Below are 54592 nucleotides of genomic sequence, written 5' to 3'. Positions count from 1 at the left end.
AGCGGCCTCAAAGCGACACTGCCGCGGCTCAAAATCCTGGAGATCTTCCAGAACAGCACGGTACGGCACCTGACGGCGGAAGACGTATACAAGACCCTGCTGAACGAGAACATGGACGTCGGCCTGGCGACGGTGTACCGCGTGCTGACCCAGTTCGAACAGGCCGGTCTCCTGAACCGCAATCACTTTGAAACCGGCAAAGCCATCTATGAGCTGAACGCCGGTTCGCACCACGACCACCTGGTCTGCCTCGACTGCGGCCACGTCGAGGAGTTCTACGACGAAGAGATCGAAAGCCGCCAGCAGAAGATCGCCCTCGAGCGCGGCTTCAAGATCGCCGAACACGCCCTCGCCATCTACGGCAACTGCCAGAAGACGGATTGCCCGCACCGGCACCGTTAAGAACCTATCCCAGTAGGCCGGAGTCGCTCCTGCCTACTGGATAGGTTCTAAGCTGCGCGTCTCCTACAGCTTGTCCTGCGCCGCGCGCCGGCTGGCCGCGGCGATGACCTTGTTCACCGCCGCGATCACCAGTTCCGGCTCTTCCTTCTGAATGTTGTGCCCACTTTTCAGGGTCAGCACCTGGGAGCCTTCGCTGAACTGGCGCAGGAAATCCGCGTGCAGGTCGCGCTTCAGGGCGACCGCCTCCACGCTCTGCAGGAAGAATTCCGGCTTGTCGAACTGCTGCACCGAGGTCAGGACGACCACCGGCACGTCCGGCAGCTTGCCGTCCAGCGGCGGCGGCAGCGCCCCCTGGTCGAGGACCGGCTTCAGCGCGTCGTACTCCGCCCTGAACCTGGCCGGCACGAGGGCGTCGAACTGCCGGTCGTCGTCCGCCGCGCGCCTGGCATCGAGCCTGCGCAGGCCCGGATTGAAGCGTTCGTCGGCCGGGTCGACCAGCACCAGGCCGGCCACCTGGCCGGGATGACGCAGCGCGAAGGCGCGCGCCAGCAAGCCGCCGTAGGAATGGCCGACCAGGATGAAGGGCGGCTTCAGCCCCGCCGCGGCCACCAGCTGGTCGAGCTCCCGGCTGCTTTGGAGGATGCTGCGCGGTTCGGGGCGCGGGTCGGAGCTGCCATGGCCGGCGCGCGAATAGCTCATGACGTGCGCCGACTTCGACACCTCCGGCGCCACCTTGCGCCAGGTATCCAGGCCGGTGCCGAAGCCGGATTCGAAGATGACGGTATAGCGTCCGCTGCCCTGCTCCGCCGCCTGCACCTGCCAGGCGCCCACGGCGATGCGCTCCTCCGGCGCGGAGGCGCCGGTGCGTGCGACGGCGCCGCACACCAGCACGATGGCGGCGAGAATAAGGGGACGTCTGAATCGGTTCACGGCAATTCCTTGGCGGATGGCGCGCGCGGCGCAATGAACCGACTATATCCGCCGGGGGTTCCTGCCGAAACTGTAAGAAACCTCAGGAGTGGCTGAGTGCGTTCGAGAGGAGCTTGGCCGTGATATCGACGATCGGGATCACCCGCTCATAGGCCATGCGGGTCGGGCCGATCACGCCGAGGGTGCCGACGATCTTGCCATTCACCTCGTAGGGCGCGGTGACCACGCTCATCTCGTCCATCGGCACCAGCTTGGATTCGCCGCCGATGAAGATCTGCACGCCGCCGGCCTTGCTGGAGACGTCCAGCAGCTGCATCAGGCCGGTCTTCTGCTCGAACATCTCGAACATCTGGCGCAGCGAGCTCATATTCGACGAGAGGTCGGCCACCGACAGCAGGTTGCGCTCGCCCGAAATGATCATGTCGTCGGTTTCCTGCAGGGCTTCGCTGCCCGCATCCACCGCGGACTGCATCAGGCGCGCCATGTCGTCGCTCAGCTTGCGCAATTCTCCGGTCAGGCGCGCACGCACCTGGTCGAAGGACAGGCCGGCGAAATTCTGGTTCAGGTAGTTGGCCGATTGCGTCAGCTCGGAGGGGCTGTAGTCGACGTCGGTCAGCAGCAGGCGGTTCTGGACGTCGCCGCGCGGGTCGACGATCACCAGCAGGATGCGTTTTTCCGACAGGCGCAGGAATTCGATCTGCTGGAACGCCGATTCGCGCCGCGGGCTCTGCACCACGCCGGCGAACTGCGACAGCGAGGACAGCATCTGGGCCGCGTTGGCGATCACCTTCTGCGGCTGGTGCGCGGGCAGGCGCATGCCGGCTTCGACGGCGTTCTCGTCGATCTGCCGCACGGTGAGCAGGGTGTCGACGAAGATGCGGTAGCCGCGCGGCGTCGGGATCCGGCCGGCCGAGGTGTGGGGGCTGGCGACATAGCCCATCTCCTCGAGGTCGGCCATGATGTTGCGGATCGTGGCCGGCGACAGGTCGAGGCCGGAAATCTTCGACAGCGCGCGCGAGCCGACCGGCTGGCCGTCGGCGATATAGCGCTCGACCAGGGCTTTCAGCAGGGTTTGTGCACGGTTATCGAGTTGCATGGTTCACATTATGCCTGTTCGCTCGCCGCGTGTGCAGTCATGCGTGCCGTCAACCACGCTTCAGGCATGGTTGCGCTCGAGCCAGTCCAGCAGTTCGTCGAGATCGCGCACGATCGCGTCCGGCTCGACGCCGTGTTCGATATGCTTGCGGCTGCCGTTGCGGTTCATCCAGACCCCGCGCAGGCCGGCGCGCTGGGCGCCCTGGACGTCGAGCAGCACGTCGTCGCCCACATAGACGGCGTCAAGCGGGGCCACGCCCAGTTCGCGGCAGCCGGCCAGGAAGATCGCCGGATCCGGCTTGGCCACGCCGAACGCGGGCGCCGATACCGACGCCCGGAAATGGTGGGCCAGGCCGATGGTCCGCAGGTCGGCATTGCCGTTCGTGATCGCGCCGAGCAGCACCTTGTTCTTCAGGCGCAGCAATCCCGGCACCACGTCGTCGTAAGGCACCACGGCGTTGCGCGCGGCAAAGAACTCGGCCATCGCCAGCTCCACCTTGGCGGCGTCCTCGCCGGCCTGTTCGAAGGCGGCGAGCAGGCCGGCGCGGCGCAGCTTGCCCAGGTCGAGCTGGAACTCCGGCTTCTGCGCCAGCAGTTCCAGGCGCGCCTGGCGCAGGCTGTCGATGGTGAAGCGCTGGGCCACGCGCGGCGCGTGCTCGCGCAGCCAGGCGAACAGGATCTCTTCGGCTTGCAGGATCACCGGGGCGATCGGCCACAGCGTGTCGTCCAGGTCGAAAAGGAGGGCCTTGGGCCAGGCGCGTGGGGTCGTCGTCATGCTCGGGGGTCGGAGGGAGGGCGGGTCAAGGATAGCGAGGCCGGCCTTGAAAATCAACGGCATGCAGATGTCGTTACACCGTGATACAAAGGCAAATGAGGCTGCGGCTTGGCAAATGCTCTAAAATGTCGGGCAATATTCTACTCAGCGGTGCCGCCGGTCCTGCCGTGCGCCATCCCGTCCAACGGAGATTCTATGAAGAGTTCGATCCTGTATGCCGGCGCTGCGCTGGCATGCGCGCTTGGCCTGTCCGCCTGCGGCGGCGGCAGCGGTGACCTGCCCCTGACCGTAACCATCGCCGGCGGCGTGACCAAGGAAGGCCTGGTACTGGTCAACCAGAGCAACGGCGACGAGATCGCGGTTCCGGCCGGCGCTAGCACCGTCCAGTTCAAGAAATACCTGTCGACCGACGACGAGTTCAACATCTCGTACAAGTCCCTGCCGTCGAACGTCAGCGCTTGCACCTTCAGCAACAACAAGGCGCGCGCCAACTACTATACGGTCTACACCACGGTGCCGACGGTGTTCTGCACGATCAAGACCCATACCCTGTCGGTCACGGTGACCGGCCTGACCGGCACCGGCCTGGAACTCGTCAACGGTTCCAACCGCAAAGTGGTGACGGCGGCCGATGCAAGCCAACCGGTGCCCATCGGCGACATTCCGGAAGACGGCGCGTACGGCGTGACCATCCTGAACCAGCCGGATACGCAGACCTGCACGATCAGCGGCGGCACCGGCACCATGACCGCCACCGGCCCGGGCACCACGCCTGTGGTCACCTGCGGTCCCAAGACCCAATAATCTGGAAACTGGAGAGTAAAGTATGAAGTTCCACCTCGTGCGCCCGGCCCTGATCCTGGCTTCATCCGTGGTCCTGGCGTCCTGCGGCGGCGGCGGCAAGGAGACCTACCCGGTCAAGGTGACGGTCTCCAACGTCCAGTATCCGGGTCTGATCCTGACCACCAACGGCCAGGAACTGGCCGTTCCGGTGCCCGCCAAGGCCGGCGACACCCAGGTCCTGTATTTCGCGAACGGTCTCGACTACGGTACCTACTACAACGTGGTGCCGAAAGGCGGCACCGCCGCGCTCGGCGGCGGCTCGCAGCCGGCGCACCAGAACTGCGTCAGCGGCGGCATCCCGCGCGAGTATGGGACGGCGGGCCAGAGCGCCTCGCTCGAATCGGCACGCACGCCGGCGATCGAGGTGTTCTACAACTGCTCCATCCTGTCGTACTCGCTGAGCGGCACCATCACCGGCCTGCCCTCCGCCGACGTGAGCGTGACCCTGACCAACGGCAGCAACAGCACCGTCACCATCGCCGGCAGCAGCACCGACGCGTCGGTTCCGTTCGCGTTGAGCGCAGTGCCTTATGGCACGAGCTTCGGTATCACGGTACTGACCCAGCCGACCGGCTACACCTGCACCGTTTCCAGCAACGGCACCGGCGTGATGCTGGATGCCCAGGAAAAGAACGGCGGCGTCAAGGACGTGGCTGTCACCTGCGTCAAGAACAGCTGATCGACGCCAGGGAGGTGGTTGCGGAGGAGATATTTTCGTTGCGAATATCAAATATTCCAAACGAAAATTGGACGAATATGCTGTAACGCAGCATACTGCTTCCTGTCTCCTCCAACTCTCCTCAGAAAAGAATTGGATTTAAGCCCGCCCTCAAAAGCGGGCTTTTTTTTCGCCTTTTTCCGGGCTGTCTCTTTCAGGAAGCAGTCTCTTGCAGGAAGCAATTAGATGGCTGCTTTCTCTGCTGCGCTCAAGCGCTTCGCCGTCACCGTCACCACCGCCATCTGCTTGCCTTCGATCGACACCTGGGCGTTGTAGCGTTCGTGCGCATTGGCGCTGGCGGCGCTGGCTGCGCTGGTGACACCGGCCAGGACGACGGCTGCCAGGAAGATCGCTTCCATGTTTTTCATGACGTTCATTTCGGTTCTCCTTCGGGTGAAGTGCGTTGCGTTTTGTCTTTCGATGGTGTCACTGTAGGCGTCCGCGCCCCCTCCTTCCAGCGGACTGCGACGAACTGCAAAAAACGCGGGATGGACGCCCAAAAACCGGGGCTATGCGTTGCGCCGGCTGCCTTTTACGCCTGAGAACGCTCAACAGCCTGCGCGCCTGTGCTCGCCATACTCGACGGCGGCACAAATGCGGAGGCGACATGAGGCGGGAGAACTTCTTGAAACTCGATCCGGGCGCGGCGGCCGGCATGGCCGGCACCGTGGCCGGCTGGAACCGGCTGGCCCTGCAGGCGATCCGCGCGGCGCAGCCCGGCCCGCCGGCAGCGGCGCGCTCGCTGGCGATCCTGCACACCTGCATGTACAACGCCTGGGCCGCCTACGACGGCGCCGCCCGCCAGACCGCGCACGGGGTAAGGGTGCGGCTGCCCTGCGCCGAACGCAGCGCCGCCAGCAAGGCCTGCGCCATGAGCCATGCGGCCTGGTTCGCGCTCGGCAAGCGCTTCCCGGGCCAGCAAGCCATGTTCGACGCCTGGATGGCCGGCCTGGAACTGGATCGGGCGGCGCCCGGCGGACAGCTGAGCCCGGCCGGCATCGGCCGCATCCAGGCCGTCAGCATGCTCGACTTCTGTCACCGCGCCGGCACCCCGGCCGCCACGGCGACGCCTGCCGAACCGGCGCCCGGCCGCTGGTGCCTGGCGGCGCACCGGCTGTCCGAACGCGAGGGCCAGGACGACGACCAGGACGTGCGCCTGTTCTTCGCGCTCGCCAATGCCCTGGCCGACGCCAGCATCGCCGGCTGGAGCGACGCGCAAGAGCGGGAGACGGCCGGGCCGGCCGCCATCCACGGCAGCGCCGGCGCGGCGGCGAACGAAGTGATCAGGCGCTTCGAGAACGAGATGCGGAGCGGGATGCGGGACCGGACGCGGGCCGACACGCATGTCGGCGCCGGCTTGGCCGGGCAGGAACTGGGCAGGCAGGTGGGCGCGCGCGCATTCGACGATGCGCGCCGCCATTGGGAAGGAAGATTATGAGGCCGGTGACACCGGCTTGAGCAGGTTGGCCAGCGCCACGTACTGCTCCAGCCCCACCGCTTCCGGACGCGCGCCCGGATCGATGCCAGCCTCGACCAGCTGCTGCTCGGTGAACATGCCGGCCACACAATTACGGATGACCTTGCGGCGCTGCGAGAAGGCCTTGGCCACCACCGCTTCCAGGGTGGCGGCATCGGCCGGCAACTGGCGGCGCGTCGGCACCATGCGCACGATCGCCGAATCCACCCGCGGCGGCGGATCGAAGGCGGTGGGCGGCACCACGAACAGCATCGACATGTCGTAGCGCCACTGCAGCATCACCGACAGGCGGCTGTAGGCCTTGGTGCCGGGCTCGGCCACCATGCGCTCGACGACTTCCTTCTGCAGCATGAAGTGCTGGTCCTCGACCAGGTGGGCGAAGTCGGCCAGGTGGAACAGCAGCGGGCTCGAGATGTTGTACGGCAGGTTGCCGACCACGCGCAGCTTCTTCCCTTCCGGCACCGGAATCGAGCCGAAATCGAACTTCAGGGCGTCGCCCGAATGGACGGTCAGGCGCTCGCGCGGATAGGCCTTCTCCAGGCGCGCCACCAGGTCGCGGTCCAGTTCGACCACGTGCATGTGGTCGAGTTCCTTGAGCAGCAGCGAAGTCATCGCCGCCAGGCCGGGGCCGATCTCGACCATGGTGTCGCCTTTGCGCGGACCGATCGAATCGATGATGTTGTGAAGGACATGGTCGTCGGTCAGGAAATTCTGGCCGAAGCGCTTGCGGGCTACGTGTTTCATGGGATTCTTAAGTTGTTGCTCGGGCGCGGACCATGGACAGGGCGATGCGGATCGCCTCCTCCATGCTGCCGCAATCGGCCAGGCCGAGGCCTTGCGCGGCCAGGTCGAGGGCCGTGCCGTGGTCGACCGAGGTGCGGATCAGGGGCAGGCCCAGCGTGATATTCACGCCGCGCCCGAAAGTGGCGTGCTTGAGCACGGGCAGGCCCTGGTCGTGGTACATCGCCAGCACGGCGTCGGCGTCCTGCAGGTACTTCGGCTGGAACAGGGTATCGGCCGGATACGGGCCGCGCGCGTCGATCCCGCGCCCGCGCGCCGCGGCCAGGGCCGGTTCGATGACGTCGATTTCTTCGCGGCCCAGGTAGCCATTCTCGCCGGCGTGCGGATTCAGGCCGGTGACCAGGATGCGCGGCGCTTTGAGCCCGAACTTGCCGCGCAGGTCGGCGTGCAGGATGTCCAGCACCTGGTCCAGGGTCGCGCGCGTGATCGCGGCCGGCACGTCTTTCAGGGGAAGGTGGGTGGTGGCCAGCGCCACCCGCAGGTAGGGCTGGTCCTGTCCGGGCGAGCCGGCCAGCATCATGACGACCCGCGGCGTGCCGGTCTTCTCGGCCAGGTATTCGGTATGGCCGGAGAAGGCGATGCCGGCATCGTTGATGGTGCTCTTCTGCAGCGGTGCGGTGACGATGGCGTCGAACCAGCCCGCCTTGCAGCCTTCGATCGCCAGGTCGAGCGTGGCCAGCACCGCGCGGCCGTTGGCGGCGTCGAGCTGGCCCGGCACCACGTGGGCCTCGAGCGGCACGTCGATGACGGGAATCGTGCCCGGGCCGAAATGCGGCAGCCCGCTATGGCGCAGCGCCATCGTCGACAGCGCCGACAGGCGGATGTCCGGGTCGATCAGGCTGGCCGTCAGCGAGAGGAAGGCGGCATCGCCGACCAGCACGCACCTGGCCTGCTCGCGCAGGGCCCAGGCGGCGCGGATCGCGATTTCCGGACCGATCCCGGCCGGCTCGCCGACCGTGACGGCCAGCGTGGGACGTGCGCCCGGGATCGCCATGGCTTACTGCTCCTCGCGGAACTCGACGTAGGCGCGGTCGCGCACCTGGCGCGCCCAGTCTTCCATCGCTTCCTGGCGCTTGCGCTCGGTGAGCACCTGGCGCGCCGTGGCGCGTTCCTTGTCCTTCGAGGTGTCTTCGGTCTTGCGCTCGACGACCTGCACGATGTGCATGCCGAACGGGGTCTTGACCGGATCCGAGATCTGGCCCGGCTGCAGCGCGTGCATCGCGGTCGCCAGTTCATCCGGGATGTCGCCGGCTTCGACCCAGCCCAGGTCGCCGCCCTTCGAGGCCAGGCTGTCCTGCGAATTCTGGCGCGCCAGGTCTTCGAACGTCGCCTGCTTGCCCTCGATCTTCGCCTTCAGTTCGAGCAGCTTCTTGCGGTCCTCTTCCTCGCTCTGGGTCGGGGTGATCTTCAGCAGGATGTGGCGGGCGTGGACCTGCTGCACGTTGGCGGCGGCCTGCTCCTGCTGCTGGGCTTCCGGCTTGCGCACATTGTTGACCTTCAGGATGTGGAAGCCGACGTTGGTGCGCATCACCGGCGTCACCTGGCCGGCCTTCATCTTCACCAGCTCGGCCGCGAACACCGGCGGCAGGCGGTTCGGATCGCGCCAGCCGACCGCGCCGCCCTGCAGGGCGTCCGGCGAATCGGAATAGGTGGCCGCCATCTTGGCGAAGTCGGCGCCGGTGCGCAGCTGGCGCGCCACCTCGTCGGCACGCGCCTTGCGCGCCGCGATCTGCTCGGGCGAGGCGTTTTCCGGGATCCGCACCAGGATCTGCGAGATGTCGACTTCGATGCGGTCGGCGGCGGCGGCCTTCTCGGCGGCCAGGTAGGTGTCGATCTCCGCTTCCGACACCTGGATCTTGGCGTCGACTTCGTGGTCGATCAGGCGCTGCATGACGATCTCGTTGCGGATCTGCTCGCGGAACTGGGCGAAGGTCATGCCCTCCTTCTCCATCTGGTTGCGCATCTCCTGCACGCTCATCTTCTGGGACTCGGCGATGCGGCCGATGGCGCGGTCCAGCTCGATGTCGGACACGCGGATGCCGTATTCCTTGCCCAGCTGGAGCTGGGCGCGCTCGGTGATCATGGCCTCGACCACCTGGCGGCGCAGGTCTTCCGGATTGGGCAGCTGCGCGTTCTGGGCGCGCAGGCGCGCGGTGATTTCGTTGACGCGGTTGTCGACTTCACGCTTGGTGATGACCTCGTCGTTGACGATGACGTACACGGAATCGATGACCTTGGCGCTGCTCGACGCCGGCGGCAGGAAACCGGTGGACTGCGCCGGCTTTGCGGCAGGGGCGGCCGGCGTACCGGCGGCCGGCGTACCGGCGGCTTGGGCCAGGACGTCGCCGGCAGCGAGGGCACACAGCAGCACTGCGGCCAGCTTGACTTGATGCAAACGGGTAGTACGCATATTCAGGGAAGCACTCATTTCAGGGTTTCTAGTTGTCCATGGCCCGACCGCTCAGGGGCGGCCGACGTTGGTGTTCAGCCGGGTGTAGCCCGGGATGCTCTTGTTAAAGGTTTCCAGCGGATTGCCGAAGCCCAGGCGCGACAGGCCGTTCAGCTCCAGCTGGAAGAAGATCGGCGTCGAGGTGGTCTGCAGGGCGGTCACGAAACGCTGCGCGCCAAGGCGGAACACCCAGCAATCGGCCTTGTACTCGAGCCCCAGGAGGCCCTCGAGCAGCTTGCGGTCGCGCAGCGAGTAGCTGGCCCGCGCCACGCCATACCAGCGCCGCGACAAGGGCCACTGGCCCGACACGTCGGCATTCCGGAAACCGCTGGCGGCGCCGATGGTGTCACGCTGATAGCGGTATTCGAAATTCAGCACCTTCATCGGCGCCGGATTCCACTGCACCCCGTAGTTCTTGCTGTACAGGCTGCGGCTCTGCGCGTCGTATTGTACGCCGCTGTCGAAGGTCCAGTTCTCGGAAATGCGGCCGGAGGCGGCCAGCAGGGCGTCCGAGCGGGTGACTTCGGCCTTGTCGGCGCTGTTCAGGCGCACGCGCGGGTTCACCTGCGGATCGCTGAAATAGTAGCGGCTGCCGGCCACCAGGCGCAGGCGCTCGGCGCCATTGGCCTCGATGAAGCGCGACACCACCGCCGCCGTCAGCTGGTTGGCGTCCGACACCCGGTCGGCGCCGACGAAGCGGTTTTCCGTGAACAGCTGGGCGTAGTTGAAGCCGGCCACCGCGGTGTCGAAGTTCGGGATCTCGCTCTGGTCCTTGTACGGGGTGCGCACGTAGAACAGGCGCGGCTCCAGGGTCTGGGTCGAATTCTCGCCGAACAGCGAGCTCTGGCGCTCGAAGATCAGGCCGCTGTCCAGCGACACGGTCGGCAGCACGCGCGAGATCCGGTTGTGCGCCACCTTGGTCACCGGGTCGACGTTGTTGTCGAGGTCGTACTGGGTCGCGTGCAGCATGACCTTGGGCGTGAAGAACCAGCCCGGCCGCACGATCGGGTAGCTGACCTGGCTCACCAGGTTGGCGCGGTTGCCCTGTACGAAGGTCTTTTCCGGGTGCGAGAAGCGCACCAGCTCGGCGTCCACCGCCCAGTCGAAGCCGCCCAGCACGTCGTAGCGGCCGGCGTGGAAGTTAATCTGCGGCAGGCGGTCGTAGGGACGCGCCACCTGCAGCGCGGCGGCGTTCGGATTGTTCGGATCGAGGGCGGCCGGATCCTGCAGCACCTGGTAGCTCTGGATGCGCGTGTTCACGCTCCAGTAATGGCCCGAGTAGTCGGTACGCAGCTCGCGCAGCAACTGGCGCTCGGCGCTGGCCGCCACCGTGCGCGAGAAGTCGGATGGATATTCGTTGTCGGAGGCGGCGTGCGCGTTCCAGCCGAAGGTCCAGCCCGGCGCCAGGGCCTGGCTGTGCAGGGTATCGATCCACCAGCGGTCGCGTTTCGCCACGCGGTCGTTCGGCAGCACCTCGAGGTGGGTCTCGCCGCTGTAGGGGCCGCGCGCGGTCTCGCCGATGTAGCGGCCGGTCAGGCCCATCTGCAGGCCGCGGTTGAAGATATAGCGCGGATACAGCGTCAGGTCGCGGTTCGGCGCAATATTGACGTAGTACGGCACCATGATCTCGGCGGCGCCCTTGGAGCCGGTGCCGATCGATGGCGGCAGCCAGCCCGAGCGGCGCGCGCCGGACAGCGAAAACGACAGCGCCGGCGTGCCGAGGATGGGCACGTCCTTGAAGTAGATAACGGTCTTGCCGGCGGTGCCGACGTCGCGCCCGCTGTCCAGGTTCAGGGTGCTGGATTTCAGGTACCAGTCCGGATCCGGGCCTTCGCAGGTGCTGTAGGTGCCGTCCACCACCACGGCCTGGTTCTCGCCCAGGAAGTCGATGCGCGCAGCCTTGCCCTGGCCGTTATTCATCTGCAAATGGTAGGCCGGGTTCAGCACCCAGCCCTTGCCGGTCTCAAGGTTCAGCTGCAGCGCGTCGCCCTTGTAGCGGTCGCCGAAGCGCCACATCGTGATATGGCCCTGGGCCGTCACTTCGTCCTCGACCTGGCGGAAGCAGGCGGTGTCGGCGGTGATGCCGGTGGCGCCGCGCGTCACTTCGACGTTGCGGTACAGGTTCAGCTCGCGGTCGGGACGGCCGGCGAACTCCTCGGCGCGCATGGTCGTCGGCTGGTCGTCGTCGCTACGCGAGCCCGCCGGCGCGGTCTGCGCGTACAAGGGCCCCGTGGCCACGGCGACGAGGGCGGACAAGGCAGCGGCACGCCGCGGCGGGAAAGGAAGGGCCGTAATCCAGCTCATGAAAGATCGCGTTGCACCATAGAGGGCGATTTTTTGGATTGAATCCCTTATTATATGGGAATATGTGCGACACGGTCGCAAATGAGCCGCCATGCGGCAATGTCTCTAGAAATAGCCAACAAACGTATCTTCTTGATTTTTAAGGATTCGTTTCCGGCTATTGGTTACAACTTTTACAGCAAAGGAAACCACGCTCGCGACCTGCAAAACGAGTTCATCCTTGTTTTGATAGTGATCAAAGGTGGGGTGTCCAATGGTAGGCTGCTGTCGCGTTGTTGAAACACTCCTCGGACGCTCATCTTGCGTCTGTGAGATCGACAAGACCTCACGAGTGTTCAAGCAGGCAAAACATCGCCTGTACCAATCTCAGAGTGCGACAAACTCTTCGATATCTTGTCGTGCTGGATAGTTCGCAAGAACTCCTGCCACGACCGGGCGTACGACCGCCCGTCACCTACTTGGACATGCGTCACCGGCAACGGGGGGTATGAAGCTCCGACGACAATGTACTCCCGAGAATTCGGCGGTTAACCACGCGAGTGGGAACCGGAGACTGCAAGCAGCAAGAGCGGTCAAGAGGCTAGGTGAATGCTGCAAGGGTAACGTAATGTGAATCATCGTCAGAACCCTCGTAAATATAGATAGGCGAAAGCTGCTGGAATCATCACGCCTCAACCAAAAGGTATGTGGTCGGTTGTCTCCGTATATTCTGGGGACACGTCGTCATAAAGACCACCGGGGGAAAGATGGACCCTAAACAGCTAGTCGCGATGGGAATCGCGTCGATATCGTTGGGAACGTGGTAAGCCCGACTCTCCGCCATTTCAGAACAGCGATATGGCAGATGACCCGCAAGGGAAGTTGACGGAGGAGCGGGTATGGGAGGATGGAAAAAGCGAACGCCGGGTTGTAATGATCCGGATAGGGATTCGAGTGATCCTGACCCGAAAGGGTGCAGACTTCCATCTGGTGTAATAGTCGTTACACGCCTGAGCAACTCTTATTGATCAACAATCCCGAAGGGGTCCTCCCCTCAGGGGCAGGGACCTCCGACGGAACAGATACGAGGTACAGCATGAGAGTAACCGCCGACTTCGACGGTTCTGCGTCCTCGCTCGTTCCGACGGATTGGGCAGCCATCAATTGGCGGCTCGTTCAGAAGAACGTGAGAGACATGCAGCGCCGACTAACGAAGGCTTCGCAGGAAGGCAACTGGCGCAGGGTGAAAGCTTTGCAAAGGTGGCTAACCCACTCGTTCAGCGCGAAGGCGCTGGCAATCAAACGGGTTACTGAAAACCAAGGGAAGCGCACTGCCGGGGTAGACCAGGAAATCTGGGACTCGCCTCAGCAGAAACTAGCCGCAATTGCCCGTCTGAGAAATCACCGCTATCGACCTCTCCCCCTACGGAGGGTCTATATTCCCAAGACCGATGGAAGGATGCGCCCGCTGGGCATCCCGACCATGAAGGACAGAGCCATGCAAGCGCTTCATCTGTTGGCCCTTGACCCTGTCTTGGAAACGTTGAGCGACCCGAATTCATACGGATTCAGGAAGAATCGTTCGACTGCGGACGCGATGTCCCAGATCTTCCTCCAGACGTGCCGTAAGGTCTCGGCTGAATGGGTGCTGGACGCGGACATCGAAGGCTTCTTCGACAATATCAACCATGACTGGATGATCGATAACGTCTGCATGGACAAGTCGGTTCTGAAGAAGTGGTTGAGATCCGGGGTGGTCGACCGGAGGCAACTGGTGGCAACCACCGCAGGGACGCCACAGGGCGGCATCATCAGCCCTGCCCTGGCAAACTGGACACTGAACGGCCTTGAAACTGGCCTTGCCGAGCACCTCCGTGCAAAGTACGGTGCAGCCAAAGCATCGAAGCTGAAGGTCGGTGTAGCGCGATACGCGGACGACTTTGTCATCACCGGCGGTTCGAAGGAACTGCTGGAGAGCGAAGTAAAGCCGTGGGTAGAGCAGTTCCTGGCAACTCGGGGACTGAGGCTATCGACCGCGAAGACCAAGATCGTGCACATCGACGAAGGTTTCGACTTCCTGGGATGGAACTTCCGCAAGTACTCCGGGAAGCTGCTCATCAAGCCAAGTAAGAAGAACATGAAAGCGTTCTATGAAAAGCTCAGGAAGACGATCAGTGAAAACATCGGCGCAAAGCAGGAGAACCTGATTCAACTGCTGAACCCGATGCTACGCGGCTGGGCGCAGTATCACAGCTGCGTGGTAGCCAAGGAGTCGTTCACGCATATGGAGTCGCTGCTGTACTGGCGGCTTCAGCGGTGGGCCATGCGCAGGCACCCGAGGAAAAGCAAAGACTGGATTCGCAAGCGGTACTGGCAGTCCGTCGGCGACCGACCAAGGGTGTTTGTGGCTGACGTACCAATGGATGGCAAGATAGGCAAGGTGGAGATGCTCTCGCTACCGGCAACACCCATCGTGCGCCACAAGAAAATCAAGGGCGAGTATCACCCTTACGATCCCAAATACGAACTGTACGGCGAAACCCTGAGGCAGGAGCGCATGTTGAAGAACATGAACTACCGGCGCGAATGGGCTAAGTTGTTCAGCGAACAAGCGGGCTTGTGCGCAGTGTGCGGATGCGCGATGGACATGGAGACCGGTTGGCACGACCATCACATCGAATACCGTGTCAACGGAGGCTCGAACGCTCTGGGAAATCGCGTATTATTGCACCCTAATTGCCATGCTCAGGTGCATGCTCTACACTTGGAAGTTAAAAAGCCGGTCCCTGCATAGGGGCTTTTATTATGCTTGAGCCGTGTGCGGTGAAAGTCGCACGCACGGTTCTTAGGGGGGAGGGATTCCAGCAATGGGTCCTTCCTACCCTACTCATCACCAACCGGATTCACCGGGACGCTTCATGTCTTCTCTGTCTCAACACTCCCCCGCGGCCTTCGACAAGGATGCCCGGCTGGCCCAACTGACCGCATGGCTGGGCACCCTGGACCTGGTCGACGTCGGGAGCCTGCGCCCCGCCTCGGCCGATGCCAGCTTCCGCCGCTACTTCCGTCTCGATGTTGTGCCCGCGCTACGCGCCAAGCTGGGGGACACCCTGGTCGCGATGGACGCCCCGCCCGAGCGCGAGAACGTGCCGGCCTTCATCCACGTCGACGGCCTGCTGTTCGACGCCGGCGTGACCGTGCCCGCCATCGTCGCCCGCAAGGTCGAGGACGGCTTCCTGCTGCTGTCCGACCTCGGCACCACCACCTACCTGCAGCGCCTCGACGTCGACAACGCGCCCTACATGTACTCGGACGCCGTCGACGCCCTGATCAAGTTCCAGCTGACCAGCCAGCCCGGCGTGCTGCCGGAGTTCGACCGCGCCTTCGTGCTGCGCGAGATGAACCTGTTCCCGGAATGGTTCATCGGCCGCCACCTGGGCATCGAGATGAACGACATCCAGAAGGCCCAGCTGGAAAAGGTGTTCGAAGCCATCACCGCCAACGTGCTGGCCCAGCAGCAGGTGTTCATGCACCGCGATTTCCACTCCCGCAACCTGATGTTCCTCGACCAGGGCAACCCGGGCGTGCTGGACTTCCAGGACGCCGTGTACGGCCCCATCAGCTACGACCTGGCCTCGCTGCTGCGCGACGCCTACATCCAGTGGGACGAGGAATTCGTGCTCGACTGGGTGGTGCGCTACTGGCAAAGCGCGAAGCAGGTTGGCCTGCCGGTCAATCCGGACATCGACGCCTTCTACCGCGACTTCGAATACATGGCCCTGCAGCGTCACCTGAAGATCCTCGGCATCTTCTGCCGCCTGAACTACCGCGACGGCAAGCCGCACTACATGGGCGACCTGCCGACCGTGATGGACTACGTGCGCAAGACCGCCAACCGCTACACCGAACTGAAACCGCTGCTGCGCCTGCTCGATGCCTTCGAGGACAAGGCGCCGGCGGTCGGCTACACCTTCTGATTCCAGGTAAATCTCGCCGATGAAAGCCATGATCTTCGCCGCCGGCCGCGGCGAGCGGATGCGTCCGCTGACGGACTCCTGCCCGAAGCCCCTGCTCAAGGTGCGCGGGCGCCCGCTCATCACCTACCATGTGATCAACCTGGTGCGCGCCGGCATCAAGGACATCGTCATCAACCATTCCCACCTCGGCCACATGATCGAGGAGGAACTGGGCGACGGCAGCCGCTACGGTGCACGCATCGTCTACTCCCACGAGCCGACGCCGCTGGAAACCGCCGGCGGCATCGCCAACGCCCTGCACCTGCTGGGCGACGAACCCTTCCTGGCCGTGTCTGGCGACATCTACGCGCCCTACTTCGACTTCGAACAGGTGCTGGACGCGCTGCCGGATAACGACGCGGTCGGCCGGCCGATCCCCGCGGACAAGCGCGACATCGCCTGGCTGTACCTGACGCCGAATCCCTGGCACAACCCGGACGGCGACTTCGGCCTGACCATGTACACGCTGTCGAACGAAGGCTCGCCGAAGTGGAATTTCGCCGGCATCGGCGTCTACCGTCCTGAAATGTTCGACGGCATCAAGGCCGGCGAGTTCCTGAAATTCGGCCCGCTCATGCGCAAGTTCATCGACCAGGGCCGGGTCGGCGGCGAGATCTACGACGGCGAATGGGTCAACGTCGGCACCATGCGCCAGCTCGAGGAGCTCAACGCCCCCTATACCGCAACCGCATCGGCCAGAGCGAAGCCATGACCAATCATGCAGCACGCCGTGCGCGCCTGGCCGCGCAGATGCTGCCGGGCGCGGTGGCCGTGCTGCCCACCGCCCCGGAAGTCCCGCGCAACGGCGACAGCGACTACCCCTACCGGCACGACAGCTATTTCTATTACCTGAGCGGCTTCACCGAACCGGACAGCGTGCTGGTACTCGTCGCCGCCCGCGGCGAGCGGCCGGCCCGCGCCATCCTGTTCTGCCGCGAGAAGAACCTGGAACGCGAGATCTGGGACGGCTACCGCTACGGCCCCGAAGCCGCGCGCTCAGCCTTCGGCGTAGACGAAGCCTGGCCCATCGCCGAACTCGACACCCGCCTGCCCGACCTGCTGGCCGACGCCCCGGCGCTGTACTACGCCACCGCCTCGAACGCGGCACTGGATGCGCAGGTAGCGGGCTGGATCAGGGCCGTTCGCGCGCGTTCGCGCAGCGGCGCGACGGCCCCCGCCGCCTTCCACGACCTGCTGCCGCTGCTGGACGAGATGCGCCTCATCAAGGACGCGGACGAACAGGCGATCATGCTGCGCGCCGGCGAGATTTCCGGCAATGCCCACGCGCGCGCGATGCGCGCCGCCCGCCCCGGCCTGCACGAATACGCGCTGGAAGCCGAGTTGCTGTACGAATTCCGCCGCAACGGCGCCCAGTTCCCGGCCTACACCCCGATCGTCGCCTCCGGCCCCAACGCCTGCGTCCTGCACTACAGCGCCAACGACCGCCCGATGCAGGACGGCGAGCTGGTGCTGATCGACGCCGGCTGCGAACTCGATGGCTATGCCTCGGACATCACCCGCACCTTCCCCGTCAACGGCCGCTTCACGCCCGCCCAGCGCAGGCTGTACGAACTGGTGCTGGCGGCCCAGGAGGCGGCCTTCGCGGCGATCGCCCCCGGCCGCCCCTACAGCGCCTTCCACGAAGCGGCCCTGCGGGTGCTCACCCAGGGCATGCTGGACCTCGGCCTGATCGCGCCGGGCAAGTTCGGCAGCGTGGAGGACGCCATCGCCGCGAAGGCCCATGTACCCTTCTACATGCACGGCACCGGCCACTGGCTGGGCATGGACGTGCACGACGTCGGCGCCTACCGCGACCTGACGCAGGCCGACAAGCCTTCGCGCCAGCTGAAACCCGGCATGGCGCTGACCGTGGAACCGGGCATCTACGTGCGCCCGGCGGAGGGCGTGCCGGAGGAATACTGGCACATCGGCATCCGCATCGAGGACGACGTGGTCGTCACCGAGGACGGCTACCGCATCCTGACGGCGAGCGCACCGAAGACGGTGGAAGAGATCGAGGCTCTGGTTGGAAAGGGACTATGACGGAACAAGCAAGGACTGAGGAAACACTGCGGGCCGACGTCGCCATCTGCGGCGCCGGCCCGGTCGGCATGGCGCTGGCCGCCATGCTGGCGCGGCGCGGCATCGACGGCAAACGCATCGCCCTCATCGACGGCAAGGCGCTGGGCCAGGCGATCTCGGACCCGCGCTCGATCGCGCTGGCCTGGGGCAGCCGCCTGCTGCTGGAAGACGTCGGCGCCTGGCCCGGGGTTGCGGCATCGAGCACGCCGATCCACCAGATCCACGTCTCGCGCCGCGGCCACCTGGGCCGCAGCATGATGGACCGCGAAGAGCACGGCCTGGAAGCCCTGGGCTATGTGGCCCGCTACGGCGACGTGGTCGACGCCCTCGCCCGCGCCTGCGAGCGCGCCGGCGTGCAGGTGCTGCGCCCGCTGCGAGTAAATTCCATCGACGAGCGTAGCGACGGCGTCCTGCTGCAACTGGACGACGGCCGCACCCTCCTCGCGCAGGTCGCGGTGCAGGCCGAGGGCGGCGTGTTCGGCGAGCAGGCCGATAAATCCAGCACCCGCGACTACGGCCAGACCGCCGTGATCGCGCGTGTCTCCACGAGCAGCCCGGCCGCTCACCGCGCCTTCGAGCGCTTCACCGACGAAGGCCCGCTGGCCCTGCTGCCGCAAGGCGGCGCCGACGGCCACCAGTACGCCCTGGTCTGGTGCGTCCAGCCGGAACGCGCCCGGCGCCTGCTGGACCTGGGCGAAGAGGCTTTTCTTTCGGAGCTGGGCGACGCCTTCGGCGAACGCCTCGGCCGCTTCACCGGCGTCTCGCCGCGCATCGCCTTCCCGCTCGGGCTGAACGCGGACCCGCGCGCGAGCGCCCGCACGGTCGCCATCGGCAACGCGGCCCAGACCCTGCATCCGGTGGCCGGACAGGGACTCAACCTGGGCCTGCGCGATGCGGCGGTACTGGCGCGCCTGCTGGCGCGCGAGATGAGCCCAAGCGCGCTCGACCGCTTCAAGAACGAACGCGAAGGCGACCGCAAGATGGTGATCCGCGCCACCGACACCATGGCGCGCGTGTTCGCAGACAAGGGCCCGCTGCAGCCGCTGTTCGGGCTGGCGCTGGCCGCGCTCGATACCGTCAAGCCGGCGCGCATGCTGCTCGCCGAGCTGATGATGTTCGGGCGGCGTTAAGGGTTCTGACGGCCCGCTTCCGTGCGGATCAGCTCCACCAGTTCGCGCGCATAGGCGGGCAGGCCCTCCAGGTCCTGCACCAGCACGCTGCGTTCGCGCACCGCCCACAGGTCGGTCAATTCCACCAGCGCCAGCCGCATATTGCGGCTGTGGCGCAGCGCCGACGACTGCGGCAGGATGCCGATGCCGACGTCCGCCTCCACCATGCGGCACATCGCCTCGAAGCCGCGCACCTGGATCCGCAAGTGCAGGCGGTCGCCGCTGTCGACCACGACCTTGTTCAGGAAATGCTGCAGGGTGCTGCCTTCGTGCAGGCCGATGTGCGGATAGGCCAGCGTCTCGGCAAAGCTGATGCTGCCCGCCTCGGCCAGCGGATGGCCGAGTGCCGTGGCCAGCACCAGGCGGTCGGTCGAAAAATTGATGATTTCCAGGCCCTGCCCCTGCACCGGACCGGCCGCGATGCCGATGTCCGCCGTGCCCTCCTGCACGCCGCGCACGATGTCGTGGTTGAGCCGCTCTTCCAGCGCCACGTTCACCTGCGGATGCGACGCCAGGAACAGGCCCAGCACCTCCGGCATGAATTCGGTCACCGCCGTGGTGTTCGCGAAGATGCGGATATGGCCTTTGATGCCATTGTTGTACTGCTGCATATCGCTCTTGAGCCGCTCGAGCTGCTGCATGAACTGCTGGGCATGCGCCAGCAGGGTTTCGCCGGCCGGCGACAGCAGCACGCCCTTGTTCTCGCGGTACAGCAGGCGCATGCCGAAGCGCGATTCCAGTTCCTTCATCCGGTTGCTGGCGGCCGCCAGCGACAAATGCATGCGCTCGGCGGCGCGGGTCAGGCTTTTCAGTTCCGCGACCAGGATGAACAGGCGCAGGTCGGTCAGGTCGAACAGCATGGGTGGGGTCCTTATTGAATACGTCGGGACGGATTCAGGCGCCTGCGGCCGGCGCCAGCCGCAGGTTTACCTGGACGGCATCGGCAGCATCGGCGACAGCGAAGCAGGCGGCCAAGCGGTAACGGTCGTTCTGGCTGACGCCTGCATCCGCAAACACCTTCCTCCAGGTCGAGGCAACTGCCTTTACCTCCGCGACGATAGCGGAGGCCTCTTCATGGGTGAGGAAGAATCTTGTACTTTGCGACAGCGCGTTTTCGATCGTGCTGGCCGTGCCGTAGGCGCCGACGCCGATTTGTTGCCCGCGAACCGGCGCCTCCAGATGAGGACAGATGTCGAAAGCGGGCGATAATCGGAATACGCCCGGTGCTGTCATCAGGAACGCATGGTTACGGAGGTGGTCGTCGACGTTCCCGACCATGATGTTGAGTACCATGCGCCTGAAAAGCTCGTGCGCATCGACCGGCGCCGAATCATTGCGCGGCCGTAATGCCTCGGCGATCGCGCCATAGGAGAACGAAGATTTGTATTCCCGCTGGTCCAGGCTGAGCGGCTTGGGCCGAAGGACACTGTGGGCGCTGAGATAATGGATCCTGTTCCCGTCCTCGGTGCGATCGAAGCGTTCGATCAGCAGTACGGAGCGGTCACCGATGTCCCTGAGCTCGAACGAGGGGAGCTTGATGCCGGCCTCGTGCGCCAGGAGCAGCGTTGCGAATTCCGCAGCCGGCACGTCGAAGACATCGTCCGGGCGGCTGAACTTCGCAATGTGCTCAACGCCATCGTGCATGACGACTGTCTTCGGCCGCAGGCCTCCCAGATCGCTGCCCGGGAAAAGCAGATTGATCGTCTCGGCATCGAGGTCATGGTCCGGATCGCTCACGTACCGATCCAGCGCCAGGAGCAGGCGTGCAGAAAGATCGGTCGAGCGGGTTGGCACTTCACCGAGCCGTGGGGGAGCGTCCGGGCTTGGCGAAAAAGCAAGGCAGCCGGAGCCGAAGTGCTTCGACTGGAGGAACCATTCGACTGCATTCGCGGGAAGCGGCTTGTTGTCCTTCCGTAGCAGGCGTGCAGTCAGCTTGGCGCCCCACGCGTTGGGCCCCGCATCGGACAAGGCTCCATATGTGCCGTCAGGCTGGCGGGGCAGCGCTTGCTCTCCCTGTTTCAGCGGCAAATGCCAGGGATCGATACTGAAGGCATGCTCGCGCTCGAGGTAGCGGCGACCGTACGCGAACCGGCCGTCGCCGCCGGCTTTCAAACCGAAGGACGCCAATGGAATCGGTGCCGCCGGCGTCGAGCAGTCGAAAACGATCATCGTAGTCTGCGTCATCAGAAATCCGTTGGCAAAGGTTCGGAATCGGCGGACGTCTTCGGACGCACCTCGTCGGGCTGGCTGACAAGAAGCTCGAGGTCGGCCAGTTCACCAAGCGCTTCCAGCACGGTTAATGCGACAGCAAAGGAAACACTCGGATCGCCGCGTTCGAGCCGGGACAGTGTCTGTCGGTGTACGCGGCTCGCCTGTTCCAGATCGGCCAGCGTACGTTGCTGCGCCTTGCGCGCACGCCTGAGCCGCGCGCCGAAACGCGCTGCCGCATCGAGAGCGGCTTGTGAGTGAAAAGGGGTGGATTTCGCCATTTGACCCTCCCTATACTGATTGTGTATTTTACCGCAGCAAAGAGAACAAAGAGGAATAAAGGTGTATATAAACATCTTTTTTTGAAAAATATCGCTTATATCCACCCAAACTAGCCTGCAAAAGCGACTTCCTCGCGGCAAACCACCCTTCACCGAAACCGTAGCCCCCCTTCCAAAAGCATCGATTGTGCCAAACTGGCATGAGGTCCAGACTGGGCGCTCGTCAATAGAGAGCCCCGCACCACCATGACCTCCGATGCCTTCGATGACTCCCTGCTCCAGCAGTGGGTCGGCAAGACCGAAACCGTCAGCGCGCGCGTCAACGCCGTCACCGCCAACGCGCTGGCGGCCACGCTCGACCGCCCGGACAGCTTCGACGCCGGCGCCGGCCTGCCGCCGCTCTGGCACTGGGCCTATTTCTGGCACGCTGCCCCCCAGTCCGAGCTCGGTCCCGACGGCCACCCGCAGCGCGGCGGCTTCCTGCCGCCGGTGCCGCTGCCGCGCCGCATGTGGGCCGGTGGCCGCCTGACGTTCGGCCGGCCGCTGCGGGTCGAAGTCGAAGCCACCCGCAGCTCGCAGGTGAAGAGCGTGAGCAGCAAGCATGGCGCCACCGGTCCGCTGGTATTCGTCACCGTGCGCCACGAGCTGGCGCAGGAGGGCGCCGTGTGCGTCACCGAAGAGCACGACATCGTCTACCGGGAGATGCCGCAGCCGGGCGCCGCCGCGCCGGCGCCGAAGATGGCGCCGGCAGAAGCCGTCTGGGAACGCAGCATCGTCCCCGATCCGGTGCTGCTGTTCCGCTACTCGGCGCTGACCTTCAACGGCCACCGCATCCATTACGACCGCAGCTACGTGACCGAGGTCGAAGGCTATCCCGGCCTGATCGTGCACGGCCCGCTGATCGCGACCCTCCTGCTCGAACTCGTGCAGCGCAATCTGCCGCAAGCGCGCATCGCCTCCTTCTCCTTCCGCGCCGTCGGCCCACTGTTCGACATCGAGCCCTTCACGGTGTGCGGCAGCCTTGACCCCGACGGCCGCACCGTGCGCCTGTGGGCGAAGAACATCCGCGGCGAACTGGCCATGCAGGCCGACGCCCTGCTCTCCTGATTCATACTGGACCACATCATGTCGATTCAACAGAACCACGATTACCAGGACATCCGCGAAGCGGTGCGCGCCCTGTGCGCCGAATTCCCCGCCGAGTACTTCCGCAAGGTCGACGAGGCGCGCGCCTATCCCGAAGAATTCGTCACCGCGCTGACCCAGGCCGGCTGGCTGGCGGCCCTGATTCCCGAGGAATACGGCGGCTCCGGGCTGGGCCTGACCGAGGCCTCGGTCATCATGGAAGAGATCAACCGCGCCGGTGGCAACTCGGGCGCCTGCCACGGCCAGATGTACAACATGGGCACCCTGCTGCGCCACGGCTCGAAAGAGCAGAAGGAGCGCTACCTGCCGAAGATCGCCAGCGGCGAGCTGCGCCTGCAGTCGATGGCGGTGACGGAGCCGACCACCGGCACCGACACCACCAAAATCAAGACCACCGCCGTGCGCAAGGGCGACAAATACGTCATCAACGGCCAGAAGGTGTGGATCTCGCGCATCCAGCACTCCGACCTGATGATCCTGCTGGCGCGCACCACGCCGCTGTCGGAAGTGACGAAGAAATCCGAGGGCATGTCGATCTTCGTGGTCGACTTGCGCGAAGCGATCGGCAAGGGCCTGTCCGTGCAGCCGATCCTCAACATGGTGAACCACGAGACCAACGAGCTGTTCTTCGAGAACCTGGAAATCCCGGCCGAGAACCTGATCGGCGAAGAAGGCAAGGGTTTCAAATACATCCTCGACGGCCTGAATGCCGAGCGCACCTTGATTGCCGCCGAATGCATCGGCGACGGCTACTGGTTCATCGACAAGGTAACCAAATACGTGAGCGAGCGCGAAGTGTTCGGCCGCCCGATCGGCCAGAACCAGGGCGTCCAGTTCCCGATCGCGAAAGCCTATGTGAACGTCGAAGCGGCCAACCTGATGCGCTACAAGGCCTGCGCCCTGTTCGACGCCCATCAGCCCTGCGGCGCCGAGGCGAACATGGCCAAGATGCTTGCCGCGGATGCGTCCTGGGAAGCGGCCAACGCCTGCCTGCAGTTCCACGGCGGCTTCGGCTTCGCCGCCGAATACGACGTCGAGCGCAAGTTCCGCGAGACCCGCCTGTACCAGGTGGCGCCGATCTCGACCAACCTGATCCTCGCCTATATCGGCGAGCACGTGCTCGGCATGCCGCGTTCGTTCTGAGGAGGCGACCATGAATGATTCCACCATGCGCCCGCTGGACGGCATCACCGTCGTCACGCTCGAACACGCGATCGCCGCGCCCTTCTGCACGCGCCAGCTGGCCGACCTCGGCGCGCGCGTCATCAAGATCGAACGCCCCGGCGTGGGCGACTTCGCGCGCGCCTACGACAGCCGCGCGCGCGGCCTGGCCTCGCACTTCGTGTGGACCAACCGCTCCAAGGAAAGCCTGACGCTCGACGTCAAGCACGAGGAAGCCGGCGCCATCCTCGACAAGCTGCTGGAAGAAGCCGACGTGCTGGTGCAGAACCTGGCGCCCGGCGCCGCCGCCCGCCTCGGCCTGTCCTACGAGGCCCTGTCCGAACGGTTCCCGCGCCTGATCGTCTGCGACATCTCCGGCTACGGCGCCGACGGCCCCTACCGCGACAAGAAGGCCTACGACCTGCTGATCCAGAGCGAATCCGGATTCCTGTCGGTGACCGGCACGCCGGACGAGCCGGCCAAGGCGGGCTGCTCGATCGCCGACATCTCGGCCGGCATGTACGCCTACTCGAACATCCTGGCGGCGCTGATCCGGCGCGGCCGCACCGGCAAGGGCAGCCACATCGACGTCTCGATGCTGGAAACCATGATGGAGTGGATGAGCTTTCCGCTCTACTACGCGATGGACGGCGCCTCGCCGCCGCCGCGCGCCGGCGCCGCCCACGCCACCATCTACCCCTACGGCCCCTTCCCCGCCGGCGATGGCCGGGTGGTCATGCTGGGCCTGCAGAACGAGCGCGAATGGGCGCTGTTCTGCACCAGGGTACTCGGCATGCCCGAGCTGGCGGGCGACCCGCGCTTCAACTCGAACGCGGCGCGCACCGCCGCCCGCGGCGAACTGCGCGCCATCATCGTCGACGTGTTCTCCCGGTTCACGGCCGAGCAGGTGATCGACAAGCTGGAGTCGGCGCCGATCGCGAACGCCCACGTCAACACCATGCACGACATGTGGGAACACCCGCAGCTGAAGGCGCGCGGACGCTGGCTTGATGTGGCGACGCCCGCCGGTCCCCTGCCCGCCCTGAAGCCGCCCGGGGTACCCGAGGACTGGAATGCGCGCATGGATCCGATTCCGGCGCTTGGGGCGCATACGGAGGCGATCCTGGGTGAGCTGGGGTATGGGGCGGAGCGGATCGCGGCGCTGCGCGAGAAGAAGGCAATCTAAGAACGACGGCACTAACCGGAGACGCATCAATGAACGAGCACCACCCCAGCCAGCAACTGGCCACCTTCGCCGCCAGGCTGCGCTTCGAAGACATCCCGGCACCGGTAATCAAGCGCGCCGAAGACCTCTTCCTCGACTGGTTCGGCTCGGCCCTGGCCGGCAGGACCGGCCGTCCGGTCCAGGTCATCGAAGCCTTCGCGCGGCAGATGGGGCCGCAGGACGGCGCCTGCGAGGTGCTGATCGCGCGCCGCCGCACCACGCCGCTGTTCGCCGCGATGGTCAACGCGGCCTCCTCCCACTTCGCCGAGCAGGACGACGTGCACAATGGTTCGGTATTCCATCCGGCCGCGGTGGTGTTCCCGGCGGCGCTGGCGGTCGCGCAGGCGATCGGTGCCGGCGGACGCGATCTGCTGACGGCGTCGGTGGCCGGCTATGAAGTCGGAATCCGGGTCGGCGAATTCCTCGGCCGCTCGCACTACAAGATCTTCCATACCACCGGCACCGCCGGCACCGTGGCCGCCGCCGCCGCCGCCGGTCACCTGCTGGGCCTGAACCCCGAACAGATGCTGCACGCCTTCGGCTCGGCCGGCACCCAGGCCGCCGGCCTGTGGGAATTCCTGCGCGACGCCGCCGATTCGAAGCAGCTGCACACGGCCCACGCGGCGGCCGGCGGCCTGACGGCGGCCTACCTGGCGCAGGGCGGCTTCACGGGCGCAAGCCGGATCCTGGAAGGCGCCCAGGGCATGGCGGCCGGCATGTCGCGCGACGCCGACCCGGCAAGGCTGACCGATCAACTTGGCCAGCGCTGGACCCTGGCCGAAACCTCGTTCAAGTTCCACGCCTCCTGCCGCCACACCCATCCGGCCGCCGATGCCCTGCTGCAGGTGGTGAGGGCGCACGCGCTGCGGCCGCAGGACATCGTGGGCGTGACGGCGCGCGTGCACCAGGGCGCCATCGACGTGCTGGGCCCGGTGGTCGATCCGCGCACCGTGCACCAGGCGAAGTTCTCGATGGGGACGGTGCTCGGCCTGATCACCGAATTCGGCAATGCGGGCCTGCAGGAATTCGAGAGCTTCTACAACGATCCGCGCATCGCCGCTTTCCGCAACAAGGTCGAGATGGTGCTGGACGAGGAAGTCGACCGCGCCTATCCGGCACGCTGGATCGGCAAGGTGACGGTGCACACCGCCGACGGACGCACGCTGGAAGGCCGCGTCGACGAACCGAAGGGCGACCCGGGCAACACGCTGTCGCGCGAGGAGCTCGAAGACAAGGCCCTGCGCCTGGCCGGGTTTGCCGATGCCGCCAGCCCGGACGAGATGCGCGCCGCCTTCGCCCGCATCTGGACGCTGGCCGATGCCGAGCGGGTCGGCTTCCTGCTGTCCGGCCAGGACTGAAGCATGCTGGAACGCTCCTATCTGTTCGTACCGGGCAACCGCCCGGAACGCTTCGACAAGGCCTGTGCCGCCGGCGCCGACGCGGTGATCGTCGACCTCGAGGACGCGGTGCCGCCCGCCGACAAGCAGGCTGCGCGCGATGCGCTGGCTGCCTGGCTGTCGCCGCAGCAGCCGGTGCTGGTGCGCATCAACGGCTTCGAGAGCGCCTGGTTCGAGGACGATCTCGTGCTCTGCGCCGTGCCCGGCGTGGCCGGCATCGTGCTGCCCAAGGCCGAGCACGAGGCTTCGCTGGCCAGGCTCGACGCCGCCGGCGCCGGCGCCATCCTGCCCCTGATCGAAAGCGGCCTGGGATTGTGGAATGCCGCCGCGCTGGCGCGCATGCCGCGCGTGCAGCGCCTGGTCTTCGGCTCGATCGATTTCAGCCTCGACCTGAACATCCAGGAAAGCCATGAGACCCTGCTGCATGCGCGCTCCCAGCTGGTGCTGGCTTCGCGCGTGGCGGGCATCGCGGCGCCGGTCGATGGCGTGACCACCAGCTTCGACGATCGCGCCCGCGTGCACGGCGACACCCTGCGGGCCCGCGCGCTAGGCTTCGGAGGCAAGCTGTGCATCCATCCGAAACAGGTCGCCCCGGTGCACGAGGCCTTCGCGCCGACCTCCACTGAGCTGGACTGGGCCGGGCGCGTGGTCGCCGCGGCCGAGGCGGCGCAGGGCGGCGCGGTGGCCCTCGACGGCAAGATGGTCGACCGGCCGGTCATCCTGATTGCGCAGCAAATGCTCGAAGAAGCACGGCGGCGCATGTAACAACCCAGCGGTTCCTATTTCAACGACAAAGGAGACAAGATGAAATTCAAGATCATGCACGCGGTACTGTTCGCCGCCACCTTCGCCAGCGCCGGCGCTTACGCACAGGCGCCGATCGTCATCAAGTTCAGCCACGTGGTCGCCAACGACACACCGAAGGGCAAGGGCGCCCTGCGCTTCAAGGAACTGGCGGAAAAGGCGACGGGCGGCCGGGTCAAGGTCGAGGTCTACCCGAACAGCACGCTGTACAAGGACAAGGAGGAAATGGAAGCGCTGCAGCTGGGATCGGTCCAGATGCTGGCGCCCTCGCTGGCCAAGTTCGGCCCACTGGGCGTGAAGGAATTCGAAGCCTTCGACATGCCCTTCATTTTCCATGACAAGCAGGCGCTGTATCGCGTCACCAACGGCCCGGTGGGCAAGTGGTTCTTCGCCAAGCTCGAACCCAAGGGCGTCCATGGCCTGGCCTATTGGGATAACGGCTTCAAGGACATGACCGCCAACAAGCCGCTGCACACGCCGGCCGACTTCCGCGGCCTCAAGATGCGCATCCAGAGCTCGAAGGTGCTGGACGCCCAGTTCCGCGCGCTCGGCGCCAACCCGCAGGTGATGGCCTTCTCCGAGGTCTACCAGGCGATGCAGACCGGCGTCGTCGACGGCAACGAGAACACGCCGTCGAACATCTATACCCAGAAGATGCACGAGGTGCAGAAGGACATGACGATTTCCAACCACGGCTATATCGGCTACGCGGTCATCGTCAACAAGAAGTTCTGGGACGGCCTGCCGGCCGACATCCGCACCAAGCTCGAGGGCGCGATGCTTGATGCCACCAAGTACACCAACGACATCGCCCAGGAAGAAAACGACAAGGCGATCGAAACGATCAAGGCCAGCGGCAAGACCACGGTCTACACCCTGACCCAGGCCGAGCGCGAAACCTGGCGCAAGGCGATGTCGCCGGTGTACAAACAGATGGAGAGCCGGGTCGGCAAGGAGGCACTGGACGCCGTGGAAAAGGCCGTGGCGGGTAAATGAGATGACGCCGATGCGAATCGCCGACGCGGACGGCGGGCCCGTGCTGGACGAACGGGTGCTGCTCGGCGCCCTGCCGCTGGCGTCCATGCCGGCGCGGGCGCTGGAACTGGGCTGCGGCACCGGGCGCCAGACCCGGCTGCTCGCCGCCGGCGGCCGCTTCGCCTCCATCCTGGCGCTGGAGGTCGACCGCATCCAGCACGACAAGAATCTGCTGGTCGACGACCTGCCCGGCGTGCGTTTCGCACTGGGCGGGGCGCAGCGGATTCCCGCGCCGGATGCCGGCGTGGACGCGGTCTTCCTGTTCAAGTCCCTGCACCACGTACCGCTCGACCTGCTGGGCCAGGCCTTCGCCGAGATGCACCGGGTGCTGGTGCCCGGTGGCCTGGTGTACATCTCGGAACCGGTGTTCGGCGGCGACTACAACGAGATCCTGCGCCTCTTCCACGACGAGGAGAAAGTGCGCGCGGCCGCCTTCGAGGCGACCCGTGCGGCCGTCGATGAGGGATTGTTCGAACTGGTGTCCCAGACCTTCTTCCGCGCGAAGGTGAAGTACAGGAGCTTTGCCGACTTCGAACGGAAGGCGATCCAGGTGACGCATACCGAGCATCGCCTGTCGCCCGCGCTGTACGCGCAGGTGCAGGCGACATTCGAGGCCCACCTGGGCCCGGACGGGGCGAACTTCCTGGCCCCGTTCCGGGTCGACCTGCTGCGCAAGGCGTGATCGTTTAGTCGACTGCCTTGACCATGGACTCGATCACCTTCTTCGCATCGCCGAACACCATCATCGTGTTCGGCTGGTAGAACAGGTCGTTGTCCAGGCCCGCATAGCCGGAGGCCATCGAGCGCTTGTTGACGATGATGCTCTTGGCTTTATAGGCTTCCAGGATCGGCATGCCGGCGATTGGCGATTTCGGATCCTTGGCGGCCGGGTTCACCACGTCGTTCGCGCCCAGCACCAGCACCACGTCGGTCTGGCCGAACTCGCCGTTGATGTCTTCCATCTCGGCCACCTGGTCGTAGGGCACCTCGGCCTCGGCCAGCAGCACGTTCATGTGGCCGGGCATGCGGCCCGCCACCGGGTGGATGGCGTAGCGCACCTGCACGCCGTGCTCGGTCAGCTTCTCGGCCAGTTCCTTCACCGAGTGCTGGGCGCGCGCCACCGCCAGGCCGTAGCCCGGCACGATGATCACGGATTCCGCGTTCTGCAGGATGAAGGCGGCGTCTTCGGGCGAGCCGGCCTTGACCGGACGCTGTTCCTTGGCGCCGCCGGCGCTGGAGTCCACCGCCTCGCCGCCGAAGCCGCCCAGGATCACGTTGAAGAAGGAGCGGTTCATCGCCTTGCACATGATGTACGAGAGGATGGCGCCGCTCGATCCCACCAGCGAACCGGCGATGATCAGCATCGAGTTGTTCAGCGAGAAGCCGATGCCGGCCGCCGCCCAGCCCGAATAGGAGTTCAGCATCGACACCACCACCGGCATGTCGGCGCCGCCGATCGGGATGATGATGAGTACGCCCAATACGAAGGACAGCACGGTCATCACGATATAGGGCGTCCAGGCCGCTGTATTACTTCCTCCGGTGCCGCTTGAAAAGCAGAACACCAGGCCCAGCGCGATGATGGCGATCGCCACCAGCAGGTTGATGATGTGCTGGCCCGGATAGCGCACCGGCGCGCCCTGGAACAGGCGGAACTTGTACTTGCCGGCGAGCTTGCCGAAGGCGATCACCGAGCCCGAGAAGGTGACGGCGCCCACGAAGGTGCCGATGAACAGTTCCAGCCGGTTGCCGAAGGGGAGCGCGGCGCCGCGTTCGGCGATATTGAAGGCCCAGGGCTCGGACACGGCGGCGATCGCGATGCAGACCGCGGCCAGGCCGATGAGGGAGTGCATGGCGGCCACCAGTTCCGGCATCTTGGTCATCTCGACCCGGCGCGCGGCAACGGTGCCGATGGCGCCGCCCACCACCACGCCCAGCAGCACCAGGCCGAAGCCCATGCCGCCCGTGCGGATCTGTTCCTGCAGCTTGAACATCAAAGCGATCGTGGTGACCACGGCAATCGCCATGCCGGTCATGCCGAAGGCATTGCCCATGCGCGCCGAGGACGGCGAGGACAGCCCTTTCAAGGCCTGGATGAAGCACACCGACGCCACCAGGTACAGCAGCGTCACCATATTCATGCTGATGAAATTCATGCTGCCTCCTTGGCACCGATGCCGTTGCCGGGCTTGTCGCCCGCGACGGCCTTGCTTGCCTTTGGCTCCTTCTTCTTGAACATCTCCAGCATGCGCTGGGTGACCAGGAAGCCGCCGAACACATTGACGGCCGCCAGCGCCACCGCGATGGTGCCCGCCACCTGGCCGGTGATGCCCTCGGTGAGGCCGGCCGCCAGCATGGCGCCGACGATGATGATGGCCGACACCGCGTTCGTCACCGCCATCAGCGGCGTGTGCAGGGCCGGCGTGACGGTCCACACCACGTGGTAGCCGACGTAGATCGCCAGCACGAAGATGATCAGGTTGATGATCGTGTGACTGATTTCCATGTTCTGCTCCTCCACTTATTTACGCAACACTTCGCCATCCGCGCACACCATCACGGCGCGCACGATCTCGTCCTCGCGGTCGATGGCGAGCTTGCCTTCCTTGTCGACGATGAGCTTCAGGAAGTCGAGCACGTTGCGCGCGTACAGGGCCGAGGCATCGGCCGCCACCAGGGCCGGCAGGTTGGGCTCGCCGATGATGGTCACGTCATATTTATTCACGGTCCGGCCCAGTTCCGTCAGCGGGCAGTTGCCGCCCTGCTCGATCGCCATGTCGACGATGACGGAGCCCGGCTTCATGGCCCGCACCGTGTCTTCCGAAATCAGCACCGGCGCCTTGCGGCCCGGGATCAGGGCGGTGGTAATGACGATGTCGGCGAGTTTGGCGCGTTCGTGCACCAGTTCGCCCTGGCGGCGCATCCAGTCGGCCGGCATCGGGCGCGCATAGCCGCCCACGCCCTGCGCGATCTCCTTCTCTTCGTCGGTCAGGAAAGGGACGTCGATGAATTTGGCGCCCAGCGACTCGACCTGCTCCTTGACCGGCGGGCGCACGTCGGAGGCCTCGATCACGGCGCCCAGGCGCTTGGCGGTGGCGATCGCCTGCAGGCCGGCCACGCCCACGCCCATGATCAGCACGCGCGCCGCCTTGACCGTGCCGGCGGCCGTCATCAGCATCGGCATGAAGCGTTGATAGGCATTCGCGGCCAGCATCACCGCTTTATAACCGGCGATGTTGGCTTGACTCGACAGCACGTCCATCGACTGCGCGCGCGTGATGCGCGGCGCGGCCTCCAGGGCGAAGGCGGTGAGGCGCTTGTCGGCCATCGCCGCCAGGTTCTCGGTATCGAAAGGGTTCAGCATGCCGATCAGCGCGGTGCCCGGGGCCATCAGGGTGCGCTCGTCCGCGTTCGGAGCGCGCACCTTCAGCACCAGCTCGGCCTGGAAGGCTTCCAGGGCGCTGCCGATGCGGGCGCCGGCGGCGGCATAGGCATCGTCGGTTACGGAAGCATGCAAGCCGGCGCCGGACTGCACGATGACTTCGTGCTGGGCTGCCAGCTTCTTGACGGTTTCGGGCGTTGCTGCGACGCGTGTCTCACCTGGCCTGGTTTCGGCCGGCACACCAATCTTCATCATGCCTCCGCAAAATTGATAAACTGTCTACAATCTAGCATGCAAAAGTCGACAAGAGCAGTTGTCAATACCGATCAGTGGTATTTCGTAAACAGACCGGCAATTTTCCTGCCCAACGTGTTACAGACCTAGGGATATCCCGCCGTTTTTTGTATCAAATCAAGCAAAAAGTCCGACCAGAACTGTTGCAATGCAGCGTGCGTGCAAGCAATGGCTGTGCCATCAAGGTAAAATGTCGGCACACTACAAGGACGCGCATGACCCATACCTTCAGACCATCAGTGACCGTCGCTGCGATCATTCAGCGCGATGACGGCCGCTTTCTGCTGATCGAAGAGGAAACCAGCGACGGCATCCGGCTGAACCAGCCGGCCGGCCACCTCGACCCGTTCGAATCGCTCGAACAGGCGGTGATCCGCGAGGCCATGGAAGAAACCGCCCACGAGTTCGTCCCCGAGGCGCTGGTCGGCATGTACATCTCGCGCTACCACTCGAAGTCGCGCGGCACCGACGTCACCTACCTGCGCTTCACCTTCTGCGGCAGGCCGGGCAGGCAATACGACCAGCCGCTCGACGCGGGCATCCTGCGCACCTTGTGGATGACGCGCGACGAACTGGCGGCCTGCCAGGAGCGCCACCGCAGCCCGATCGTGCTGAAGTGCGTGGACGACTACCTGGCCGGCAAGCGCACCGAGCTCGACCTGCTGTACACCGACCATACGGTATTCGATGGCGGTCTTTCAATCAAACCGGACGTAACGTAAGCATGAGCAAGAAAAAAGTCGTGATCGGGATGTCGGGCGGCGTCGACTCCTCGGTCGCGGCCTGGATGCTGAAGGAACAGGGCTATGAAGTCGTCGGCCTGTTCATGAAGAACTGGGAAGACGACGACGATTCCGAATACTGCTCGACGCGCCAGGACTGGATCGACGCGGCCAGCGTGGCCGACGTGGTCGGCGTCGACATCGAAGCCGTCAACTTTGCCGCCGAATACAAGGACCGCGTGTTCGCGGAATTCCTGCGCGAGTACCAGGCCGGCCGCACCCCGAACCCGGACGTGCTGTGCAACGCCGAGATCAAATTCAAGGCCTTCCTCGACCACGCCATGAAGCTGGGCGCCGACCTGATCGCGACCGGCCACTATGCGCGCGTGCGCCAGAACCCGGGGAGCGGCAAGTTCGAGCTGCTGAAGGCCTTCGATTCGACCAAGGACCAGAGCTACTTCCTGCACCGCCTGAACCAGGCGCAGCTCTCGAAAGCCCTGTTCCCGCTGGGTGAGATTCCCAAGACCGAGGTCCGCAAGATCGCCGAGAAGCTGCAGCTGCCGAATGCGGCCAAGAAGGACTCGACCGGCATCTGCTTCATCGGCGAGCGCCCCTTCCGCGAATTCCTGGGCCGCTACCTGCAGCACAAGCCGGGCCCGATCAAGCTGGACAACGGCCAGACGGTCGGCGAACACGTCGGCCTGTCCTTCTACACCCTGGGCCAGCGCAAGGGCATCGGCATCGGCGGCCTGAAGTCGCACAAGAACGCGGACGGCACCAGCGAGCCGTGGTTCGTGGCGCGCAAGGACATCGCCAGCAACACCCTCTACATCGTGCAGGGCCACGACCACCCCTGGCTGCTGTCCGCCGAACTGGGCGCGGGCCAGGCCAGCTGGATCGCCGGCGAAGCGCCCGCTCCACGCGCATTGTCCGCCAAGACCCGCTACCGCCAGGCCGACGTCGCCTGCAGCGTGGCGCCGGACGGCCTGGACCGCTTCAGCCTGCGCTTCGACGAGCCGCAATGGGCGGTGACGCCCGGGCAATCGGCGGTGCTGTATGACGGGGATGTTTGCTTGGGTGGTGGGATTATCGATAGCGCCACTGGCGTTTGATCCCGTACTCGTAGCCCGCGGCGTTTGATCGTCGTCCCCGCGAAGGCGTGGACGACGTTTACACATACGTGTCCGCAGTCGACTGTTGCATCCTTCCGCAAAATTTCACGATTTTTCGCCGCGCTTGCCATTTCTTCATCGAACTGCGCGCCGAAATATCGTAATCTTCACCAATGTTGCCGCACGGCAAATTTTGCACACAGGAGCAGCAATGGCTGAAGACACCAACAACGCGACAGAAGTGCTGTCGTTCCGGCTGGGCGCGGAAGAATATGCGCTCAGCATCCTCAAGGTCCAGGAAATCCGCGGCTACGACAACGTCACCCGCATCGCCAGCGCGCCGGACTACCTGAAGGGCGTGGTCAACCTGCGCGGCATCATCGTGCCGATCGTCGACATGCGCATCAAGTTCAATGTCGGCAACCCGACCTAYGACGCGTTCACCGTGGTGATCGTCCTGAACATCAACGGCCACACGATCGGCATGGTGGTCGACAGCGTGTCGGACGTCGTGACCCTGACGCCGGACCAGATCAAGGCCGCGCCGGACCTGGGCGCCAGCGTCGCCGCAGAATACCTGCAGGGCCTGGGCACCGTCGGCGAGCGCATGCTGATCCTGCTCGACATCGACAAGCTGCTCAGCTCCGAAGACATGGGCCTGCTGGCCGCCGCACGGTCCGCCGCCTGACAGTACTGCCTCCCACGGCCGCGGCATGCGCCGCGGCTGTCTGCCTCATCCCGCTTCACCTCCAACAACATCATGAATTTCAGTAATTTCAAACTGCGCACCCGCCTTGCGCTGGGCTTCGGCATCATCTGCGCCATGCTGATCGTCGTTCTCGTGCTGGCCGTGACCATGCTCGGCCGCGTCAACCAGGGTGCCCGCGACATCGTGCAGCAACGCATGCCGAAGATCGAGGCGGCGACCTCGATCCTCGACCAGACCAACAACATCTCGGTGGCGCTGCGCAACCAGATGCTCAACGACGATCCGGCCGACCGCAAGCTGCAGACCGCCAACGTGATGAAGGCGCGCGCCACGATCCAGTCCATCCTCGACGGCTACCACGCCGAGACCACCGCAGGCGCGGAGCGCGAGCTGGCCAACCAGACCGCCGAGCACAACGCCACGTTCGTCAAGGACCAGGACGAGCTGCTCAAGCGCATCGGCGCCGGCGACATCGATGGCGCCAAGGCTTACCTGACCAGCGAATTCCGCCCCCTGCTGCTGGCCTACAAGAAGGTCCTGAACGAGCAGATCAAGCTGCAGAAGACCGCCGTGGCGGCGGCCAGCGACAACGCCGAACTCACTTATTCGGAAACCCGCACGCTGATGATCGGCCTGGGCCTGGCCATCCTGGCGGTGGCGGGCGTCATCGCCTGGCGCATCTCGGTATCGATCGCGGTGCCGGTCGCGCGTGCGCTGGAGGTGGCGAATACCGTCGCCGCCGGCGACCTCACCAGCCGCATCGACGTGACCACCCGCGACGAGATGGGCCAGCTGCTGCAGGCCCTGAAGGCGATGAACGAAAGCCTGGCGCGCACCGTGCGGACCGTGCGCAGCGGCACCGACACCATCGCCACCGCCTCCGGCGAAGTGGCGGCCGGCAGCCTGGACCTGTCCTCGCGCACCGAGCAGCAGGCCAGCTCGCTGGAGGAGACGGCGTCGTCGATGGAAGAGCTGACCTCGACCGTCAAGCAGAACGCCGACAACGCGCGCCAGGCCAATGTGCTGGCGGAATCGGCCTCGAACGTGGCGGCGCGCGGCGGCGCCGTGATCGAGCAGGTGGTCGGCACCATGCGCGAGATCCACGATGCCTCCGGCAAGATCGCCGACATCATCGGCGTCATCGACGGCATCGCCTTCCAGACCAATATCCTGGCGCTGAACGCGGCGGTGGAAGCGGCGCGCGCCGGCGAACAGGGCCGCGGCTTCGCGGTCGTCGCCGGCGAGGTCCGCAACCTGGCCCAGCGCTCCGCCGCCGCGGCGCGCGAGATCAAGGCCCTGATCGTGGATTCGACCGGCAAGGTCGAGAACGGCAGCAAGCTGGTCGGCGAAGCCGGCAGCACCATGCGCGACATCGTCGACGGCGTGCGCCGCGTGACCGACATCATGAGCGAGATCACCGCCGCCAGCCACGAGCAGAGCAGCGGCATCGAGCAGATCAACCGGGCGATCGCACAGATGGATGAAGTCACCCAGCAGAATGCGGCGCTGGTGGAGCAGACCTCGGCGGCCGCCGAAGCGATGCAGGACCAGGCGGCGCGCCTGGCGCAGGCGGTGAGTGTGTTCAAGGTGGAGGGCGCGGCGCAGGCCGTGGCGCCGACGCTTTCCAGGCCGCTGAAGCGCGTGGAAACGCCGAAGCTGGCGCAGGCGGCTAAGCCGGCGCAGCGCAAGGAGCCGGTGGCGGGGGAGTGGGAAGCGTTTTAACTAAAACGAGTTCGATAAGCACGAACTCCGGAAGCTCGGCATGGGTCCCCGCTTTCGCGGGAACGACGTTCATGTAGCCCGATGCTGCCTGACGATATTCAGCACCGTAGTGCGAATGGTCCGCAGCACGGTCTCCGCCTTGAAGGGCTTGACGATGAAGCCCTGCACCCCGCGCGTCAGCGCGGCCTGCACCGCGGGTGCGTCGAGGGTGCCGGAAACCATGAAGATCAGTGTTTTCGGCAGATGGGTGCGCAGTTGCTCGACCACGTCGTTGCCGTCCTCGACCTGCTCGCGCGCGATGCAGAAGATGTGCGGGCGGTGCTTCTGCGCCAGCGCGTAGCCGAGCAGGCTGGTATGGGTCTGGCCGGCCACTTCGTAGCCGCCGTCGGTCAGCACGGTGTTGAGCAGGCCGCGCGAGATCGCGTTCGAATCGACAATCACTGCCTTGAGCATCATGGTTTTCCTGTCCTTCCTCAGTTGGCGTCCCACGCCAGCATCTTCCAGCTCACCCCGAGCCTGACGTCGGTCTTCAGGTCGACCAGCTTGCGCGAGACCTCGAGGATCTCGCGCTCGGCGCGCAGGCGCTCGCCCAGCGGGGTCTTGAGGATGCCGGCGCCGGCCATTACCGCGTCCAGGTCGCCGTAGGCGTTCAGCAGGCGCGCCGCGGTCTTCATGCCGATCTTGGAGACGCCCGGCACGCCGTCGGTCGGGTCGCCCATCAGCGCCAGCAGATCATGGATGCGCTCGGGCGCCACGCCGAACTTGTTGCGCACCCAGGCGTCGTCGTGCCACTCGCCCTTGAAATGGTCCCACACCAGGGCGCCATGGGCGATCAGGGCGTGCAGGTCCTTGTCGGTGGTGGCGACCACCGCATCTCCCCGGCCCTCCGACAGCCAGCGCATGACGCCGGTGGCGATCACGTCGTCGGCCTCGACCTCGGGAATCATGAGCGCGTGCAGGCCGGCCGCGCGCAGGCGCTCGTGGAATTCCGGCAGCGCATTGCGCAGGTCCGAGGGCATCGGCGCCCGTCCCTCGCGGTAACGCGGATACAGGGCGTGGCGCCAGGTCTGGCCGCCGTAGTCGAAGGCCGCCAGCACGTGGGTCGGCGCATGCGCCTCCAGCAGCTTGCGGAAGGACGAGAAGGCGTGGCGCAGGGCGATGCTGGCCTTCAGGTCGGAGTCCGGCTCCGGACTGGCCTCGTAGACCCGGCGGACGATGTTCAGGCCATCGATGGCCAGCAGCTTTGCCATACTCTCTTACTTGACGAAATCGTACTTCCCGCCCCGTTCGAGCGCGCGCCGGTAGGCCGGACGCGCGTGGATGCGTTCGAGGAAGCCGCTCAGCTTCGGATACTTGCCGTCCAGCCCACCGCGCGCGGCGGCCGCCTCCAGCGGGAAGCTGACCTGGATGTCGGCGGCCGAGAACGCGTCGCCGGCAAACCAGTCGCGCTCCGCCAGCTCGCCCTCGAGGAAGGCCAGGTGCTGGCGGATCTGCGGCAGCACGAAGCTGTCCTTGACCCGGTTGGCGATGGCGCGCGCGATCGGGCGCACGAAGAAGGGCGCCGGCGAATTCTCAACGCGGTCGAACACCAGCTTGAGCAGCAGCGGCGGCATCGCCGATCCTTCCGCATAGTGCAGGAAATAGGTGTAGCGCAGGCGCTCGGGCGTATCGGGCTTCGGTTCCAGGCGGCCGTTGCCGTAACGCCCGACCAGGTATTCGATGATGGCGCCGGACTCGGCCACGATGGTGTCGCCATCCTGGACCACCGGCGATTTTCCCAGCGGGTGCACGGCGCGCAGCTCCGGCGGCGCCAGCATCGTCTTCGGGTCGCGCTGGTATTTTTTGATCTCGTACTCCAGGCCGAGTTCCTCCAGCAGCCACAGGATGCGCTGGGAGCGGGAGTTGTTCAGGTGGTGGACGATGATCATCGGCTGGCCGCGGTCGGGAAAATGGCGCTAGCTTAACATTTTGCCTCGCAATTGCGTACCGCTCCCCGCTTGGGTAATATGCTTGAATGCAACTTTTAACAATCCAGGAGACCCTCGATGCCGCGCCCCAGCCTGCCGACCCTGTCCATTCTTCCCCTGCTGTTCGCGGCGCTCGGCGGCACGGCCATGGCCCAGACGCCGGCGATGGCGCCCGACATCCCGTCCGACAAATTCTCGATCACGCTCCCGAATGCCGACTACGTGAAGCGGGAGGTGATGATCCCGATGCGCGATGGCGTCAAGCTGCACACCGTGATCGTGATCCCGAAGGGAGTCAGCCACGCCCCGATCATGCTGACCCGCACGCCGTATAACGCCTCCGGCCGCACCGCCCGCATGAAGAGCCCGCACATCACCTCGCTGCTGGGCGACGGCGACGATGCCTTCATCGAGAACGGCTATATCCGCGTGTTCCAGGACGTGCGCGGCAAGTACGGCTCGGAAGGCGACTACGTGATGACGCGTCCGGTGCGCGGCCCGCTGAACAATACCCAGGTCGACCACAGCACCGATGCCTGGGACACCATCGACTGGCTGGTCAAGAACGTCAAGGAATCGAACGGCAAGGTCGGCATGGTCGGCTCGTCCTACGAGGGCTTCACGGTGCTGATGGCGCTGGTCGAACCGCACCCGGCGCTGAAGGCGGCAGTGCCGATGAGCCCCATGGTCGACGGCTGGCGCGGCGACGACTGGTTCCACAACGGCGCCTTCCGCAATACCAACCTGGCCTATATCGCCGGCCAGAACGCGGCGCGCGGCAAGGGCGAGGAGATCGTCACCGGCATCCACGACGACTACGACGCCTTCCTGCGCGCCGGTTCGACCGCGGACTACGCCCACATCTACGGCGTCGACCAGCTGAACTTCACGAAGAAGATCTTCGAGCATCCGGCCTACGACAGCTACTGGCAGGAGCAGGCGCTGGACCGCATCCTGGCGAAGAAACCCCTGACCGTGCCGACCATGACCGTGGTCGGCCGCTGGGACCAGGAAGACATCTACGGCGCCTACGCGACCTATGCCGCGGTGGAGCCGAAGGACAAGGACAACAAGCTGAATTCGCTGGTGGTCGGTCCATGGCGCCACAGCGGCGTGAATTACGATGGCTCCTCGCTGGGCGCCCTGAAGTTCACCGGCGACACCGCCCGCCAGTTCCGCCGCGAAGTCATGCTGCCCTTCTTTGACCAGTACCTGAAGGATGGCGCCCCGGCCTTCGACACCCCGCCCGTATGGAGCTACCAGACCGGCGTGAACCGCTGGCGCCGCCTGGAGCAGTGGCCGCTGGTCCCGAGTTCGACCGCGCTGTACCTGAAGCCGGGCTTCGGTCTCGGCTTCGGCAAGGATGAGATGCGAAGCGATGCCAAGGGCGCGGCCTTCGACGAATACGTGTCCGATCCGGCGAAACCGGTGCCCTTCGTGCCGCGTCCGGTGCGCATGGGCGAAGGCACGGTCTGGAAGCCCTGGCTGGTGACCGACCAGCGTTCGTATTCCGACCGCCCGGACGTGCTGACCTATGTGAGCGAACCGTTGAGCAAGCCCCTGGAACTGGCCGGCGAGCCGATGGTGAACCTGTTCGCCTCGACGTCCGGCACCGACAGCGACTGGGTGGTCAAGCTGATCGACGTGTATCCGGACGAGGTCGCGGCCCAGCCGGAGATGGGCGGCTACCAGCTGCCGATCGCGATGGACATCCTGCGCGGCCGCTACCGCCAGGGCTTCGACAAACCGGCGGCGATCCCGGCCAACAAGGCCGAGCGCTACCGCTTCGCACTGCCGAACGTCGACCACGTCTTCCTGCCGGGCCACCGCATCATGGTGCAGATCCAGTCCAGCTGGTTCCCGCTGTACGACCGCAACCCGCAGACCTTCGTGCCCAACATTTTCCATGCCAGGGCGGGCGACTTCCGCAAGGCGACCCAGCGGGTCTACCACGCGCCGGGCATGGAAAGCGCGATCGAACTGCCGGTCGTTTCGGCTGGGAAATAAACACTGCCGAGCCGGCCAGCCCTTGTGGCCGGCCGGCGACATTGTGTCAACCGGACAGGGCTTCCTTAACAAACACGTGTAGGCTGAACCCCGCATTTCATTTACCGCGGGGTCGTCCCGCACCATGCGAGGTCCACCATGAAGCACCTGTTGTCCGCCACCGCACTGCTGCTTGGCAGTGCGCTCGCCCATGCCCAGTCGGCCCACTGGACCTTCACCTACACCGGCTTCTACGACCATGAAGCCGCGGTCTTCCTGCCCGGCATGCAGATCTCCGGTTCCTTCACCGGCACCGACCTGAACGCCGACGGCGTGCTCGAACTCGGCGAGCTGAATTCGCTGACCATCGGCTCGATGGACTACATCGCCTGCGGCACCAGGAGCAATGCCTACTACCACTGCGGGGCCGACAGCTTCGTGTTCTCGCCCGACAAGGGACTGTCCTTCAGCCTGGGCGAATACGGCAGCGACCCCGAGGGCTGGCGCGGCGGCGGCCACCTGATCGAGTCCGGCAAGATGAGCTACGAATACCAGTTCGATCCTTACACCACCACCGAGCACCACCTGTACTGGACCGAGGGCACGGTCCTGAGCATGATGTCGGCCTCGCCGGTGACGCCGGTGCCGGAGGCGCCTGCGTGGGCGATGCTGGCGGCGGGGCTTGGGGCCGTGGGTTTGTGGCGCCGGCGGCCTGCGAAGTTTGCGTTCTTAGTCCGTCAGTAATGGTAGCGGCAGGAGATGATAACAAGCTCTTCATCCTGCACTTCGTAGACCAGGCGGTTTGTCTCGTCTATCCGGCGCGACCAGCAGCCGCTCAGGCTGTGTTTCAGGGCCTCGGGCTTGCCGATCCCTTCGAACGGGCTTCTCTGCGCGTCCTTGATCAGATCATTGATACGTTTGAGTGTCTTCCGATCTTGCGTTTGCCAATAGATGTAGCTGTTCCAGGCTTCATCCGTGAACTTCAGGTTTCGCATGATGCGCCTCTTCGGCTTCCAGAGTATCGATCAGTTCCCGGGAATGAGCCTGGCCGGAACGGGCTTGGGCGAGGGACTTGGCAAGATGCGCGGCGTTTGCCGGAGAGCTCAGCAGGTGCACTGTTTCCATGAGGCTGCTGTAGTAATCGAAGGACATGACAACGGCATCGGGAGCATCACGGCGCGAGATTACCGTTACGTCTGCATCTTCGACCACTTGATCGATCACAGTACGAAGGCTGTTACGCGCGTCGGAAAAGTTGACGATTCTCATTTGCCATCTCCAGAAAAATATTGACTTGTACAATATATAGTACAACTCCAAGTATAGCGCAAATAGCCTGGATCGCAAGCGAGCCCGATCACGGTTCGTCAACGTACCGAGTCATCCTCGCCGCTCGCCTACCATCGCAGGCATGGGCAACATCTACATCGGCATCTCGGGCTGGCGTTACGCCCCCTGGCGCGGGGTGTTCTATCCGCCGGGTCTGGTCCAGGCGCGCGAGCTAAGCGGCCTGGTATGCGGCCACGCCGCCCGGCTTCGTGTTCGCGGTGAAGGGCAACCGCTTCCTCATCCACATGCTCAAGCTGCGCGGGATCGAGACGCCGCTTGCCAACGTGCTGGCCTCGGGCGCCGCCACGATGCCAAGATGACGGGACGTTCGCTGCTGGAGATCGACGCCGTACGCCCGCTGCGCCACGCGATCGAGGTGCGCCACGAGAGCTTCCACGACGAGGCCTTCATCGCCCTGCTGCGCAGGTACAAGGTGGCGCTGGTGGTGGCGGACACCGCGGGCGAGCGAAGGGAAGCAGCCGGAGGATGCGCGGCTGGTGTCTTCGATACCGCCGCCGAAGGCCGGGAGCCGGGATGTGTACTGCTACTTCGACAACGACATCAAGGTGCGGGCGCCGTTCGATGCGAAGCGCTTGATGGCATTGCTGGACGTGGAATGGCGGCCTGCGGCCTAGAAATGGTGGATCTAGCGCTTCACATGCACCTGGATGATCTTGCGCCCCTGCGCATCCTGCTCCGGCATCGGCTCCGTTTCGCAAGTCCCGCAGGTATCGCAGCCGCTGCCGCAGCCCGCGTCCTTGTCGAGCCAGCGCGCCAGCAGGCCGCGGCCAGAGCCGTCCGAGAACTTGTAGACGATCTTGCGGCGCCAGGACAGCGGCAGGTATTTGCCCGCCGCGTACAGCGCCGCGAGCAGCACGATCATGCCGACGACCAGATACTGGACCATTTCAGCTCCCCAGCGCCCAGCGCGCGACGTGGTAGGTGATGAAGGAAGCCGTGTAGGCCAGCGCGAACATGTAGCCAGCCATCAGGAAGGCGTAGCGGATGCTGCCGGTCTCGCGGCGCACGACGGACAGGGTCGACAGGCACTGCGGCGCGAACACGTACCAGGCCAGCAGCGACAGCGCGGTCGCCAGGCTCCAGGAATGGGCGATCAGCGGCGCCAGCGAGGTGGCGACGTCGTCGCCGCCGCTGGACAGCGCGTACACGGTGCCGAGCGCGCCGACCGCGACTTCGCGCGCGGCCATGCCGGGCACCAGCGCGATGCAGATCTGCCAGCCGAAGCCGATCGGCTCGAAGACCACCGCCAGGGCGCGTCCCAGCATGCCGGCCACGCTGTAGTAGATCGGCGGATGGGTCGCCCCTTCCGGCGCGCCCGGGAAGCTCGACAGGAACCAGACCAGCACCATCAGGGTCAGGATCACGGTGCCGACGCGGGTCACGAAGATCTTCGCGCGTTCCCACAGGCCCAGGGCCAGGTTCTGCAGGTGGGGCCAGTGGTAGGCCGGCAGTTCCAGCATCAGCGGGTGATGACCCTTGGCGCGCGCGGCGCGCTTGAAGAACCAGGCCACGCCCATCGCGCTGACGATGCCGGCCGCGTACAGCAGGAACAGCACCAGGCCCTGCAGGTTGATGCCGGCGCCGAGCTGGCGGTTCGGGATGAAGGCCGCGATCACCAGCGCATACACCGGCAGGCGCGCCGAGCAGGTCATCAGCGGCGCGATCATGATCGTCACCAGGCGGTCGCGCGGGTTCTGGATCGTGCGCGCCGCCATCACGCCGGGGATCGCGCAGGCGAAGGAAGACAGCAGCGGAATGAAGGCGCGTCCGGACAGGCCGACGCCGCCCATCAGGCGGTCGAGCAGGAAGGCCGCGCGCGGCAAGTAGCCGCAGTCCTCGAGGATCAGGATGAAGAAGAACAGGATCAGGATCTGCGGCAGGAACACCAGCACGCTGCCGACGCCGCCGAAGATACCCTCGACGATCAGGCTGCGCAGCGGGCCTTCGGCCATGCTGGAACCGATCCAGCGGCCGAGTCCCTCGACGCCGTTCTTGATCAGGTCCATCGGCACGGCGGCCCAGCTGAACACGGCCTGGAACACCAGGAACATCAGCGCGGCCAGGATCACGGGACCGAGCACCGGATGCAGCACGACCCGGTCGATCTGCTCGGAGAGGTTGCCGGTGTCCTTGTCGAAGCTGACGCAGGCCCCGATGATGCGGCGCACCTCGCGCTGGGTCTCCTCGACCGGCACGGCGTCGATCGCGGAAAGCGCGCGCGGCTTGACCGGCGCGTCGAAGGACAGCGCTTCGAGCGCTTTCAGCAGGCCTTTCTCGCCGCCGGACTGCACGGCCACGGTCTCGACCACCGGCATGCCCAGCTCTTGCGACAGTTTTCCGGTGTCGATCTCGATGCCGCGCTTGTTGGCGACGTCGACCATGTTCAGGGCCAGCACCATCGGCAGGCCCAGGCGCTGGATCTCGAGCACCAGGCGCAGGTTCAGGCGCAGGTTGGTGGCGTTGACGACGCACACCACGGCGTCCGGCGACTGTTCGCCGGCGCGCAGGCCGGCCACCACGTCGCGCGTGATGGCTTCGTCGGGGGTGTGGGCGGACAGGCTGTAGGCACCCGGCAGGTCGAGCACGCGCATGGCGCGACCGCCCGGCAGGGTGAAACTGCCTTCCTTGCGTTCGATGGTGACGCCGGCGTAGTTCGCGACCTTCTGCCGCGCGCCGGTGAGGCGGTTGAACAGCGCGGTCTTGCCGCAGTTCGGATTACCCAGCAGGGCGATGAGCGGCGCCCTGGCCGCTGCCTGGACCTGCTGTTCTACTGCTCCCATGTATATATGGCCTTATTCCGGCTGGATCGAGATCAGCGCCGCTTCGAAACGGCGCAGGGCGAAAGTGGACTGGCCGACCTTCACCGCCACTGGGCCGCCGGGCAGGCCGCCCTTCAGCATGCGGATTCGTTCGCCGGGGACGAAGCCGAGCTCCAGCAGGCGGCGCGAGACGTCGGCGCCATCGCCACCATGGCTGGGGGCGAGATGGATCACGGTGGCGCTCTGGCCCGCCTTCAAGGCGTCGAGCGTGGTCAAGGTCGTTGCAAGAGTCATGATGTCGCTTCCAATCGAATTCGGCTGCAGCGCTGATGAGACATGTGAGCATCATAAACCTAAATGCGAATTATTTCTATTTGCGATTTGTCTACTTGTGTTCACTCTGCCTCGATTACGCGACAAAACGCTTGCATTCAGGCTTCGACTTCGGGAGAATACAAAACATAATGAGAATGATTCGCATTATAGACCAAACAACACCGGAATAAAGACCATGATCGTCTGCGTCTGCAACAACATCTCCGACCGTGAAATCCGCCAGGCCGTCGAAATGGGCCTGACCTCGATGTCCGACCTGTACAAAGAGCTCGGCGTCGGCACCTGCTGCGGCAAATGCGTCAGCTATGCCCGCGAGGTGATGAACGAACACCTGGAATCGACCACCACGGTCACCGAGCTGCGCCGCACCCCGGTGGCCGGCCTGGCCGCCTGATTTTTCCGAATCGTCCCGGCCGTCGCCGCGCCTGCGGCGCCAGCGACGCCGGTCCAGTTTTACAAGCGCCATGACCTCATAGCAAAGCGTGGGATTGCCGCACACATATCGATGCGCGAAGCGGCCGATGCGCGGCGCGTCCTGATAACATGGTGCTTCCGAAGCAGCCATCTCGCCTGTCTTATGCCCGTCATCCCGTTTCGCAATCCGAGGACGCCGCCGCCCCCGTTTACGGTTCAACCGCCTCCCACGCCTTCGCGCCGCGCCGTCGCCGTCAAGTGGCTGCGCAAGATGCATGGCTGGATCGGCCTGTGGGGCGCCGTGCTCGGCCTGCTGTTCGGCAGCACCGGCATCCTCCTGAACCACCGCGCGGTGCTGAAGATTCCCGCCGCGCAAACCCAGGAAAGCACGGTGCAGGTGCCCCTGCCCGACCCGGCCCCGGCCGACCCGCAGGCGCTGGCCGCCTGGCTGAAATCCTCGCTCAAGCTCGCCCCCGATCCGGCGCGCGTGAAACTCGATCCGGCCCGCACCGTGGCCTGGGGCGACCGCACCCTGGTCCAGCCGGCGCGCTGGAGCGCCAGTTTTACGTCCCCCTCCGGGGCGGTAGCGGCCGAGTACTGGGTCGGCAACAACTACGTGACCCTGAAACGCACCGAGAACAATGTCTTCGCCACCCTCACCAACCTGCACAAGGGCGTGGGCATGAGCGTGGGCTGGATCCTGCTGGTGGACACGCTGGCCGGTTCGATCATCCTGCTGTCGCTGTCCGGGGTGGTGTTGTGGGCGCTCACCAACCGCAGGCGCACGGTGGGCATCGCGATCGCCTCGGTTTCGCTGCTGCTGGCCGGCGGCGTGGCGCTGGCATCGATATAAGGATGGCGGGCCCGCGGTTTGCTATGATGCCGATATCACGTCAACAATAAGGGCACTCCATGAAGGGCGATCCGAACATCATCCGCGCACTCAATGCGCAGCTGACCAACGAACTCACCGCGGTCAACCAGTACTTCCTGCATGCGCGCATGTACAAGCACTGGGGCTTCACCCGTCTCGGCAAGAAGGAATACGACGAGTCGATCGGCGAGATGAAGCATGCGGACCGGCTGATCGACCGCATCCTGATGCTGGACGGCCTGCCCAACCTGCAGGCCCTGCACAAGCTGCTGATCGGCGAGTCGACCCAGGAAATGCTGGAATGCGACCTCAAGCTCGAGCGCGCCGCCCAGCAGACCATCAAGGACGGCATCGCCGCCTGCGAGACCGTGCGCGACTACGTCTCGCGCGACCTGCTGCTGGACATCCTCGAAGATACCGAGGAGCACATCGAGTGGCTGGAAACCCAGCTCGACCTGATCGTCAAGGTGGGTATCCAGAACTACCTGCAGTCGCAGATGGGCGACGTCAGCGAGGAGTAAACGCCGACGCCGAAGCGGCAGCCGGGTCGCGCCAGCGCGTGACCCATTTGTCGTAGAAGTTCAGGTCACGCGGCACCGCGCCGGCGACCGCGCAGATCGCGCCGGCGAATTCGTTGGCGCGCGCCAGGGTCAGTTCGAGCGGCCAGCCGCGCATGCGGCCCAGCAGGAAGATCGCCGAGAAGGCGTCGCCCGCCCCCACCGTGTCGATCACGAAGGGCGGCGCCGGGTTGTCGCGGTTGGCGATCAGGCCGCCGTCCGCCAGGAACACCACCGAGCCGCGGTGGCCCAGGGTCACGATCAGGGTTTCCAGGCCGAAGCGGTCCATCAGCGCGCGGCAGGCCGCGTGCACTTCCTCGGTGGCCAGCGGCGCATCGCTCGGGCCGATCTGGAAATACCACTGGAACAGCGCCTGCAATTCCTCTTCATTGACCTTGACGATGTCGGCCGCCTCGAGCGAACGCGTGACGGTGCTTTCCTCGTACTGGCCGGGACGCAGGTTGAGGTCGAGGTAGCGCTTGGCCGGCGTTGCGTCGAGCACGGCGGCCAGGGCGGCGCGCGAACGCTGTTCGCGCTGGGCCAGGGTGCCGAAGTAGACGATGCCGGCATCGGCGTTCGCCAGGCTGGCGGCGGCGGCGGCGGCGTCGATGAAGTCGTAGGCCTGGCGCGGCAGGATGCGGAAGCGGTGGCCCTGGCCGCTCCTTTCGACCACCACGCGGCCGGTTTCCTCCATCGGGTCGTGCTGCAGGCCGGCGTCGCTCATCGCGAAACGCTCGAACTCGCCGCGCACGGCTTGGCCGTTGCGGTCGCGGCCGATGCGGGTGATCATCAGGCTTGGGGCCATGAAGGCGGCCAGGTGGCGCGCGACGTTGAAGGGCGCGCCGCCCACCACCTGCTCGGTCGGGAATTCGTCGACCAGGGCTTCGCCGAACACGACCGTGGTCGGCGCGGATGCGCTCAGTCGCGAGTCCACTGCCGGGCCCACTGCGGCGCTCACGAGGCGATAACCGGCACGGTGTCCTTGAAGGACTGGCGTTCCGACAGCTTGTCGAACAGGCGCGCCAGGTTCGGGTGCTCGCCGCGCCAGTCGATGGCGGGGAAGCGCAGGGACAGCCAGCCCAGCACGCAGCCGACCGCGACGTCGGCCAGGGTGTAGTGGATCCCCATGCAGAACGGCTGCTCGCCGAGGTTGTCGGACATGACCTGCAGGCCCTTGCTGACCTTGCCCATCTGGCGCTCGATCCAGGCCTGGCTCTGCAGCTCGGCGGGGCGCTGGGTGCGCTCCAGGTAGGCCAGCACGGCCGCATCGCCGACGCCGTCGGCCAGCGCTTCCCAGACCTTGACGTCGGCGCGGTCGCGGCTGTTGGCGGGCAGCAGTTTGCACACCGGGGTCAGCGTGTCCAGGTACTCGGCGATCACGCGCGAGTCGTACATCGCGCTGCCGTCTTCCATCACCAGGCAGGGCACCTTGCCGAGCGGGTTGGTGGCGCTGATCTTCGTATCGGCCGACCAGACGTTGTCGAGCTCGAACACATAGTCGAGCTTCTTCTCTGCCAACACGACGCGCACCTTGCGCACATAAGGACTCGTGACGGAACCGATGAGTTTCATAAATGCTCAGATTAGGGGACTGACTGACAGTATAGCATCGGGCAATGACCGGATAATGGCGTGGGAAAGGCGTGCAACGCTGTCCACATTCGGCTTGACAAACCCGGTTCGCGCAGGCTCCCGATGGTAAAATCGCGCTTTTGCACTCATCCCCGCCCGCCATGACCTCTACCGCCTCCTCCTCCACCCTGTCGGCCCTGTCCCCGCTGGACGGCCGCTACGCCGCCAAGACCGACAAGCTGCGTCCGATCCTGTCGGAAGCCGGCTTCATGCACCACCGCGTGAAGGTGGAGATCGCCTGGCTGCAGGCACTGTCGCAGGCCGGCTTTGCCGAACTCAAGCCATTCTCGCCCGAGGCGAACGCCCTGCTCGACAAGCTGGCCGCCGACTTCTCGGAGCTTGATGCCGCCCGTATCAAGGAAATCGAAGCCGTCACCAACCACGACGTCAAGGCCGTCGAGTACTGGCTGAAGGAAAAGGTCAAGGACGTGCCGGAACTGGTCGCGGCCAGCGAGTTCATCCACTTCGCCTGCACCTCGGAAGACATCAACAACACCTCGCACGGCATGATGCTGAAAGCGGCGCGCGACGGCGTGATGCTGCCGGCCCTGCAATCCATCATCGCCAGGCTGACCGAGATCGCCCACGTCAACGCCGACCTGCCGATGCTGTCCCGCACCCACGGCCAGACCGCCAGCCCGACCACCCTCGGCAAGGAATTCGCCAACGTGGTCGCGCGCCTGCAGCGTGCCGTCAAGCGCATCGAAGGCGTCGAGATCCTCGGCAAGATGAATGGCGCGGTCGGCAACTACAACGCGCACCTGGCAGCCTACCCGGGCTTCGACTGGCCGGCGTTCAGCAAGAACGTGATCGAACAGCGGCTGGGCCTGACCTTCAACCCCTACACCATCCAGATCGAGCCGCACGACTACATGGCCGAGCTGTTCGACGCGATCTCGCGCACCAATACGATTTTGCTCGACCTGAACCGCGACATCTGGACCTATGTCTCGCTGGGYTACTTCAAGCAGAAGCTGAAGGCCGGCGAAATCGGTTCGTCGACCATGCCGCACAAGGTCAACCCGATCGACTTCGAGAACTCGGAAGGCAACCTGGGCCTGGCCAATTCGGTGCTGCGCCACATGGCCGACAAGCTGCCGGTCTCGCGCATGCAGCGCGACCTGACCGACTCGACCGTCCTGCGCAATATCGGCGTCGGCTTCGGCTACGCCCTGCTGGCCTACGACAGCTGCCTGCGCGGCCTGAACAAGCTAGAAGTGAACCCGCTGCGCCTGGAGCAGGACCTGGACGCCAACTGGGAAGTGCTGGCCGAGCCGGTGCAGACCGTGATGCGCCGCTACGGCATCGAGAACCCCTACGAGCAGCTGAAGGAACTCACCCGCGGCAAGGGCATCACCCGCGAAGCGCTGCAGGAGTTCATCGGCAAGCTGGCCATGCCGCAGGAAGCCAAGGCCCTGCTGCTGGCGATGACCCCGGCCAACTACACCGGCCTCGCGGCCCAGCTGGCCAAGGCGATCTGAGTGTTTCCGGCCCCGTCAGCGGGGCCGGATAAGGTGTTTTTGACAGATCTCGAGGACGGCATCGACGCACTGTTCGATGCTGTCCCTGGCGGTATGCAGCTCCAGCTCCGGCGCCGCCGGCGCCTCGTAGGGCGATGAGATGCCGCTGAATTCCTTCACTTCCCCCGCCCGTGCGCGCCGGTACAAGCCCTTGACGTCGCGCCGTTCGCAGTCGGCCACGCTGGCGTTGCAATAGATCTCGAAAAAGTGTCCCTCCGGCAGCAGCCGGCGCGCCCGCTCGCGGTCCTGCGCAAACGGCGAGATCAGCGCCGTCAGCACGATCGCGCCCGATTGCGCGAACAGGGACGCCACCTCGCCCACCCGGCGAATGTTCTCGTGCCGGTCCGCGTTCGAAAAGCCGAGGTCGCTGCACAGGCCCTGGCGCAGCCTGTCGCCGTCCAGCACGAAGGTGCGGCAGCCGAGCGCGTGCAGACGCCGCTCGACGCTGCTGGCCAGGGTCGACTTGCCCGAGCCGGACAGGCCGGTGAACCACAGCACCGCCGGCGCGTGGCCGTGCAGGCGTTCGCGTTCGCGCGGATCGATCAGCGCTGCCACACCAGCTTCACGCCGACGCTGCGTCCCACTTCGCTGCGGAACTGGGACACGCCGTATTCGCCGTGGCTGCCGTTCAGGTTGTTGCCGATGACGGACAGCTCCATGCCCGGCGCGAAACGCCACCCGAAGCGCAGGTCGAGCGCATTGTAGGCCGGCACTGCAGGCCGTCCGGTGGCGCCGACGTGGCGCACCGCCAGTTCGAGCTCGCGCGCGCTGTCGAAGGCATAACTGGAGCGCAGCTGGGCCGTGTAGGCCGGATCGGTGCCGGTGGTCGCCACGCTGCCGGCGTCGACGCTGCCGGGCTTCAGCGTGAAGCGCTCGTGCAGCGCCGTCAGGCCGCCCGACAGGCGCCAGGCATCGCTCATCTGGTAGCTGCCCCAGGCTTCGAGGCCATGCGCCCGGCCTTCCATCAGGTTGCCGAATTCGATCGTGCCGGCGGGCGTGATGTCCTGGGTGCGCAGGTGGTCGTACAGGTTGCGGAAGGCCGTGACCGAATACGACATCCGCTGTCCGACCTGGCCGCGGTAGCCGAGTTCGAACACGCGCGCCACTTCGGAGCGCACCCGCGGACCGCCGGCCAGCAGATAGGGCGGCGCGCCGGGGACGTAGGCGTCGACGTCCAGGCGCGACGGTGCGCGCACGGTGCGCGAATAGCCGGCCCACAGCGAGTGCGCCGGCGAGACCCGCCAGGACAGGCGCAGGGTCGGCAGGAATTCGGCGCCGGTATAGGGGTTGCGCTCATAGCGCGCGCCGGCCGTCAGGCGCAGGTCGTCGCGCAGCGCCATCTCATCCTGGGCGAACAGGCTGGCCCAGGGCTGGCGGTCGCTGGCCGGCAGGAAGGCGACGAAGCGGCTGTTGTCGACCTTGTCCCAGCTGTAGCGGTACTCGCCGCCCCACACGATGCTGTGCATGCCCCACTCGGGGAGCGAGTGCTGGAGCTGGAGGTCGGCGATGTCGACCGAATCCGTGAAGGTGGGCGGCACCTGGCGGTAGCGGTGATCGACATAGGCCTGGGCGCTGAGGCTGCCGCCGCCTTCGAGCGCATGCTCCCAGCGTCCGGTCAGGTTGGCGCCGCGCGTGATGATGTCGTCGACCCCGACGCTGGCGCCCGGCGCGGCGATGGCGCCCGGCGCCGGCTGGCCCTGGCGGCCGCGCCAGGCGTTGCCGTTGAGGCTGATACGGTCCTGGCCGCGCTCCCAGTCGGAACGGAAGCCGACCTGGCCCTGGTCCCAGGCGTCGTCGATCGGCGCACCGCTGGCGAGTTCGCTGTGACCCAGGCCGAACACCTTGCCGTACACCCGCCAACTGTGTTCCGGACCGCCCGCGCCGTGGCGGAAGGCGGCTTGCGCGCCGTCGCTGTCGCCGCGCAGCACCAGCAGGTCGCCGCGGGTATCGGCCGCATGGCGGGTGGTGATGTTGATGACGCCGTTCACGGCATTCACGCCCCACAGCGTGCCGCCGGGGCCGCTGATCACCTCGATGCGTTCGATGTCTTCCAGCATGACGTCGGGCTCGTCCCAGAACACGCCCGAGAACAGCGGCGAATACACGGAACGGCCGTCGATCATCACCAGCAGCTTGTTGGCGGGGCTGTTGCTGGAGCCGTTCATGCCGCGCGCGGAGATGTAGTAACCGGTGTTATTCGAGCGCGCCACTTCCAGGTTGGGCGCCAGGCGCAGTGCTTCGGCCAGGCTGCGGCTGCCGGAACGGCGGATGTCGTCGGCGGTGATCACGAACACCGAGGCCGGCGCGTCCTGCAGGCGTTCCGGCCGCTTGGACACCGACGTCACCTCGATGTTCGCCAGTTCCTCGATCGACAGGTCGGCGAATTCGGCCTGGCGCTCGCCGCCCGTACGCTCGCTCGACTGTTCGCCCGCATGCGCGCAGGTGGCCAGGGCCACGCCCAGCAAAAGGAGGGGCAGGCGGAGCGCAAACGGCGCCCGGCCGGGAGCGGACGACATCATAAGGTGTTCGAGGAAATATTCATGGCCGACAATTATCATTGATAAATCGGTCAAGTCAACATTTTACCTTCGTCATGCCCTCATCCGATGGGAGCTTTTTCCGATTGTTCCGCCAGCTGAACAATGTTATCCGTTTTGCTGGCTTCCTGGCGCCCCATGGAATTGTTAAAGTACGGAATCAATACACCAGCTATTTTGTTAAGATCTTGTTTCCGACAAGAATATTTTCCGGAGTCAAACATGTACGAGCAGCAGCGGCAGGAGCAGAAGTCTTACACCACGACCGCGATCGCGCTTCACTGGCTGATCGCCGTGCTGATCGTGGGCGCCTTCACGCTCGGCCTGGTGATGACGGACATCCCGGGCTTTTCGCCGACCAAGCTGCGCTACTACTCCTGGCACAAATGGGCCGGCGTGACCGTGCTGCTGCTGGCCGCCCTGCGCCTGCTGTGGCGCCTGAAGAACCGTCCGCCGGCGCTCGCGGCATCGATGCCGGCCTGGCAGCAAAGCGCGGCCCATGGCCTGCACCACCTGCTCTACCTGTTCATGTTCGCCGTGCCCGTCTCGGGCTACCTGTATACCTTGGCGGCCGGCGTCCCGGTCAAGTACTTCGGCCTGTTCCAGCTGCCGGTGTTCTACGCCAAGAATCCGGCCCTGGCCGACATCCTCAAGCCAATGCACTACTGGCTGAACATGGCCATGGCGGCCCTGGTCGCCCTGCACCTGCTGGCCGCCCTGAAGCACCAGATCCTCGACCGCGACGGCACCATGCGCCGCATGCTGCCCGGTCGTTCCATTTGAAGGAGAAAGCATGAAAACCACCTCTTCCCTGGCCGGCATCCTCCTCGGCGTCGCCCTGGCCGCGAACGCCGCGCCGCTCAAGACCGACGTCGCCCACAGCAGCGTTTCGGCCGTGTTCAAGCAGATGGATGTGCCGGTCGAATCCAGTTTCAAACGATTCGACGCCCGGATCGACTACGACGCCGCGCACCCGGACAAGGCCAGCGCACGGGTCGACATCGACACCGCCAGCTTCGACATGGGCCAGGCCGACTACAACAAGGAAATCGCGAAGAAGGAGTGGTTCAACTCGGCCCAGTTCCCGAAGGCGACCTTCGTCTCGTCGTCGATCAAGCCGGCAGGCAGCAACAAGCTGACCGTCACCGGCAAGCTGACCATCAAGGGCAAGACCGCCGAGGTCAGCTTCCCGCTCAACGTGAAGCCCGAAGGCGGCAGGCAGGTATTCGAAGGCCAGCTGCCGATCAAGCGCCGCGCCTTCAACGTCGGCGAAGGCGAGTGGCAGGACACCAGCATCGTCGCCGACGACATCGTCATCAAGTTCCGCGTCGCCGCGGGTTAATTAGCAGCAGTTAATAGGCAGCATCCACACTAACGAAGGAAACCCGTCACATGAAACTGAAGCACCTGAGCATCGCCCTCCTGGCCGCAGCATTCGCAAGCAGCGCCTTCGCCGCCGACAGCTACAAGATCGACCCGAGCCACACCTACCCGAGCTTCGAAGCCGACCACTTCGGCGGCCTGTCGGTCTGGCGCGGCAAGTTCAACAAGACCGACGGCGGCATCGTGCTGGACCGCGCGGCCAAGACCGGCACCGTCGACATCGTCATCGACGCCAACAGCATCGACTTCGGCAACGACAAGCTGAACGAGCACGCCAAGAAGGCGGAGATGTTCGACGTCGCCAAGTTCCCGACCGCGACCTACAAGGGCAAGCTGGTATTCAACGGCGACACCCCGGCAACGGTCGACGGCGAACTGACCCTGCACGGCGTGACCAAGCCGGTCACCCTCACCGTCAACAAGTTCAAGTGCATCATCAACCCGATGCTGAAGAAGGAAGTGTGCGGCGCCGACGCCTCGGCCACCTTCAAGCGCAGCGACTTCGGCGTGAGCTACGGCGAATCCTTCGGCTTCAATATGGACGTCAAGCTGGCGATCCAGGTCGAAGCGGTCAAGCAGTAATTTTTGACCGGACGTAAAAAAAACCTCGGCGCCGCAAGGCCCCGAGGTTTTTTATCGTTCAAGGAAAATTAACGGCCGTCGCGATCCAGGTCACCCGGCATGGCGCGCTCGACGCGATCCCAGGCTGCACGGCTGGCCGACTTGGCCTGCTCCCACGACAGGCGCGAATGGCCTTTCACGCGATCCCATTCATCGGCYATGTGCGGCTCGGCCAGGTCGTAGGACGGGTAGCGGCGGGCATTGTTGTAGCCCAGCGCATAGGCCGGCGAGTAGTCGTCGTAGCTGTAGCCCGGCGAGTAGAACGGCTGGGTCTGGTAGTTGGTGCGCCAGTAGTTGTCTTCCTCGGTCGGGTTGACCAGGTGGCCGGCGCCCTTGCCGGCCATGCCGCCGGCGATGCCGCCGATGGCCGCGCCGGCCGCCATGCCGACCGGACCGCCGACCGCGCCCAGCGCCGCAC

55 protein-coding genes and 2 pseudogenes (1 of these 57 cut by a window edge) are annotated in these 54592 nt (G+C 65.4%); 30 read left to right on the top strand and 27 right to left on the bottom strand.

Annotated elements, in window-relative coordinates; translation table 11 throughout:
* Positions 1-402, top strand: partial view of a ferric iron uptake transcriptional regulator gene (fur, locus tag AC1DIX_RS07550; RefSeq protein ID WP_230026249.1) — the 3' portion only. Its footprint begins 30 nt before the window's first position; only the last 402 of its 432 coding nucleotides appear in the window; its start codon lies beyond the left edge, outside the window; its stop codon occupies positions 400-402.
* 63 nt (positions 403-465) lie between these two features.
* Here the strand turns inward: fur and AC1DIX_RS07545 are convergent, their stop codons facing one another.
* From AC1DIX_RS07545 to AC1DIX_RS07535, 3 genes are all read right to left on the bottom strand, one after another.
* Positions 466-1332, bottom strand: coding sequence for an alpha/beta fold hydrolase (locus AC1DIX_RS07545; protein ID WP_477323272.1), 867 nt, complete (start codon positions 1330-1332; stop codon positions 466-468).
* An 82-nt stretch (positions 1333-1414) separates the two neighbouring features.
* Positions 1415-2428, bottom strand: a complete 1014-nt coding sequence (gene hrcA / locus AC1DIX_RS07540; protein ID WP_442122805.1) for a heat-inducible transcriptional repressor HrcA — start codon at positions 2426-2428, stop codon at positions 1415-1417.
* A gap of 60 nt (positions 2429-2488) precedes the next feature.
* Positions 2489-3202, bottom strand: coding sequence for an HAD family hydrolase (locus AC1DIX_RS07535; protein ID WP_477323270.1), 714 nt, complete (start codon positions 3200-3202; stop codon positions 2489-2491).
* A gap of 195 nt (positions 3203-3397) precedes the next feature.
* On the opposite strand from AC1DIX_RS07535, the gene AC1DIX_RS07530 reads away from it, so the two are divergent.
* Both AC1DIX_RS07530 and AC1DIX_RS07525 read left to right on the top strand, forming a co-directional pair.
* A complete protein-coding gene (locus AC1DIX_RS07530; RefSeq protein WP_477251624.1) occupies positions 3398-4006 on the top strand; it encodes a hypothetical protein in 609 nt (202 codons plus the stop codon).
* A gap of 22 nt (positions 4007-4028) precedes the next feature.
* On the top strand, positions 4029-4724 hold the full coding sequence (locus AC1DIX_RS07525; protein WP_477323268.1) for a hypothetical protein: 696 nt from the start codon (positions 4029-4031) through the stop codon (positions 4722-4724).
* 221 nt (positions 4725-4945) lie between these two features.
* Here AC1DIX_RS07525 and AC1DIX_RS07520 read toward each other — a convergent pair whose 3' ends face one another.
* Positions 4946-5140: a hypothetical protein gene (locus tag AC1DIX_RS07520; protein ID WP_442122801.1), complete on the bottom strand. Its 195-nt coding sequence runs from the start codon at positions 5138-5140 to the stop codon at positions 4946-4948.
* A gap of 248 nt (positions 5141-5388) precedes the next feature.
* On the opposite strand from AC1DIX_RS07520, the gene AC1DIX_RS07515 reads away from it, so the two are divergent.
* The gene (locus tag AC1DIX_RS07515) at positions 5389-6201 is read left to right on the top strand and encodes a DUF6851 domain-containing protein (protein ID WP_477323266.1); all 813 of its coding nucleotides are present in this window, start codon (positions 5389-5391) and stop codon (positions 6199-6201) included.
* Here AC1DIX_RS07515 and rsmA read toward each other — a convergent pair.
* Genes rsmA through AC1DIX_RS07495 form a run of 4 tightly spaced genes read right to left on the bottom strand, consistent with a single transcriptional unit; the run spans position 6196 to position 11794 of the window.
* A complete protein-coding gene (gene rsmA, locus AC1DIX_RS07510; RefSeq protein ID WP_477323264.1) occupies positions 6196-6984 on the bottom strand; it encodes a 16S rRNA (adenine(1518)-N(6)/adenine(1519)-N(6))-dimethyltransferase RsmA in 789 nt (262 codons plus the stop codon). The two genes, AC1DIX_RS07515 and rsmA, sit on opposite strands and share 6 nt — an antisense overlap.
* A gap of 7 nt (positions 6985-6991) precedes the next feature.
* Positions 6992-8035 carry a 4-hydroxythreonine-4-phosphate dehydrogenase PdxA gene (pdxA, locus tag AC1DIX_RS07505; protein ID WP_477323262.1) on the bottom strand — a complete coding sequence of 348 codons (1044 nt, stop codon included), beginning with the start codon at positions 8033-8035 and terminating at the stop codon, positions 6992-6994.
* Positions 8036-8038: 3 nt separating this feature from the next.
* Positions 8039-9469, bottom strand: coding sequence for a peptidylprolyl isomerase (locus tag AC1DIX_RS07500; RefSeq protein WP_477323260.1), 1431 nt, complete (start codon positions 9467-9469; stop codon positions 8039-8041).
* Positions 9470-9502: 33 nt separating this feature from the next.
* Entirely contained in the window at positions 9503-11794 is a 2292-nt protein-coding gene (locus AC1DIX_RS07495) for an LPS-assembly protein LptD (RefSeq protein ID WP_477251636.1), read from the bottom strand.
* Between the two features lie 1075 nt (positions 11795-12869).
* Between AC1DIX_RS07495 and ltrA the strand changes: the two genes are divergently transcribed.
* The 5 genes from ltrA to AC1DIX_RS07470 all read left to right on the top strand — a co-directional run bounded on the left by ltrA (position 12870) and on the right by AC1DIX_RS07470 (position 19001).
* Positions 12870-14567 carry a group II intron reverse transcriptase/maturase gene (gene ltrA, locus AC1DIX_RS07490; protein ID WP_477323258.1) on the top strand — a complete coding sequence of 566 codons (1698 nt, stop codon included), beginning with the start codon at positions 12870-12872 and terminating at the stop codon, positions 14565-14567.
* Positions 14568-14691: 124 nt separating this feature from the next.
* Positions 14692-15750, top strand: coding sequence for an aminoglycoside phosphotransferase family protein (locus tag AC1DIX_RS07485; RefSeq protein ID WP_477323256.1), 1059 nt, complete (start codon positions 14692-14694; stop codon positions 15748-15750).
* Between the two features lie 19 nt (positions 15751-15769).
* Positions 15770-16501: an N-acetylmuramate alpha-1-phosphate uridylyltransferase MurU gene (gene murU / locus AC1DIX_RS07480; RefSeq protein ID WP_477323254.1), complete on the top strand. Its 732-nt coding sequence runs from the start codon at positions 15770-15772 to the stop codon at positions 16499-16501.
* On the top strand, positions 16498-17832 hold the full coding sequence (gene pepP, locus AC1DIX_RS07475; protein WP_477323252.1) for a Xaa-Pro aminopeptidase: 1335 nt from the start codon (positions 16498-16500) through the stop codon (positions 17830-17832). Before murU ends, pepP begins: the two co-directional genes overlap by 4 nt.
* Positions 17829-19001 carry a UbiH/UbiF/VisC/COQ6 family ubiquinone biosynthesis hydroxylase gene (locus AC1DIX_RS07470; protein WP_477323250.1) on the top strand — a complete coding sequence of 391 codons (1173 nt, stop codon included), beginning with the start codon at positions 17829-17831 and terminating at the stop codon, positions 18999-19001. The genes pepP and AC1DIX_RS07470 overlap by 4 nt, the downstream gene beginning before the upstream one ends.
* On the opposite strand, the gene AC1DIX_RS07465 is transcribed toward AC1DIX_RS07470, so the two are convergent.
* From AC1DIX_RS07465 to AC1DIX_RS07455, 3 genes are read right to left on the bottom strand one after another with little or no spacing between them, the layout of a single operon-like run.
* Positions 18998-19900 (bottom strand): LysR family transcriptional regulator, encoded by a 903-nt coding sequence (locus AC1DIX_RS07465; RefSeq protein WP_442122791.1) that lies wholly within the window; start codon positions 19898-19900, stop codon positions 18998-19000. The two genes, AC1DIX_RS07470 and AC1DIX_RS07465, sit on opposite strands and share 4 nt — an antisense overlap.
* Before the next feature lie 34 nt (positions 19901-19934).
* On the bottom strand, positions 19935-21224 hold the full coding sequence (locus AC1DIX_RS07460) for a type II toxin-antitoxin system HipA family toxin (RefSeq protein WP_477323248.1): 1290 nt from the start codon (positions 21222-21224) through the stop codon (positions 19935-19937).
* On the bottom strand, positions 21224-21529 hold the full coding sequence (locus AC1DIX_RS07455) for a helix-turn-helix domain-containing protein (RefSeq protein WP_477323246.1): 306 nt from the start codon (positions 21527-21529) through the stop codon (positions 21224-21226). The genes AC1DIX_RS07460 and AC1DIX_RS07455 overlap by 1 nt, the downstream gene beginning before the upstream one ends.
* A gap of 246 nt (positions 21530-21775) precedes the next feature.
* Here AC1DIX_RS07455 and AC1DIX_RS07450 point away from each other — a divergent pair, with 246 nt between their 5' ends.
* The 7 genes from AC1DIX_RS07450 to AC1DIX_RS07420 are packed head-to-tail and all read left to right on the top strand — an operon-like array spanning position 21776 to position 28979.
* Positions 21776-22636, top strand: coding sequence for an HTD2 family dehydratase (locus tag AC1DIX_RS07450; protein WP_477323244.1), 861 nt, complete (start codon positions 21776-21778; stop codon positions 22634-22636).
* A gap of 18 nt (positions 22637-22654) precedes the next feature.
* Positions 22655-23818 (top strand): acyl-CoA dehydrogenase family protein, encoded by a 1164-nt coding sequence (locus AC1DIX_RS07445; RefSeq protein WP_477323242.1) that lies wholly within the window; start codon positions 22655-22657, stop codon positions 23816-23818.
* Between the two features lie 25 nt (positions 23819-23843).
* Complete coding sequence (locus tag AC1DIX_RS07440; RefSeq protein WP_477323383.1) at positions 23844-25022, top strand: CaiB/BaiF CoA transferase family protein; 1179 nt, start codon at positions 23844-23846, stop codon at positions 25020-25022.
* Between the two features lie 29 nt (positions 25023-25051).
* Positions 25052-26419, top strand: a complete 1368-nt coding sequence (locus AC1DIX_RS07435; RefSeq protein WP_477323240.1) for an MmgE/PrpD family protein — start codon at positions 25052-25054, stop codon at positions 26417-26419.
* Between the two features lie 3 nt (positions 26420-26422).
* Positions 26423-27223 carry an HpcH/HpaI aldolase/citrate lyase family protein gene (locus tag AC1DIX_RS07430; RefSeq protein WP_477323238.1) on the top strand — a complete coding sequence of 267 codons (801 nt, stop codon included), beginning with the start codon at positions 26423-26425 and terminating at the stop codon, positions 27221-27223.
* Positions 27224-27262: 39 nt separating this feature from the next.
* The gene (locus AC1DIX_RS07425) at positions 27263-28258 is read left to right on the top strand and encodes a TRAP transporter substrate-binding protein (RefSeq protein ID WP_477323236.1); all 996 of its coding nucleotides are present in this window, start codon (positions 27263-27265) and stop codon (positions 28256-28258) included.
* Between the two features lie 10 nt (positions 28259-28268).
* Entirely contained in the window at positions 28269-28979 is a 711-nt protein-coding gene (locus tag AC1DIX_RS07420; protein WP_477323234.1) for a class I SAM-dependent methyltransferase, read from the top strand.
* 4 nt (positions 28980-28983) lie between these two features.
* Here the strand turns inward: AC1DIX_RS07420 and AC1DIX_RS07415 are convergent, their stop codons facing one another.
* Genes AC1DIX_RS07415 through AC1DIX_RS07405 form a run of 3 tightly spaced genes read right to left on the bottom strand, consistent with a single transcriptional unit; the run spans position 28984 to position 31931 of the window.
* Positions 28984-30453, bottom strand: a complete 1470-nt coding sequence (locus AC1DIX_RS07415) for an NAD(P)(+) transhydrogenase (Re/Si-specific) subunit beta (RefSeq protein ID WP_477323232.1) — start codon at positions 30451-30453, stop codon at positions 28984-28986.
* Positions 30450-30803, bottom strand: coding sequence for an NAD(P) transhydrogenase subunit alpha part 2 (locus AC1DIX_RS07410; protein WP_442122782.1), 354 nt, complete (start codon positions 30801-30803; stop codon positions 30450-30452). The genes AC1DIX_RS07415 and AC1DIX_RS07410 overlap by 4 nt, the downstream gene beginning before the upstream one ends.
* A gap of 15 nt (positions 30804-30818) precedes the next feature.
* Complete coding sequence (locus AC1DIX_RS07405; protein ID WP_477323381.1) at positions 30819-31931, bottom strand: Re/Si-specific NAD(P)(+) transhydrogenase subunit alpha; 1113 nt, start codon at positions 31929-31931, stop codon at positions 30819-30821.
* Between the two features lie 257 nt (positions 31932-32188).
* On the opposite strand from AC1DIX_RS07405, the gene AC1DIX_RS07400 reads away from it, so the two are divergent.
* From AC1DIX_RS07400 to AC1DIX_RS07385, 4 genes are all read left to right on the top strand, one after another.
* On the top strand, positions 32189-32695 hold the full coding sequence (locus tag AC1DIX_RS07400; RefSeq protein WP_477323230.1) for an NUDIX hydrolase: 507 nt from the start codon (positions 32189-32191) through the stop codon (positions 32693-32695).
* Positions 32696-32697: 2 nt separating this feature from the next.
* A complete protein-coding gene (gene mnmA / locus AC1DIX_RS07395; RefSeq protein ID WP_477323228.1) occupies positions 32698-33807 on the top strand; it encodes a tRNA 2-thiouridine(34) synthase MnmA in 1110 nt (369 codons plus the stop codon).
* A gap of 211 nt (positions 33808-34018) precedes the next feature.
* The gene (locus AC1DIX_RS07390) at positions 34019-34495 is read left to right on the top strand and encodes a chemotaxis protein CheW (protein WP_442122779.1); all 477 of its coding nucleotides are present in this window, start codon (positions 34019-34021) and stop codon (positions 34493-34495) included.
* 72 nt (positions 34496-34567) lie between these two features.
* Positions 34568-36238 carry a methyl-accepting chemotaxis protein gene (locus AC1DIX_RS07385; RefSeq protein WP_477323226.1) on the top strand — a complete coding sequence of 557 codons (1671 nt, stop codon included), beginning with the start codon at positions 34568-34570 and terminating at the stop codon, positions 36236-36238.
* 69 nt (positions 36239-36307) lie between these two features.
* Here AC1DIX_RS07385 and AC1DIX_RS07380 read toward each other — a convergent pair whose 3' ends face one another.
* The 3 genes from AC1DIX_RS07380 to AC1DIX_RS07370 are packed head-to-tail and all read right to left on the bottom strand — an operon-like array spanning position 36308 to position 38166.
* Complete coding sequence (locus AC1DIX_RS07380) at positions 36308-36694, bottom strand: ANTAR domain-containing response regulator (RefSeq protein WP_477323224.1); 387 nt, start codon at positions 36692-36694, stop codon at positions 36308-36310.
* A 17-nt stretch (positions 36695-36711) separates the two neighbouring features.
* On the bottom strand, positions 36712-37488 hold the full coding sequence (locus AC1DIX_RS07375; protein ID WP_442122776.1) for a 5'-3' exonuclease: 777 nt from the start codon (positions 37486-37488) through the stop codon (positions 36712-36714).
* Between the two features lie 6 nt (positions 37489-37494).
* Entirely contained in the window at positions 37495-38166 is a 672-nt protein-coding gene (locus AC1DIX_RS07370; RefSeq protein WP_477323222.1) for a glutathione S-transferase, read from the bottom strand.
* 117 nt (positions 38167-38283) lie between these two features.
* On the opposite strand from AC1DIX_RS07370, the gene AC1DIX_RS07365 reads away from it, so the two are divergent.
* Both AC1DIX_RS07365 and AC1DIX_RS07360 read left to right on the top strand, forming a co-directional pair.
* Positions 38284-40212 (top strand): CocE/NonD family hydrolase, encoded by a 1929-nt coding sequence (locus AC1DIX_RS07365; RefSeq protein ID WP_442122774.1) that lies wholly within the window; start codon positions 38284-38286, stop codon positions 40210-40212.
* A gap of 138 nt (positions 40213-40350) precedes the next feature.
* Positions 40351-40935: a hypothetical protein gene (locus tag AC1DIX_RS07360; protein WP_477251656.1), complete on the top strand. Its 585-nt coding sequence runs from the start codon at positions 40351-40353 to the stop codon at positions 40933-40935.
* Here the strand turns inward: AC1DIX_RS07360 and AC1DIX_RS07355 are convergent.
* Positions 40929-41186: a Txe/YoeB family addiction module toxin gene (locus AC1DIX_RS07355; RefSeq protein ID WP_442122772.1), complete on the bottom strand. Its 258-nt coding sequence runs from the start codon at positions 41184-41186 to the stop codon at positions 40929-40931. The genes AC1DIX_RS07360 and AC1DIX_RS07355 overlap by 7 nt on opposite strands.
* The gene (locus AC1DIX_RS07350; RefSeq protein ID WP_477323220.1) at positions 41161-41460 is read right to left on the bottom strand and encodes a type II toxin-antitoxin system Phd/YefM family antitoxin; all 300 of its coding nucleotides are present in this window, start codon (positions 41458-41460) and stop codon (positions 41161-41163) included. The genes AC1DIX_RS07355 and AC1DIX_RS07350 overlap by 26 nt, the downstream gene beginning before the upstream one ends.
* Before the next feature lie 142 nt (positions 41461-41602).
* Here AC1DIX_RS07350 and AC1DIX_RS07345 point away from each other — a divergent pair.
* Positions 41603-42155: pseudogene (locus AC1DIX_RS07345) on the top strand (DUF72 domain-containing protein).
* A gap of 11 nt (positions 42156-42166) precedes the next feature.
* Here AC1DIX_RS07345 and AC1DIX_RS07340 read toward each other — a convergent pair.
* The 3 genes from AC1DIX_RS07340 to AC1DIX_RS07330 are packed head-to-tail and all read right to left on the bottom strand — an operon-like array spanning position 42167 to position 44594.
* Entirely contained in the window at positions 42167-42427 is a 261-nt protein-coding gene (locus AC1DIX_RS07340) for a DUF6587 family protein (RefSeq protein ID WP_442122770.1), read from the bottom strand.
* Position 42428: 1 nt separating this feature from the next.
* The gene (gene feoB / locus AC1DIX_RS07335; RefSeq protein ID WP_442122769.1) at positions 42429-44321 is read right to left on the bottom strand and encodes a ferrous iron transporter B; all 1893 of its coding nucleotides are present in this window, start codon (positions 44319-44321) and stop codon (positions 42429-42431) included.
* A gap of 12 nt (positions 44322-44333) precedes the next feature.
* Positions 44334-44594 (bottom strand): FeoA family protein, encoded by a 261-nt coding sequence (locus AC1DIX_RS07330; RefSeq protein WP_477323217.1) that lies wholly within the window; start codon positions 44592-44594, stop codon positions 44334-44336.
* A gap of 217 nt (positions 44595-44811) precedes the next feature.
* Here AC1DIX_RS07330 and AC1DIX_RS07325 point away from each other — a divergent pair, with 217 nt between their 5' ends.
* The 3 genes from AC1DIX_RS07325 to bfr all read left to right on the top strand — a co-directional run bounded on the left by AC1DIX_RS07325 (position 44812) and on the right by bfr (position 46445).
* The gene (locus AC1DIX_RS07325; protein WP_477323215.1) at positions 44812-45030 is read left to right on the top strand and encodes a (2Fe-2S)-binding protein; all 219 of its coding nucleotides are present in this window, start codon (positions 44812-44814) and stop codon (positions 45028-45030) included.
* A 183-nt stretch (positions 45031-45213) separates the two neighbouring features.
* Complete coding sequence (locus tag AC1DIX_RS07320) at positions 45214-45903, top strand: PepSY-associated TM helix domain-containing protein (protein WP_477323213.1); 690 nt, start codon at positions 45214-45216, stop codon at positions 45901-45903.
* 59 nt (positions 45904-45962) lie between these two features.
* Positions 45963-46445: a bacterioferritin gene (bfr, locus tag AC1DIX_RS07315; protein WP_442122765.1), complete on the top strand. Its 483-nt coding sequence runs from the start codon at positions 45963-45965 to the stop codon at positions 46443-46445.
* On the opposite strand, the gene AC1DIX_RS07310 is transcribed toward bfr, so the two are convergent.
* Both AC1DIX_RS07310 and AC1DIX_RS07305 read right to left on the bottom strand, forming a co-directional pair.
* Positions 46432-47415 carry a PfkB family carbohydrate kinase gene (locus tag AC1DIX_RS07310; RefSeq protein WP_477323211.1) on the bottom strand — a complete coding sequence of 328 codons (984 nt, stop codon included), beginning with the start codon at positions 47413-47415 and terminating at the stop codon, positions 46432-46434. The genes bfr and AC1DIX_RS07310 overlap by 14 nt on opposite strands.
* A 20-nt stretch (positions 47416-47435) precedes the next feature.
* Complete coding sequence (locus AC1DIX_RS07305; RefSeq protein WP_477251663.1) at positions 47436-48053, bottom strand: glutathione S-transferase N-terminal domain-containing protein; 618 nt, start codon at positions 48051-48053, stop codon at positions 47436-47438.
* Between the two features lie 161 nt (positions 48054-48214).
* Between AC1DIX_RS07305 and purB the strand changes: the two genes are divergently transcribed.
* Positions 48215-49594 (top strand): adenylosuccinate lyase, encoded by a 1380-nt coding sequence (purB, locus tag AC1DIX_RS07300; RefSeq protein WP_442122762.1) that lies wholly within the window; start codon positions 48215-48217, stop codon positions 49592-49594.
* 15 nt (positions 49595-49609) lie between these two features.
* Here purB and cysC read toward each other — a convergent pair whose 3' ends face one another.
* Both cysC and AC1DIX_RS07290 read right to left on the bottom strand, forming a co-directional pair.
* On the bottom strand, positions 49610-50188 hold the full coding sequence (gene cysC, locus AC1DIX_RS07295; protein ID WP_477323209.1) for an adenylyl-sulfate kinase: 579 nt from the start codon (positions 50186-50188) through the stop codon (positions 49610-49612).
* Entirely contained in the window at positions 50176-52152 is a 1977-nt protein-coding gene (locus AC1DIX_RS07290) for a TOL_0244 family TonB-dependent receptor (protein WP_477323207.1), read from the bottom strand. The genes cysC and AC1DIX_RS07290 overlap by 13 nt, the downstream gene beginning before the upstream one ends.
* A 240-nt stretch (positions 52153-52392) precedes the next feature.
* On the opposite strand from AC1DIX_RS07290, the gene AC1DIX_RS07285 reads away from it, so the two are divergent.
* From AC1DIX_RS07285 to AC1DIX_RS07275, 3 genes are read left to right on the top strand one after another with little or no spacing between them, the layout of a single operon-like run.
* The gene (locus tag AC1DIX_RS07285; RefSeq protein WP_477323205.1) at positions 52393-52953 is read left to right on the top strand and encodes a cytochrome b; all 561 of its coding nucleotides are present in this window, start codon (positions 52393-52395) and stop codon (positions 52951-52953) included.
* Between the two features lie 10 nt (positions 52954-52963).
* Positions 52964-53512: a YceI family protein gene (locus AC1DIX_RS07280; protein ID WP_442122758.1), complete on the top strand. Its 549-nt coding sequence runs from the start codon at positions 52964-52966 to the stop codon at positions 53510-53512.
* 50 nt (positions 53513-53562) lie between these two features.
* Positions 53563-54135, top strand: coding sequence for a YceI family protein (locus AC1DIX_RS07275; protein WP_442122757.1), 573 nt, complete (start codon positions 53563-53565; stop codon positions 54133-54135).
* Between the two features lie 68 nt (positions 54136-54203).
* Here AC1DIX_RS07275 and AC1DIX_RS07270 read toward each other — a convergent pair.
* A pseudogene (locus AC1DIX_RS07270) lies at positions 54204-54592 on the bottom strand (hypothetical protein); the annotation flags it as partial.

The organism is Massilia sp. 05N420 (genome assembly GCF_056397205.1).
Note: the sequence above shows the minus strand (reverse complement) of the source record. Positions and strands in the feature narration are given on the sequence as shown.

Bases quoted from the DNA above. Each gene is read 5' to 3' on its own strand.
- hrcA (WP_442122805.1), bottom strand. From the start codon at position 2,428: ATGCAACTCGATAACCGTGCACAAACCCTGCTGAAAGCCCTGGTCGAG.
- AC1DIX_RS07535 (WP_477323270.1), bottom strand. From the start codon at position 3,202: ATGACGACGACCCCACGCGCCTGGCCCAAGGCCCTCCTTTTCGACCTG.
- AC1DIX_RS07530 (WP_477251624.1), top strand. From the start codon at position 3,398: ATGAAGAGTTCGATCCTGTATGCCGGCGCTGCGCTGGCATGCGCGCTT.
- AC1DIX_RS07525 (WP_477323268.1), top strand. From the start codon at position 4,029: ATGAAGTTCCACCTCGTGCGCCCGGCCCTGATCCTGGCTTCATCCGTG.
- AC1DIX_RS07520 (WP_442122801.1), bottom strand. From the start codon at position 5,140: ATGAACGTCATGAAAAACATGGAAGCGATCTTCCTGGCAGCCGTCGTC.
- rsmA (WP_477323264.1), bottom strand. From the start codon at position 6,984: ATGAAACACGTAGCCCGCAAGCGCTTCGGCCAGAATTTCCTGACCGAC.
- pdxA (WP_477323262.1), bottom strand. From the start codon at position 8,035: ATGGCGATCCCGGGCGCACGTCCCACGCTGGCCGTCACGGTCGGCGAG.
- AC1DIX_RS07500 (WP_477323260.1), bottom strand. From the start codon at position 9,469: ATGAGTGCTTCCCTGAATATGCGTACTACCCGTTTGCATCAAGTCAAG.
- AC1DIX_RS07495 (WP_477251636.1), bottom strand. From the start codon at position 11,794: ATGAGCTGGATTACGGCCCTTCCTTTCCCGCCGCGGCGTGCCGCTGCC.
- ltrA (WP_477323258.1), top strand. From the start codon at position 12,870: ATGAGAGTAACCGCCGACTTCGACGGTTCTGCGTCCTCGCTCGTTCCG.
- AC1DIX_RS07485 (WP_477323256.1), top strand. From the start codon at position 14,692: ATGTCTTCTCTGTCTCAACACTCCCCCGCGGCCTTCGACAAGGATGCC.
- murU (WP_477323254.1), top strand. From the start codon at position 15,770: ATGAAAGCCATGATCTTCGCCGCCGGCCGCGGCGAGCGGATGCGTCCG.
- pepP (WP_477323252.1), top strand. From the start codon at position 16,498: ATGACCAATCATGCAGCACGCCGTGCGCGCCTGGCCGCGCAGATGCTG.
- AC1DIX_RS07470 (WP_477323250.1), top strand. From the start codon at position 17,829: ATGACGGAACAAGCAAGGACTGAGGAAACACTGCGGGCCGACGTCGCC.
- AC1DIX_RS07465 (WP_442122791.1), bottom strand. From the start codon at position 19,900: ATGCTGTTCGACCTGACCGACCTGCGCCTGTTCATCCTGGTCGCGGAA.
- AC1DIX_RS07460 (WP_477323248.1), bottom strand. From the start codon at position 21,224: ATGACGCAGACTACGATGATCGTTTTCGACTGCTCGACGCCGGCGGCA.
- AC1DIX_RS07455 (WP_477323246.1), bottom strand. From the start codon at position 21,529: ATGGCGAAATCCACCCCTTTTCACTCACAAGCCGCTCTCGATGCGGCA.
- AC1DIX_RS07450 (WP_477323244.1), top strand. From the start codon at position 21,776: ATGACCTCCGATGCCTTCGATGACTCCCTGCTCCAGCAGTGGGTCGGC.
- AC1DIX_RS07445 (WP_477323242.1), top strand. From the start codon at position 22,655: ATGTCGATTCAACAGAACCACGATTACCAGGACATCCGCGAAGCGGTG.
- AC1DIX_RS07440 (WP_477323383.1), top strand. From the start codon at position 23,844: ATGCGCCCGCTGGACGGCATCACCGTCGTCACGCTCGAACACGCGATC.
- AC1DIX_RS07435 (WP_477323240.1), top strand. From the start codon at position 25,052: ATGAACGAGCACCACCCCAGCCAGCAACTGGCCACCTTCGCCGCCAGG.
- AC1DIX_RS07430 (WP_477323238.1), top strand. From the start codon at position 26,423: ATGCTGGAACGCTCCTATCTGTTCGTACCGGGCAACCGCCCGGAACGC.
- AC1DIX_RS07425 (WP_477323236.1), top strand. From the start codon at position 27,263: ATGAAATTCAAGATCATGCACGCGGTACTGTTCGCCGCCACCTTCGCC.
- AC1DIX_RS07420 (WP_477323234.1), top strand. From the start codon at position 28,269: ATGCGAATCGCCGACGCGGACGGCGGGCCCGTGCTGGACGAACGGGTG.
- AC1DIX_RS07415 (WP_477323232.1), bottom strand. From the start codon at position 30,453: ATGAATTTCATCAGCATGAATATGGTGACGCTGCTGTACCTGGTGGCG.
- AC1DIX_RS07410 (WP_442122782.1), bottom strand. From the start codon at position 30,803: ATGGAAATCAGTCACACGATCATCAACCTGATCATCTTCGTGCTGGCG.
- AC1DIX_RS07405 (WP_477323381.1), bottom strand. From the start codon at position 31,931: ATGAAGATTGGTGTGCCGGCCGAAACCAGGCCAGGTGAGACACGCGTC.
- AC1DIX_RS07400 (WP_477323230.1), top strand. From the start codon at position 32,189: ATGACCCATACCTTCAGACCATCAGTGACCGTCGCTGCGATCATTCAG.
- mnmA (WP_477323228.1), top strand. From the start codon at position 32,698: ATGAGCAAGAAAAAAGTCGTGATCGGGATGTCGGGCGGCGTCGACTCC.
- AC1DIX_RS07385 (WP_477323226.1), top strand. From the start codon at position 34,568: ATGAATTTCAGTAATTTCAAACTGCGCACCCGCCTTGCGCTGGGCTTC.
- AC1DIX_RS07380 (WP_477323224.1), bottom strand. From the start codon at position 36,694: ATGATGCTCAAGGCAGTGATTGTCGATTCGAACGCGATCTCGCGCGGC.
- AC1DIX_RS07375 (WP_442122776.1), bottom strand. From the start codon at position 37,488: ATGGCAAAGCTGCTGGCCATCGATGGCCTGAACATCGTCCGCCGGGTC.
- AC1DIX_RS07370 (WP_477323222.1), bottom strand. From the start codon at position 38,166: ATGATCATCGTCCACCACCTGAACAACTCCCGCTCCCAGCGCATCCTG.
- AC1DIX_RS07365 (WP_442122774.1), top strand. From the start codon at position 38,284: ATGCCGCGCCCCAGCCTGCCGACCCTGTCCATTCTTCCCCTGCTGTTC.
- AC1DIX_RS07360 (WP_477251656.1), top strand. From the start codon at position 40,351: ATGAAGCACCTGTTGTCCGCCACCGCACTGCTGCTTGGCAGTGCGCTC.
- AC1DIX_RS07355 (WP_442122772.1), bottom strand. From the start codon at position 41,186: ATGCGAAACCTGAAGTTCACGGATGAAGCCTGGAACAGCTACATCTAT.
- AC1DIX_RS07350 (WP_477323220.1), bottom strand. From the start codon at position 41,460: ATGAGAATCGTCAACTTTTCCGACGCGCGTAACAGCCTTCGTACTGTG.
- AC1DIX_RS07340 (WP_442122770.1), bottom strand. From the start codon at position 42,427: ATGGTCCAGTATCTGGTCGTCGGCATGATCGTGCTGCTCGCGGCGCTG.
- feoB (WP_442122769.1), bottom strand. From the start codon at position 44,321: ATGGGAGCAGTAGAACAGCAGGTCCAGGCAGCGGCCAGGGCGCCGCTC.
- AC1DIX_RS07330 (WP_477323217.1), bottom strand. From the start codon at position 44,594: ATGACTCTTGCAACGACCTTGACCACGCTCGACGCCTTGAAGGCGGGC.
- AC1DIX_RS07325 (WP_477323215.1), top strand. From the start codon at position 44,812: ATGATCGTCTGCGTCTGCAACAACATCTCCGACCGTGAAATCCGCCAG.
- AC1DIX_RS07320 (WP_477323213.1), top strand. From the start codon at position 45,214: ATGCCCGTCATCCCGTTTCGCAATCCGAGGACGCCGCCGCCCCCGTTT.
- bfr (WP_442122765.1), top strand. From the start codon at position 45,963: ATGAAGGGCGATCCGAACATCATCCGCGCACTCAATGCGCAGCTGACC.
- AC1DIX_RS07305 (WP_477251663.1), bottom strand. From the start codon at position 48,053: ATGAAACTCATCGGTTCCGTCACGAGTCCTTATGTGCGCAAGGTGCGC.
- AC1DIX_RS07290 (WP_477323207.1), bottom strand. From the start codon at position 52,152: ATGATGTCGTCCGCTCCCGGCCGGGCGCCGTTTGCGCTCCGCCTGCCC.
- AC1DIX_RS07285 (WP_477323205.1), top strand. From the start codon at position 52,393: ATGTACGAGCAGCAGCGGCAGGAGCAGAAGTCTTACACCACGACCGCG.
- AC1DIX_RS07280 (WP_442122758.1), top strand. From the start codon at position 52,964: ATGAAAACCACCTCTTCCCTGGCCGGCATCCTCCTCGGCGTCGCCCTG.
- AC1DIX_RS07275 (WP_442122757.1), top strand. From the start codon at position 53,563: ATGAAACTGAAGCACCTGAGCATCGCCCTCCTGGCCGCAGCATTCGCA.